The 56,346-nt window shown below is 62.2% G+C and carries 56 protein-coding genes and 1 tRNA gene (2 of these 57 cut by a window edge); 7 read left to right on the top strand and 50 right to left on the bottom strand.

The features are described 5' to 3' along the window. Positions 1–571 carry the 5' portion of a bifunctional glutamate N-acetyltransferase/amino-acid acetyltransferase ArgJ gene (gene argJ, locus K226_RS0107295; RefSeq protein WP_024814177.1) on the bottom strand. The gene continues 659 nt to the left of window position 1, outside the view, so the window shows 571 of its 1,230 coding nt (coding positions 1–571); the start codon lies at positions 569–571; the stop codon falls past the left edge of the window. A 95-nt stretch (positions 572–666) separates the two neighbouring features. Beyond that, complete coding sequence (gene secA / locus K226_RS0107290) at positions 667–3,420, bottom strand: preprotein translocase subunit SecA (protein ID WP_024814176.1); 2,754 nt, start codon at positions 3,418–3,420, stop codon at positions 667–669. Between the two features lie 445 nt (positions 3,421–3,865). Between secA and K226_RS0107285 the strand changes: the two genes are divergently transcribed. Next, the gene (locus tag K226_RS0107285) at positions 3,866–4,165 is read left to right on the top strand and encodes a hypothetical protein (protein ID WP_024814175.1); all 300 of its coding nucleotides are present in this window, start codon (positions 3,866–3,868) and stop codon (positions 4,163–4,165) included. Between the two features lie 46 nt (positions 4,166–4,211). Here the strand turns inward: K226_RS0107285 and K226_RS0107280 are convergent. The 6 genes from K226_RS0107280 to petA form a co-directional block, all read right to left on the bottom strand. Continuing rightward, positions 4,212–4,287 (bottom strand) — tRNA-Thr (locus K226_RS0107280). Positions 4,288–4,338: 51 nt separating this feature from the next. Next, a complete protein-coding gene (locus tag K226_RS0107275) occupies positions 4,339–4,863 on the bottom strand; it encodes a ClpXP protease specificity-enhancing factor (RefSeq protein ID WP_024814174.1) in 525 nt (174 codons plus the stop codon). 46 nt (positions 4,864–4,909) lie between these two features. After that, positions 4,910–5,521 carry a glutathione S-transferase N-terminal domain-containing protein gene (locus tag K226_RS0107270; protein ID WP_007854512.1) on the bottom strand — a complete coding sequence of 204 codons (612 nt, stop codon included), beginning with the start codon at positions 5,519–5,521 and terminating at the stop codon, positions 4,910–4,912. A gap of 100 nt (positions 5,522–5,621) precedes the next feature. Continuing rightward, a complete protein-coding gene (locus K226_RS0107265; protein WP_024814173.1) occupies positions 5,622–6,383 on the bottom strand; it encodes a cytochrome c1 in 762 nt (253 codons plus the stop codon). Between the two features lie 18 nt (positions 6,384–6,401). Continuing rightward, positions 6,402–7,817 (bottom strand): cytochrome bc complex cytochrome b subunit, encoded by a 1,416-nt coding sequence (locus tag K226_RS0107260; protein ID WP_024814172.1) that lies wholly within the window; start codon positions 7,815–7,817, stop codon positions 6,402–6,404. Between the two features lie 11 nt (positions 7,818–7,828). Then, a complete protein-coding gene (petA, locus tag K226_RS0107255) occupies positions 7,829–8,425 on the bottom strand; it encodes a ubiquinol-cytochrome c reductase iron-sulfur subunit (RefSeq protein ID WP_024814171.1) in 597 nt (198 codons plus the stop codon). A 144-nt stretch (positions 8,426–8,569) separates the two neighbouring features. Between petA and mscL the strand changes: the two genes are divergently transcribed. Further along, positions 8,570–8,998, top strand: a complete 429-nt coding sequence (gene mscL, locus K226_RS0107250) for a large conductance mechanosensitive channel protein MscL (RefSeq protein ID WP_024814170.1) — start codon at positions 8,570–8,572, stop codon at positions 8,996–8,998. Between the two features lie 74 nt (positions 8,999–9,072). Here the strand turns inward: mscL and pdxA are convergent, their stop codons facing one another. Beyond that, positions 9,073–10,101: a 4-hydroxythreonine-4-phosphate dehydrogenase PdxA gene (pdxA, locus tag K226_RS0107245; protein ID WP_024814169.1), complete on the bottom strand. Its 1,029-nt coding sequence runs from the start codon at positions 10,099–10,101 to the stop codon at positions 9,073–9,075. A 105-nt stretch (positions 10,102–10,206) separates the two neighbouring features. Next, complete coding sequence (locus tag K226_RS0107240) at positions 10,207–10,956, bottom strand: Nif3-like dinuclear metal center hexameric protein (protein WP_024814168.1); 750 nt, start codon at positions 10,954–10,956, stop codon at positions 10,207–10,209. A 124-nt stretch (positions 10,957–11,080) separates the two neighbouring features. Between K226_RS0107240 and K226_RS0107235 the strand changes: the two genes are divergently transcribed. Then, positions 11,081–12,226, top strand: a complete 1,146-nt coding sequence (locus K226_RS0107235; protein WP_024814167.1) for a trypsin-like peptidase domain-containing protein — start codon at positions 11,081–11,083, stop codon at positions 12,224–12,226. A gap of 304 nt (positions 12,227–12,530) precedes the next feature. Here K226_RS0107235 and tatC read toward each other — a convergent pair whose 3' ends face one another. From tatC to galE, 10 genes are all read right to left on the bottom strand, one after another. Beyond that, positions 12,531–13,328, bottom strand: a complete 798-nt coding sequence (tatC, locus tag K226_RS0107230; protein WP_024814166.1) for a twin-arginine translocase subunit TatC — start codon at positions 13,326–13,328, stop codon at positions 12,531–12,533. Between the two features lie 53 nt (positions 13,329–13,381). Continuing rightward, entirely contained in the window at positions 13,382–13,843 is a 462-nt protein-coding gene (tatB, locus tag K226_RS0107225) for a Sec-independent protein translocase protein TatB (protein WP_024814165.1), read from the bottom strand. A 20-nt stretch (positions 13,844–13,863) separates the two neighbouring features. Then, the gene (gene tatA / locus K226_RS0107220) at positions 13,864–14,106 is read right to left on the bottom strand and encodes a Sec-independent protein translocase subunit TatA (RefSeq protein ID WP_024814164.1); all 243 of its coding nucleotides are present in this window, start codon (positions 14,104–14,106) and stop codon (positions 13,864–13,866) included. Positions 14,107–14,195: 89 nt separating this feature from the next. Next, positions 14,196–14,552 carry a histidine triad nucleotide-binding protein gene (locus K226_RS0107215; protein ID WP_024814163.1) on the bottom strand — a complete coding sequence of 119 codons (357 nt, stop codon included), beginning with the start codon at positions 14,550–14,552 and terminating at the stop codon, positions 14,196–14,198. Between the two features lie 45 nt (positions 14,553–14,597). After that, positions 14,598–15,629 carry a patatin-like phospholipase family protein gene (locus tag K226_RS0107210; protein ID WP_024814162.1) on the bottom strand — a complete coding sequence of 344 codons (1,032 nt, stop codon included), beginning with the start codon at positions 15,627–15,629 and terminating at the stop codon, positions 14,598–14,600. Next, positions 15,622–16,008, bottom strand: coding sequence for a membrane protein (locus K226_RS0107205; RefSeq protein ID WP_024814161.1), 387 nt, complete (start codon positions 16,006–16,008; stop codon positions 15,622–15,624). Before K226_RS0107205 ends, K226_RS0107210 begins: the two co-directional genes overlap by 8 nt. Continuing rightward, positions 16,005–16,403 (bottom strand): phosphoribosyl-ATP diphosphatase, encoded by a 399-nt coding sequence (locus tag K226_RS0107200; RefSeq protein ID WP_024814160.1) that lies wholly within the window; start codon positions 16,401–16,403, stop codon positions 16,005–16,007. The genes K226_RS0107205 and K226_RS0107200 overlap by 4 nt, the downstream gene beginning before the upstream one ends. A 4-nt stretch (positions 16,404–16,407) precedes the next feature. After that, positions 16,408–16,797, bottom strand: coding sequence for a phosphoribosyl-AMP cyclohydrolase (gene hisI, locus K226_RS0107195; RefSeq protein ID WP_024814159.1), 390 nt, complete (start codon positions 16,795–16,797; stop codon positions 16,408–16,410). A gap of 122 nt (positions 16,798–16,919) precedes the next feature. Then, on the bottom strand, positions 16,920–17,720 hold the full coding sequence (gene hisF, locus K226_RS0107190; RefSeq protein WP_024814158.1) for an imidazole glycerol phosphate synthase subunit HisF: 801 nt from the start codon (positions 17,718–17,720) through the stop codon (positions 16,920–16,922). 76 nt (positions 17,721–17,796) lie between these two features. Continuing rightward, the gene (gene galE / locus K226_RS0107185) at positions 17,797–18,807 is read right to left on the bottom strand and encodes a UDP-glucose 4-epimerase GalE (RefSeq protein WP_024814157.1); all 1,011 of its coding nucleotides are present in this window, start codon (positions 18,805–18,807) and stop codon (positions 17,797–17,799) included. A gap of 289 nt (positions 18,808–19,096) precedes the next feature. On the opposite strand from galE, the gene K226_RS0107180 reads away from it, so the two are divergent. From K226_RS0107180 to K226_RS0107165, 4 genes are all read left to right on the top strand, one after another. Further along, positions 19,097–20,392: a diguanylate cyclase domain-containing protein gene (locus K226_RS0107180; protein WP_238324246.1), complete on the top strand. Its 1,296-nt coding sequence runs from the start codon at positions 19,097–19,099 to the stop codon at positions 20,390–20,392. Positions 20,393–20,459: 67 nt separating this feature from the next. Then, positions 20,460–21,722, top strand: a complete 1,263-nt coding sequence (locus K226_RS0107175; protein WP_238324206.1) for a glycosyltransferase — start codon at positions 20,460–20,462, stop codon at positions 21,720–21,722. A 79-nt stretch (positions 21,723–21,801) separates the two neighbouring features. Continuing rightward, positions 21,802–23,853 carry a TolC family protein gene (locus K226_RS0107170; protein WP_024814154.1) on the top strand — a complete coding sequence of 684 codons (2,052 nt, stop codon included), beginning with the start codon at positions 21,802–21,804 and terminating at the stop codon, positions 23,851–23,853. Continuing rightward, positions 23,850–24,917, top strand: a complete 1,068-nt coding sequence (locus K226_RS0107165; RefSeq protein WP_024814153.1) for an HlyD family secretion protein — start codon at positions 23,850–23,852, stop codon at positions 24,915–24,917. The genes K226_RS0107170 and K226_RS0107165 overlap by 4 nt, the downstream gene beginning before the upstream one ends. 82 nt (positions 24,918–24,999) lie before the next feature. Here the strand turns inward: K226_RS0107165 and K226_RS0107160 are convergent, their stop codons facing one another. From K226_RS0107160 to K226_RS0107015, 30 genes are all read right to left on the bottom strand, one after another. Beyond that, positions 25,000–25,878, bottom strand: a complete 879-nt coding sequence (locus K226_RS0107160; RefSeq protein WP_024814152.1) for a D-hexose-6-phosphate mutarotase — start codon at positions 25,876–25,878, stop codon at positions 25,000–25,002. Then, complete coding sequence (gene hisA / locus K226_RS0107155) at positions 25,868–26,614, bottom strand: 1-(5-phosphoribosyl)-5-[(5-phosphoribosylamino)methylideneamino]imidazole-4-carboxamide isomerase (protein ID WP_024814151.1); 747 nt, start codon at positions 26,612–26,614, stop codon at positions 25,868–25,870. The genes K226_RS0107160 and hisA overlap by 11 nt, the downstream gene beginning before the upstream one ends. Before the next feature lie 61 nt (positions 26,615–26,675). Next, entirely contained in the window at positions 26,676–27,365 is a 690-nt protein-coding gene (gene hisH / locus K226_RS0107150) for an imidazole glycerol phosphate synthase subunit HisH (protein WP_024814150.1), read from the bottom strand. 52 nt (positions 27,366–27,417) lie between these two features. Continuing rightward, positions 27,418–28,053, bottom strand: coding sequence for an imidazoleglycerol-phosphate dehydratase HisB (hisB, locus tag K226_RS0107145; protein ID WP_024814149.1), 636 nt, complete (start codon positions 28,051–28,053; stop codon positions 27,418–27,420). Further along, positions 28,050–29,177, bottom strand: coding sequence for a histidinol-phosphate transaminase (gene hisC, locus K226_RS0107140; protein WP_035240915.1), 1,128 nt, complete (start codon positions 29,175–29,177; stop codon positions 28,050–28,052). Before hisC ends, hisB begins: the two co-directional genes overlap by 4 nt. Before the next feature lie 87 nt (positions 29,178–29,264). Then, positions 29,265–30,605 carry a histidinol dehydrogenase gene (gene hisD / locus K226_RS0107135; protein ID WP_024814147.1) on the bottom strand — a complete coding sequence of 447 codons (1,341 nt, stop codon included), beginning with the start codon at positions 30,603–30,605 and terminating at the stop codon, positions 29,265–29,267. A 21-nt stretch (positions 30,606–30,626) separates the two neighbouring features. Continuing rightward, positions 30,627–31,274 (bottom strand): ATP phosphoribosyltransferase, encoded by a 648-nt coding sequence (gene hisG, locus K226_RS0107130; protein WP_024814146.1) that lies wholly within the window; start codon positions 31,272–31,274, stop codon positions 30,627–30,629. 2 nt (positions 31,275–31,276) lie between these two features. Beyond that, entirely contained in the window at positions 31,277–32,563 is a 1,287-nt protein-coding gene (gene murA, locus K226_RS0107125; protein WP_024814145.1) for a UDP-N-acetylglucosamine 1-carboxyvinyltransferase, read from the bottom strand. Positions 32,564–32,653: 90 nt separating this feature from the next. Further along, positions 32,654–32,896, bottom strand: coding sequence for a BolA family protein (locus tag K226_RS0107120; protein ID WP_024814144.1), 243 nt, complete (start codon positions 32,894–32,896; stop codon positions 32,654–32,656). Between the two features lies 1 nt (position 32,897). Continuing rightward, positions 32,898–33,653, bottom strand: a complete 756-nt coding sequence (locus K226_RS0107115; protein ID WP_024814143.1) for an ABC transporter permease — start codon at positions 33,651–33,653, stop codon at positions 32,898–32,900. Beyond that, positions 33,650–34,588 (bottom strand): ABC transporter ATP-binding protein, encoded by a 939-nt coding sequence (locus tag K226_RS0107110; protein WP_024814142.1) that lies wholly within the window; start codon positions 34,586–34,588, stop codon positions 33,650–33,652. Before K226_RS0107110 ends, K226_RS0107115 begins: the two co-directional genes overlap by 4 nt. 93 nt (positions 34,589–34,681) lie before the next feature. Beyond that, positions 34,682–34,954: an STAS domain-containing protein gene (locus K226_RS0107105; protein WP_024814141.1), complete on the bottom strand. Its 273-nt coding sequence runs from the start codon at positions 34,952–34,954 to the stop codon at positions 34,682–34,684. Between the two features lie 16 nt (positions 34,955–34,970). Continuing rightward, a complete protein-coding gene (locus tag K226_RS0107100; protein ID WP_024814140.1) occupies positions 34,971–35,609 on the bottom strand; it encodes a phospholipid-binding protein MlaC in 639 nt (212 codons plus the stop codon). Positions 35,610–35,734: 125 nt separating this feature from the next. After that, positions 35,735–36,538 (bottom strand): VacJ family lipoprotein, encoded by an 804-nt coding sequence (locus K226_RS0107095; RefSeq protein ID WP_024814139.1) that lies wholly within the window; start codon positions 36,536–36,538, stop codon positions 35,735–35,737. Continuing rightward, entirely contained in the window at positions 36,535–37,023 is a 489-nt protein-coding gene (gene mlaD / locus K226_RS0107090; protein ID WP_024814138.1) for an outer membrane lipid asymmetry maintenance protein MlaD, read from the bottom strand. Before mlaD ends, K226_RS0107095 begins: the two co-directional genes overlap by 4 nt. Before the next feature lie 33 nt (positions 37,024–37,056). Continuing rightward, a complete protein-coding gene (mlaE, locus tag K226_RS0107085; RefSeq protein ID WP_024814137.1) occupies positions 37,057–37,839 on the bottom strand; it encodes a lipid asymmetry maintenance ABC transporter permease subunit MlaE in 783 nt (260 codons plus the stop codon). Beyond that, positions 37,836–38,669: an ABC transporter ATP-binding protein gene (locus tag K226_RS0107080; RefSeq protein WP_024814136.1), complete on the bottom strand. Its 834-nt coding sequence runs from the start codon at positions 38,667–38,669 to the stop codon at positions 37,836–37,838. Before K226_RS0107080 ends, mlaE begins: the two co-directional genes overlap by 4 nt. A 342-nt stretch (positions 38,670–39,011) precedes the next feature. After that, positions 39,012–39,791, bottom strand: a complete 780-nt coding sequence (locus K226_RS0107075; protein WP_024814135.1) for an amino acid ABC transporter ATP-binding protein — start codon at positions 39,789–39,791, stop codon at positions 39,012–39,014. Continuing rightward, entirely contained in the window at positions 39,772–40,425 is a 654-nt protein-coding gene (locus K226_RS0107070; protein ID WP_024814134.1) for an amino acid ABC transporter permease, read from the bottom strand. Before K226_RS0107070 ends, K226_RS0107075 begins: the two co-directional genes overlap by 20 nt. A gap of 177 nt (positions 40,426–40,602) precedes the next feature. Continuing rightward, the gene (locus K226_RS0107065; protein WP_024814133.1) at positions 40,603–41,397 is read right to left on the bottom strand and encodes an amino acid ABC transporter substrate-binding protein; all 795 of its coding nucleotides are present in this window, start codon (positions 41,395–41,397) and stop codon (positions 40,603–40,605) included. A 281-nt stretch (positions 41,398–41,678) separates the two neighbouring features. After that, positions 41,679–43,157 (bottom strand): glutamate synthase subunit beta, encoded by a 1,479-nt coding sequence (locus K226_RS0107060; RefSeq protein ID WP_024814132.1) that lies wholly within the window; start codon positions 43,155–43,157, stop codon positions 41,679–41,681. Positions 43,158–43,205: 48 nt separating this feature from the next. Continuing rightward, complete coding sequence (locus K226_RS0107055) at positions 43,206–47,939, bottom strand: glutamate synthase-related protein (RefSeq protein ID WP_024814131.1); 4,734 nt, start codon at positions 47,937–47,939, stop codon at positions 43,206–43,208. A 185-nt stretch (positions 47,940–48,124) separates the two neighbouring features. Continuing rightward, positions 48,125–48,820: a transposase gene (locus K226_RS0107050; RefSeq protein ID WP_024814130.1), complete on the bottom strand. Its 696-nt coding sequence runs from the start codon at positions 48,818–48,820 to the stop codon at positions 48,125–48,127. A 101-nt stretch (positions 48,821–48,921) separates the two neighbouring features. After that, entirely contained in the window at positions 48,922–49,848 is a 927-nt protein-coding gene (locus K226_RS0107045; RefSeq protein WP_024814129.1) for an SAM-dependent methyltransferase, read from the bottom strand. Beyond that, positions 49,845–50,468 carry a DUF1415 domain-containing protein gene (locus K226_RS0107040; RefSeq protein ID WP_024814128.1) on the bottom strand — a complete coding sequence of 208 codons (624 nt, stop codon included), beginning with the start codon at positions 50,466–50,468 and terminating at the stop codon, positions 49,845–49,847. The genes K226_RS0107045 and K226_RS0107040 overlap by 4 nt, the downstream gene beginning before the upstream one ends. A gap of 181 nt (positions 50,469–50,649) precedes the next feature. Further along, the gene (locus tag K226_RS0107035; protein ID WP_024814127.1) at positions 50,650–51,822 is read right to left on the bottom strand and encodes a deoxyguanosinetriphosphate triphosphohydrolase; all 1,173 of its coding nucleotides are present in this window, start codon (positions 51,820–51,822) and stop codon (positions 50,650–50,652) included. A gap of 84 nt (positions 51,823–51,906) precedes the next feature. After that, entirely contained in the window at positions 51,907–53,058 is a 1,152-nt protein-coding gene (aroB, locus tag K226_RS0107030; protein WP_024814126.1) for a 3-dehydroquinate synthase, read from the bottom strand. Between the two features lie 603 nt (positions 53,059–53,661). Further along, on the bottom strand, positions 53,662–55,776 hold the full coding sequence (gene pilQ / locus K226_RS0107025) for a type IV pilus secretin PilQ (RefSeq protein ID WP_035241480.1): 2,115 nt from the start codon (positions 55,774–55,776) through the stop codon (positions 53,662–53,664). Positions 55,777–55,796: 20 nt separating this feature from the next. Then, the gene (locus K226_RS0107020; RefSeq protein WP_024814124.1) at positions 55,797–56,339 is read right to left on the bottom strand and encodes a pilus assembly protein PilP; all 543 of its coding nucleotides are present in this window, start codon (positions 56,337–56,339) and stop codon (positions 55,797–55,799) included. Further along, positions 56,336–56,346: the final stretch of a type 4a pilus biogenesis protein PilO gene (locus tag K226_RS0107015; protein WP_024814123.1), read on the bottom strand. Its footprint extends 658 nt past the window's final position; only the last 11 of its 669 coding nucleotides appear in the window; its start codon lies beyond the right edge, outside the window; the stop codon is at positions 56,336–56,338. Before K226_RS0107015 ends, K226_RS0107020 begins: the two co-directional genes overlap by 4 nt.

Here is a 56,346-nt window from a genome sequence, read left to right as displayed (position 1 = left end):
TGTTGGGACGGATCATGCCGGCACCCTTGCTGATGCCGGTGATGGACACCGTGGCCCCGCCAATCTGCACCTGGGCCGAGAAGGCCTTGGGCAGCGTATCGGTGGTCATGATGCCTTCTGCCGCACGCGCCCAGTGGCCCGGCTGAGCGTCGGCAATGGCAGCGGGCAACCCGGCTTCAATGCGTTCATGGGGCAGCGGCTCCATGATCACACCGGTCGAAAAGGGCAGGATCTGCTCGGGCGCCACGTTGAGCTGGCGCGCCAGCGCAATGCAGGTGGCGCGCGCACGGACCAAACCGTCGGCACCCGTGCCTGCGTTGGCGTTGCCCGTGTTGATGACCATGGCGCGGATGGCCTGGCCACTGGCCAGATGTTCGCGGCTGATCTGCACCGGCGCAGCGCAAAAGCGGTTTTGCGTGAACACACCTGCCACGCTGGCACCTTCGTCGAGCAGAAACACGGTGAGGTCCTTGCGGTTGGCCTTGCGGACACCGGCCTCGGCAACACCGATACGAACGCCGGCGATCGCATGCAGATCGGCGGCAACGGGGGCGAGAAGATTGACGGGCATGGGGGTCTTTCTAAAAACTGCGGCCGATTATCCGGAAAACCGAGGCGCGCAAATGAAAACACGGGCCGGGGCCCGTGTCGTTGGGTGCTATTGCATCAGGCCAGTTTGCCGTGGCACTGCTTGTACTTTTTGCCGCTTCCGCAGGGGCATGGGTCGTTGCGCCCCACGCGCACGCCCTCAGGAATGGCATGGCCCACTGTCTGCGCGTCCACCGTGGTCTCCACTTCACCCGTTTCTGTGGGCGCCGTGTAAGTCACGTTGGCGATGCTCTCGGCGCGCTGCTCCATGTCCTGCGCGGCCTGGTCCAGCTGCGCCGGCGACTGCACCTGCACGGTCATGAGAATCTTCGTGACTTCGTTCTTGACCTGGTCGAGGAGCTGGCGGAACAACTCGAACGCTTCGCGCTTGTACTCTTGCTTGGGCTGCTTTTGGGCATAGCCGCGCAGGTGGATGCCCTGGCGCAGATAGTCCAGCGAGCTCAGGTGGTCGCGCCAGTTGGAGTCAAAGCTCTGCAAAAGCACCACACGTTCGAACTGCGTGAAGTTGTCACGTCCCACCTGCTCGATCTTGGAATCAAACGCAGCATGGGCCGCCTTCAATACTCTGTCCAGAATTTCGTCGTCGGTGATGCTGTGCGCGCCCTCCACTTCCTGCTGCAGCGCAATCGGCACCTGCCATTCGTCGGCCAGCACTTTCTCGAGGGCAGGCAGATTCCATTGCTCCTCGACCGATTCTGCGGGAACGTACAGGCGCACCAGATCGGTGATGCAGTCCTCGCGCATGGCGGCAATCACATCAGACAGCTCGGCGGCATCCAGAATGTCGTTGCGCTGCTGGTAGATGACCTTGCGCTGGTCATTGGCCACATCGTCGTATTCCAGCAATTGCTTGCGGATGTCGAAATTGCGGGCCTCCACCTTGCGCTGGGCCGACTCGATGCTGCGAGTGACGATGCCCGCTTCGATGGCCTCGCCGTCGGGCATCTTCAGGCGGTCCATGATGGCCTTGACGCGATCACCCGCAAAAATGCGCATCAGTGAATCATCGAGGCTCAGGTAAAAGCGCGAGGAGCCCGGGTCGCCCTGGCGACCCGAACGCCCACGCAACTGGTTGTCGATGCGACGCGACTCATGGCGCTCGGTGGCAATGATGCGCAGCCCACCCAGCTCCTTGATCTTTTCATGGTCACGCGCCCATTCGGCGCGCACTTCGGCGATGCGGGCCTGCTTGGTGGTCTCGTCCAGAGACTCGTCTGTCTCCACGGCTGCCACCAGCTTTTCAATATTGCCACCCAGCACAATGTCGGTGCCACGACCGGCCATATTGGTGGCAATGGTGATCATGCCAGCGCGCCCGGCCTGCGCCACGATGTCCGCCTCGCGGGCGTGCTGCTTGGCATTGAGCACCTGGTGCGGCAAGCCTTCCTTGTTCAGGAGCTGGTCGATGATTTCCGAATTTTCAATCGACGTGGTTCCCACCAGCACGGGTTGCCCGCGCTCGTAGCACTCACGGATGTCCTTGATCGCCGCTTCGTACTTTTCGCGCGTGGTCTTGTACACGCGATCGAGCTGGTCGTCGCGCCGGCTCGGGCGATTGGGAGGAATGACGGTGGTTTCCAGGCCATAGATTTCCTGGAACTCATAAGCCTCGGTATCGGCCGTGCCGGTCATTCCGGCGAGTTTGTTGTACAGGCGGAAATAGTTCTGGAACGTGATGGAGGCCAGCGTCTGGTTCTCCGCCTGGATGTTCACGCCTTCCTTGGCTTCCACGGCCTGGTGCAGGCCTTCGCTCCAGCGGCGGCCCGACATCAGGCGACCGGTGAACTCGTCCACGATCACGATCTCGCCGTCTTGCACCACATAGTGCTGGTCGCGGTGATACAGGTGGTTGGCCCGCAGCGCTGCATACAGGTGGTGCATGAGCGTGATGTTGGAGGGGTCGTACACCGACGCACCTTCGGCAATCAGGCCCTGGCTGGCCAGAATGCGCTCTGCACTCTCATGGCCTTGTTCGGTCAGGAATACCTGGTGGGTTTTTTCGTCCAGCGTGAAATCACCGGGCTTGGTCACGCCTTCACCTGTGCGCGGATCGGCTTCGCCCTCCTGACGCACCAGCAGCGGCACCACCTTGTTCATGGCGATGTACATCGCCGTGTGGTCTTCAGCCTGGCCACTGATGATGAGTGGCGTGCGCGCCTCGTCAATCAGGATGGAGTCGACTTCGTCAACGATGGCGAAATTGAGGCCGTGCTGAACGCGGTCCCGCGCTTCATAGACCATGTTGTCGCGCAGGTAGTCGAAGCCGTATTCGTTGTTGGTGCCGTAGGTAATGTCTGCGGCATAGGCTGCCTGCTTTTCCTCGCGTGGCATGTTGGGCAGGTTGATGCCCACCGTCAGCCCCAGGAAGTTGTATAGGCGCCCCATCCACATGGCGTCCCGGTTGGCCAGGTAGTCGTTGACCGTGACCACGTGAACACCCTTGCCAGAAAGTGCATTCAGGTAAACGGGCAGCGTTGCCGTCAGGGTCTTGCCCTCGCCGGTCCGCATTTCTGCAATTTTCCCGTAATGCAAAGCCATGCCACCGAGCAACTGCACATCGAAATGGCGCATCTTCATGATGCGTTTGGAGCCTTCACGCACCACGGCAAACGCCTCGGGCAACAGGTCGTCCAGCGACTCGCCCTTGGTCGCGCGCTCCTTGAACTCCAGCGTCTTGCCACGCAGCTCGTCATCGGTCAGCTTTTCATAGTCGGGCTCCATCGCATTGATGCGTGCAACCGTCTTGCGATATTGCTTGAGGAGCCGATCGTTGCGGCTGCCGAATAGTTTGGTAAGGAAGTTGGTTGCCATGCGAACAGGACCGCCTCACATGCGCCGAAGAGCATGTCAGGCGACCGAAACCCCTAAGAAGAATTGATTTCAGGTGGGTCCACCGCCCGTGATTGCAAGCACTGCAACACCAAGCAACAGAATCCGGACCGGCGATTTTACCTGCCTGCGGCCCAAGCCCCCAGCAAAGCCGGTGATAGGTCCGCCCACCTTGTTGCTGTGCTGGCACCCGGCCGTGCTTCACCACGCCAAGAGACCTGCCGAACCGCGGAAAGCCCGCCATTCCTTGCTGCACCCAAGACGGTGCTCCCCACTGCCCACTGATGTGCACGCCGCCATCAACCGGCCAAGAGCCGAATGCTTGCCCGCCAAGCGGCAATGGCATTGGCAGGCAGCGCACGACCGTCAGGCGTCCGCGATAATCCACCGCTCACCGACCTGTCCATCCGCCTTGGGCGCAACATCCATGAACCGCCGCCATTACGCGATTTCCCTGCAGCAGGCCAGCGAGGACTCTCCAACGCTGGCCAAGCTGGCGGCTCTTACGCGGGAGTCCAGTGAACGGCTTCAAGCCATTGAATTGTTGATACCAGCGGCCCTGCGCGGCACGGTGCAAGCAGGCCCGATCGACGGGACAAGCTGGTGTCTTCTGGTGAAAAGCAATGCTGCTGCGGCAAAGATACGGCAACTGCTGCCTGCGTTACAGGCGCATTTGCGAAGCCGGGGGTGGGAGGTTCACTCCATTCGCCTCAAAATCCAGTCCTGACTCAGCCCCCAAAAAGAGAGAGATCACGGTGGCATGGAGGGAAAAATGGTGCCGATTGTCGGAATCGAACTGACGACCTACCGCTTACAAGGCGGTTGCTCTACCAACTGAGCTAAATCGGCGAAGGCTGAATTTTATCCTGCAAATTCAGCGTATTCGAAACGCGCAGGATGCTATTTGATGCGTTTGAGGGAGGGACGGGCACTGCCCGAGGCTGGCGGTGGACGGGGAGCGTCACCGCCGCCCTCATCAAGCATGGAGTCACTGGACACCAATTGCACGACACGTTCCTCGGGGGCTCCTGGCGGCTCTTCCGTGGTCGATGCGACTGCAGCCAGTCCACCTTCCCCCATGTCACCCATCGCAGTCACTATGTCTTCGGGAGGAGGAAAGGCCATGCCCTGCCCGTTCTCACGGGCATAGATGGCAATCACCCGCGCCACGGGCACCATGATTTCGCGCGGCTTACCGCCGAAGCGTGCCTTGAACTCAATAAAGTCATTGCCCAATTGCAGTGAACTGGTGGCATCGCAACTGATGTTGAGAACAATTTCACCATCCTTCACATACTCGCGCGGCACCTGGACGGAACCGTCCACCCGCACCGCCACATAGGGAGTGAACCCGTTGTCGGTGCACCACTCGTGAAGCGCCCTGATCAGATAAGGGCGCGTGGAAGGAAAATCCTGGGCGTTCATGGTGTGTGGCGGGAGTGCGAGGGTCGGCACATTCAGCTGGGCTGGCTTACTTGCGCATCACTTTCTCTGACGGCGTGAGTGCTTCAATGTACGCGGGGCGCGAAAAAATCCGCTCTGCATATTTGAGCAATGGAGCGGCGTTCTTGCTCAGATCAATGCCGTAGTAATCCAGACGCCACAGCAGGGGGGCAATGGCCACGTCCAGCATGGAGAAGTTGTCGCCCAGCATGTATTTGTTCTTGAGGAACACGGGTGCCAGCTGCGTCAGGCGGTCGCGAATGTGGGCGCGGGCCTTTTCCAGGGCCTTTTCATTGCCCTTGGTCGCGCGAGACTCCAGGATGTTCACATGCACGAACAGTTCCTTCTCGAAATTGAGAAGGAACAGGCGTACGCGTGCGCGGTCTACCGGGTCGCCCGGCATCAGCTGGGGATGGGGGAAGCGCTCGTCGATGTACTCGTTGATGATGTTCGACTCGTACAGGATCAGATCACGCTCCACCAGGATCGGCACCTGGCCGTATGGGTTCATCACGCTGATGTCTTCGGGCTTGTTGTACAGGTCCACATCGCGGATTTCAAAGTCCATGCCCTTTTCAAACAGGACAAAGCGGCAGCGGTGGGAGAAGGGACAGGTCGTACCCGAGTAAAGCACCATCATGGTGGGAGGCTCCTAAAAATCAAAAGAGTGGGACGCTAAAAAGCGCCCACTCTGTAAAGTTCCGCCGTGCCAAAAAGCACGCGGTCAGCGGATCAAGGTTTTACTTCACATCTTTCCAGAAGGCCGCATTCAACCTCCAGGCAATGACGGTGAAGATGCCCAGGAAAATCAGCACCCACACACCCACCCGAACACGGGTGTTCTGTGCTGGCTCGCCCATCCACTGCATGTAGTTCACCAGGTCGCCAATGGTCTGATCGAACTCCAGTGGAGTCATGACACCAGGAGTAACCTGCTCCCAGCCCTTGAACACCTGGGTCGTCTGGCCGTGGCTTTCCTGCGCTTCGAAAATTGGGCGACGATCACCCTGCAATTCCCACAGCACGTGGGGCATGCCTACGTTCGGGAAAACCAGATTGTTCCAGCCGGTGGCCTTGGTTTCGTCGCGGTAGAAAGTGCGCAGGAACGTGTAGAGGTAGTCGGCGCCCGTACCACCGTGACCTGAACGCGAGCGAGCGATCACCGTCAGATCGGGCGGGTTGGCACCAAACCAGTCCTTGGCGTGCTTGGGATCAATGGCCGCCTTCATGGTTTCACCGACTTTCTCAGTGGTGAACAGAAGATTGTCCTTGATCTGCTGCTCGGTCAGACCGATGTCGCGAAGGCGGTTGAAACGCATGAATGCAGCCGAATGGCAGCTCAGGCAGTAGTTTACGAAAACCTTGGCACCGTTTTGCAGCGAGGCCAGATCGTTGGTCTTGTTGGGAGCCTTGTCCCAGGCAATGGTTTCGCCACCGGCTGCGTGCGCAGCACCTGCCGCGAGGCCCAGCGCAGCAACCAGCGTGAGGATGAGTTTCTTCATTGTTGTTATCTCCAGGGCTCAATGCGCAGTGAAGTTGACACGGTCAGGCACTGGCTTGGTTGCACCCAAACTGCTCCACCATGGCATCAGAAGGAAGAAACCGAAGTAGAACAACGTGCCAACCTGCGAAACACGCTCACCCACTGGAGATGGCGGTTGCACACCCAGATATCCAAGGATCAGGAAGTTGATCACAAAGACTGCGTACAGGTACTTGTGCCAGGTTGGGCGATAGCGGATGGACTTCACAGCGCAGGTATCAAGCCATGGCAGGAAGAACAAGATGATCACCGCACCACCCATCACCACCACGCCCCAGAACTTGGCGTCGATCGAGAGCATCAGCACAACTGCCACCAATGCAGCGACAACAACGCCAGCCTTGAGAAAGCCGGGCAATTTGCCCTTGACCACACCGATCAGGGCACCTGCCACCACACACGCAATCAATGCGTACATCATTTCGCTGGTAATGGCACGCAGCATGGAATAAAACGGCGTGAAGTACCAGACAGGTGCAATGTGCAACGGCGTCACCATCGGATCTGCCGGAATGAAGTTGTTGTACTCCAGGAAATAGCCACCGAACTCGGGCGCAAAAAACACGACCGCAGTGAAAGCCATGAGGAACATGCTCAACGCAAAGATGTCATGCACCGTGTAGTAAGGGTGGAAGGGCACGCCATCAAGCGGCTTGCCCTTGGCATCCTTGGGCGCATTGGGAGCCTTGATTTCCACACCGTCCGGGTTGTTGGACCCCACGTCGTGCAAAGCCAGCAAGTGGGCTACCACCAACCCCAGCAGCACCAGCGGCACGGCGATCACGTGGAAGCTGAAGAAGCGGTTCAGCGTGGCATCGCCCACCACAAAGTCACCACGAATCAGCAACGCCAGGTCAGGACCGACGAACGGAATGGCGGCAAACAGGTTCACGATCACCTGGGCGCCCCAGTACGACATCTGGCCCCAGGGCAGCAGATAGCCCATGAAGGCTTCAGCCATGAGCGCCAGGAAAATCGCACAACCAAAAATCCAGACCAGCTCACGCGGCTTGCGATAGCTGCCATAGATCAGGCCACGGAACATGTGCAGGTAGACGACGATGAAAAACGCCGAAGCCCCTGTGGAGTGCATGTAGCGAATCAGCCAGCCCCAAGGCACATCCCGCATGATGTACTCGACCGAGGCGAAGGCCAGCGCTGCATCCGGCTTGTAGTGCATCACCAGGAAGATCCCGGTAACGATCTGGATCACCAGCACCACCAGGGCCAGCGAGCCGAAGACATACCAGAAGTTGAAGTTTTTCGGAGCGTAGTACTCCGACATGTGCACGCGGTAGGCATCGAACGCCGTTGGAAAACGGTTTTCGAACCAGTTGGTGACCTTGGCTCCCGCCGAGGCGTTGGGAGAGATTTCTTTGAATTCGTGGGCCATTTAGTGCTCCTTCAGGCCTTCTTGTCTTCGCCGATGATCAGACGTGTATCGGAGAGATACATGTGCGGAGGCACTTCGAGGTTGTCAGGCGCGGGCTTGTTCTTGAAGACCCGACCGGCCACGTCAAACGTGGAACCGTGGCAGGCGCAGAGGAAACCACCATGCCAGTCGTCGGGCAGGGATGGCTGCGGGCCGGCCTGCAACCTGTCTCCGGGCGAGCAGCCCAGGTGGGTACAGATACCCACGCCGACAAACACTTCAGGCTTGATCGAGCGGTGCTGATTCTTGGCGTAATCAGGGGTGGGATAAGCTTTTCGATCCGACTTGGGATCAGCCAGCTGGGACTCGGTCTGTGCAAGGGATTCCAGCTGCTCGGGGGTGCGCTTGAAGATCCATACAGGCTTGCCGCGCCACTCCACAGTGATTTTTTCTCCGGGCTTTAGGGCGGAGATATCTACTTCGACGGCGGCACCTGCGGCCTTGGCTCGCTCGGAGGGCTGAAAAGAACTCACGAAAGGTACGGCAGCTGCCACGCCGCCCACCGCACCAGCACAGGCAGACGTGATGATCCACGTGCGCTTGCTGGAGTCGATTGGAGTGTCACTCATGGGGATCCTCGATGAACATCGCTAGATTGGGGTCAACCCCGAATTGTAGCGGAGTGAAAATGGATAATTCAATGTGCACGCACCTGTTGACAGGTTCCCGGTATCGGTAAACTTGCGCATTCGCAACCAATCGAGAAATAACCTATGAGCATGATGCAAGAATTCCGCGAATTTGCGATCAAGGGCAACGTGATCGACTTAGCCGTCGGTGTCATCATTGGTGGCGCCTTTGGAAAAATTGTCGACTCGGTAGTTTCCGACCTTATTTTGCCCGTGGTGGGCCTGGTGTTTGGCAAACTGGATTTTTCCAACATGTTTGTCGCGCTGGGCGAGGTGCCGGCGGGTACGGCGCTCACACTGGATGCGCTGAAAAAGGCTGGCGTTCCCGTATTTGCCTATGGAAACTTCATCACCGTGGCGGTGAACTTCCTGATCCTTGCGTTCATCATTTTCATGATGGTCAAGCAGATCAACCGCCTCAAGCGCGAAGCGCCTGCAGCACCGGCTGCCCCTGCAGCCCCAGCTGAAGACATCGTGCTGCTGCGCGAAATCCGAGACAGCCTCAAACGCTAACCAGCGCGATCCGGCGCGCAGCACTGTCGCGTCACCAGCACCAGCGTCCGCGCCCTCTGCTACAGAGGGCGTTTTTACTGAGCCATCTGGCGTGCAATGCGCACAGCCTCCACCAGGCTCGCGGCATCGGCCACACCTTGGCCGGCAATGTCAAATGCGGTGCCGTGATCGGGGCTGGTGCGCACCAGCGGCAGGCCCAGCGTCACGTTGACCCCTTTGTCAACGCCCAGGTATTTCACCGGAATCAACCCCTGGTCGTGGTACATGGCCAGCACCACATCAAACTCCCCGGCACGCTGCGACGTATGGCGAGCGCGCATGAACACCGTGTCGGGCGCATAGGGGCCGTGCACATCCATTCCCAGCGCGCGGGCGTCGGCCACAGCGGGCGCAATGCTTTCGATCTCTTCGCGCCCGAACAAGCCTCCCTCGCCAGCATGCGGATTGAGGCCTGCCACTGCGATGCGAGGCACGCGGCCGAGGGTTCGCAGCAGCGCTGCATGGGTGATCTGCAGGGTCTGCACGATGTTCTCCCGGGTCACTGCGGCTATGGCGTCACGCAGCGACATATGAATGCTGACCAGCACCGTGCGCAACTCGTCACTGGCCAGCATCATGCGCACCGGCATGGCTGCCAGCGGCACGCCTTGGTGGGTTGCCGCCTCGGCCTGCAGCAATTCGGTGTGCCCCGGGAAGGCCACACCGGCGGCAGACAGCGCCTCCTTGTGCAGTGGTGCTGTTACGAGAGCGGCGATGTGGCCCTGCAGGGCGGCACGCGCCGACCACACCACGCAATCGGCCGCCGCACGGCCTGCTGCAGCGCTGACGCGGCCCCACGGAACAGGGCCGGGCAAGCCCGGCAGTTGCAGCACCGGCATGCAGCGTGGCGGCACATGCCATGCATCATCGGGCGACACGATCTGCGCCACCGGCAACTCCGGCACGCCGGGTCGCACGATGCACTGCGCGGCACGACGCAAGGTCGCCAGATCCCCCACCGCAAAGCAGCCGCGCAGATCATCGGGAGCATCGCGAAAGGCCTTGGCCACGATTTCGGGGCCGATACCCGCCGGGTCACCTTGTGTGATGGCAATGGTTTGCATAATGAATATTTGGTTAAATCAGCCTGAAATGCTTATATATAAAGCGCAAATAGCTACTAATTAAATAGCACTTTATACGGTGCACCACACACCGGCGGGCGCCGTTCAGGCCGGATTGTCGATCTCGACGAAATGGTGCTCTATCCCCAGTTGCTGCGCCACCAGCCCCGCGGCTGCAGGCGCGCCATAGCGCTCGGTGGCATGGTGGCCGGCAGCGATAAAAGCCACGCCCATTTCCCGCGCCAGGTGCGCCTGGGGCTCGGAGATTTCGCCGGTAATGAAGGCGTCGGCCCCGGCTGCAATGGCAGATTCAAAATAGCCCTGCGCCCCGCCCGTGCACCAGGCCACGCGCTGGATGCGCCGCGCCGCTGGCTGCACCAGCGTCACCGCGCGGCCAAGCGCCTGTGCAACATGGTCGGCCAGGGCCTGCGCACCATCAAACGCGGCCGGCCCGGCAAAGCCCAGGTCCTGCTCGCCAAAGCGCTGGTCGGCGGCCCAGCCCAGCACCCGGCCCAGCTGCGCGTTGTTACCCACTTCGAGGTGCGCATCCAGCGGCAAATGGTAGGCAAACAGGTTGATGTCATACGCCAGCAACAGCCGCAGACGCTCGCGCATCCAGCCAGTGATGCGGCCGTCCTGGCCACGCCAGAAAAGGCCGTGGTGCACAAAAATGGCGTCGGCCCGGCGAGCGATAGCCGCTTCGATCAGCGCCCTGCTGGCCGTCACGCCACTCACCAGGCAGGCAATATCGGGCTTGCCCTCGACCTGCAGACCGTTGGGGCCGTAGTCCTTGAAACGTTCGGGTTGTAGCAGTGCATCAAAAGCCTGCTGCAGTTGTTGGCGGGAAACACTCATGCGCCTATTGTCGCGCGCGGCCACGCCCCCATCTCTGACAGGCTTGGAGGACAATCGCACCAGCGTGCCGCCCCGCCATGCAAAGCGCGGCGTACTGCCCTTTCTTAGCCAACCTTCCAATTCCATGAAACGCTTCTGGCTGCTATTTTCCCAGACCGTCACCGTGTTCGTTGCGGCCTATTTCGTTGTTGCCACACTGCAGCCCGACTGGCTCCAGCGCGGCGCCATGCGCTCGGGCGCGGGCATTGCGCTGATCGAGGCCCCCGCCACCACGCTGACCCAACCGGCACCGGGCAGCCTCAGCAGCGCTGCCCGCAAGGCGGCGCCTGCCGTGGTCAGCATCAACACCAGCAAGGAAGTGCGGCACCCGCGCAGCAACGATCCGTGGTTCCAGTTCTTCTTTGGCGACCAGGGCAGCCAGGCCCAGGCCGGGCTGGGCAGCGGCGTGATCATCAGCCCCGATGGCTACATCCTCACCAACAACCATGTGGTCGAAGGCGCCGACGAAATTGAGGTCACGCTCACCGACAGCCGACGTGCCCGCGCCACCGTGATCGGCACCGACCCGGACACCGACCTTGCGATCCTCAAGGTCGAACTCGACAAACTGCCCGTGATCGTGCTGGGCAACTCTGACCAGCTTGCGGTGGGCGATCAGGTGCTGGCCATTGGCAACCCGTTTGGCGTGGGCCAGACCGTAACCAGCGGCATCGTCAGCGCACTGGGGCGCAGCCAGCTGGGTATCAACACCTTCGAGAATTTCATCCAGACCGACGCAGCCATCAACCCCGGCAACTCGGGAGGCGCACTGGTGGATGTCCATGGCAACCTGCTGGGCATCAACACAGCCATCTACTCGCGCTCGGGCGGCAACATGGGCATTGGCTTTGCCATCCCTGTCTCCACCGCCCGGCTGGTGCTCGACGGTATCGTGAAAGACGGCCAGGTGACGCGCGGCTGGATTGGCGTGGAGCCCAGCGAACTCTCGCCCGAGTTGGCCGAAACCTTTGGCGTGAAAGCCACTGCGGGCGTGATCATCACCGGCGTGCTGCAGGATGGCCCGGCCGCCCAGGCGGGGATGCGGCCCGGTGACGTGATCGTGCGCGTCGATGGCAAAGCCATTACCAACGTCTCCGAACTGCTTACGGCCGTGGCGGCCCTCAAACCGGGCACCGCCACACCCTTTGCCCTGCAACGCGGCGACGCCATGGTGGACATCCAGCTCACCCCAGGCGTTCGTCCCAAGCCGCAGCGTGCCGTGAGGCGTTGACAAGGGAGCGCCCGGTCGGCACGGGTTTTCGGAAAATCATGCGTGCGCTGCTGCGGCTGCGCGCACGCAAACGCTCCTAAACCAATAGCTGTTAGCGCTTGATGGGCAAGCGCTGGAAGCATTTTTTGTGAAATACCCGCCTCTGACAGCCCCAGCTGCCCTGAACCCAAGGGGCCGCTCGCAGAGTAGGCATTGGTTTCAACGGCATCCGCCCGAACGGGCGGTGATGCATGGCATCAGAGATTTGTTGCCAACCAGGTGTTTGTGTTTCAGACCCGTGCCAGAAATACGCCGGTGATGGCCATCAGGACGACGAAGACGCCGCTTCTTCCGTGTCCTCGGGTGCCTTGGTGTGCTTGATGAAAATCTGTGCTGCCCAGATACCCACTTCGTACAGCAGGCACATCGGAATGGCCAAAGCCAGCTGGGACACCACATCCGGGGGTGTGACCACCGCCGCGATGACAAAGGCGATCACGATGAAATAACCCCGAAAATTCTTGAGCTTTTCCACACTCACAATGTTCATGCGGGCCAGCACGACCACCGCAATCGGCACCTCAAACGACAGACCAAATGCCATGAACATGGTCAGCACGAAGCTGAGGTAAGCCTCGATGTCTGGTGCCGCCGTGATGCTTTTGGGCGCAAAGCCCTGAATGAAGCTGAACACCTGCCCAAACACGAAAAAGTAGCAAAAAGCCACCCCGAAGAAGAAGAGCACGGTGCTCGACACCACCAGAGGCAACACCAGCTTTTTCTCGTGCGAATAAAGACCGGGTGCAATAAAAGCCCACAGTTGCCACAGCACAAACGGCAGGGCCAGCAAAAACGCCGACATGAGCAATATTTTCAGCGGCACCATGAACGGCGATATAACCGACGTCGCGATCAGGGTGGCCCCTTTGGGCAGATGCGCCACCAGCGGTGCCGCCAGAAAGTCGTAGAGCTCGCCCGGGCCGGGAAAGAAAAATAGCAGCGCAGCCGCCACACCGATGGCGATCATGGCCTTGACCAGGCGGTCGCGCAGCTCCATGAGGTGCTGCACAAACGGCTGCTCTGTGCCGGCCAGTTCGTCGTCTTTGGGGGTGGTTTCGGACATGTTGGAGTTTCGCGGGCGTCAGCAACGCCCCCGCTGCGCCGCAAGGCGCAGCATCAATGGAATTTCTGTGGCCGGTAGCGCGCAACGCGCGCCGCGCCCGACAGGGCCTTGGTACGCACGCCGCTGCGCGCCTTGTACCACTGGGGCATGGCGCCCTTTTTCAGGCGCCAGTTCTTGCCCGGATGCCTGTAGGCCGGCACCACGGCATACGAATCCTGCAACTCGCCAGAGGCAGTGCCGGTGGCCTGCGCCAGGTCCTTTTCGAATTCGCTGGCGCTGGTCTGGATGGATTGCTCCACGTCCCGGGCCGCGTTTTCAACCGTGTCCTTCATCTTCTTGAGCTCGTCGAGCTCCATGGACCGGTTGACTTCGGACTTCACGTCCGCCACATAACGCTGCGCCTTGCCCAGCAAGGCGCCCACCGTGCGGGCGACGCGGGGCAGCTTCTCGGGCCCGATGACAATGAGTGCCACCACGCCGATCAGCGCCATCTTGGACAGGCCAATATCAATCATGGAAACGCCAGCGCCCGAGCTCAGCTCTTTTGCTTGGCTTCAACATCAATGGTGGTCTTGTCAGCGGCGGCCTGGTTGGCAACCTGGCCGGTGGGAGGCGTCGTGGCGTTGGTGTCGGGCGAGGAGCCATCCTTCATGCCGTCCTTGAAGCCCTTTACGGCCCCTCCAAGGTCTGAGCCCATGTTCTTGAGTTTCTTGGTGCCAAACACCATCACGACGATCAACAGCACGATCAGCCAGTGCCAGATAGAAAAAGAGCCCATGGAATATCTCCTAACGAATTGGAATCATTTTAGACGTGGGCTGTGACAGGAGTTCAAAGCCCCTGCACAACCCCCTGACTCAAAAGCGTTCAGCCTTTGAGCCACGGACGGGGACCACCCATCACATGCAGGTGCAGATGGTGGATTTCCTGCCCACCTTCAAGCCCCGTGTTCACCACAATGCGGAAACCGCCCTCGGGATAGGGCTTGCAGCCCTGCTCCAGCGCCAAGCGCGGCGCCAGCGCCATCATGCGGCCCAGCAGGCCTGCGTGCTCAGGTGCGACTTGCGCCATGGAGGGAATATGCAGCTTGGGCACCATCAAAAAGTGTACGGGCGCCCAAGGGTGGATGTCATGGAAGGCGAAAATTTCCCCGTCTTCATAGACTTTTTTCGAGGGAATCTGGCCTGCGATGATTTTGCAGAAAAGGCAGTTCGGATCGTGCATGGTTGAAAAAGAAAGCTGGCTCAGTGCGCGGCAGCACACCAGCAGTTACACATTGTCGGCGATGTTGAGCGAGGGGCGCACGCCCACGTCCTGGTGGTGTGCTTTCAGCCAGTTCTGGCCCTCTGTGCGCCCCAGCTCGAACAGCTTGCGCACAAAGGACATGTCCGCGCGCGACTTGCTGTCCGCACCAAAGGGGGCCAGCGCCGCGCCGCCGTCAATGCGGTGCATGCGCACGTTCTTGTAGCGGCGCGCGTCCAGCTTGCCCTCGGCCAGCAGGCGCCGAACAAACTCGATGGCGCGCAATTCGGCCAGCAGGCTGGCATTGAAGGTGACCTCATTCATGCGCTCGATGATTTCGGGCGCCGTGTCGGGTAGCGCATGGTGCTCGGTGGGGTTGATCTGCACCAGCAGGATGTCGGAGGTTTCGGTCTGGTAGAGCAGCGGATGCAGCGCAGGATTGCCGGAATAGCCGCCATCCCAATACCGCTCCCCATCGATCTCCACGGCCTTGAACAGCAGCGGCAGGCAGGCCGACGCCATTACCGCATCGGCACTGAGCCGTGCGCCCGAGAATATTTCGCCGCGCCCTGTGCGCACATTGGTGGCGCACACAAAGACCTTGGGGCCCGAGGCGCCTTTGGCGGCGCACAGCAGGTCGAAATCCACCTCGCGCTCCAGCAGCCGACGCAGCGGATTGATGTCGAGGGGGTTGGTCTGGTAGGGCGAGAACCAACGGTTCATCATGCCCAGCAGCGGGTTGGCCGCCGCCAGCGGCGTGCCCCACATCAGGCTGCCCAGCGTACCCACGCCTTCCCACAGCCGCGTCAGCCCGGCGCGGGCCAGCTCGCAGCCTGCCGCGTGGGCTTCTTTCGGATCTTTGTGCTGCTGCGCTGCCTGCGCAAAACCATGCGCCACCACCACAGCGTTCATGGCCCCGGCACTGGTGCCGCTGATGCCGTCAATCAGCAAGCGCCCGTCTTCCAGCAGCGCATCCAGCACGCCCCAGGTCAGCGCGCCATGCGATCCGCCGCCCTGCAGCGCCAGGTTGATGGGGGCCAGCGTGTCACCCTCAGGCATCGATGGCCTGGCTCTTGTTCATGGTGACCATGCCGCGCACGATGCGGTAAAGGAACCAGATCGAGATCAGCCCCCAGGCCACCCAGCCGGGGAAGAAGAACAGCAGCCACAGCGGCGCCGTAATGATGTACAGCACGCCTGCCCAGATCACGGTGCGGATGCGCCACGAAAAGTGGCTAGCCTGCCAGGTGCCCGCGCCTTCGCCTTGCTTCACCAGGTCGATGATCAGCGCGATGATGAGCAGCGCAGCGCCTGGCTGAGCGCCCGGAATGACCGCGCCCACCGCCACAATGAGGTGCAGCACATAGCTGACCCAGCCCCAGGCTTTGAGGCCCTCGGCCTTTTCGTCGTTGGTCTGCACATCGATGATGTCGTTCATGGGGATTCTTCCTGGGCAGCACGCGCAACGGCCTTGCGCAAGGCTTTTTCCTCAATGCCGCTGGTGCCTTCACGGCGCTCGAGTTCGGCCAGCACCTGGGCGGGCGTGAGGCCATAGTGGGCCAGCGCGATCATTATGTGAAACCACAGGTCGGCCACCTCGTACACAATTTTGGCCTTGTCGGCGCCGTGGTCCACATCCTTGGCGGCCATGACCACCTCGGTGGCCTCTTCGCCGATCTTCTTCAAGAACGCGTCGGGCCCCTTGTGCAGCAGGCGCGCCACATAGCTCTTGTCGGGGTCGCCTCCGTGCGCGGGCTTGCGGCTTTCAATGATGGCGGCAAGGCGCGCCAATGCGTCCTGCGAGGATGGCGCCTGGGAATCGTTGGAACTCATGGTCTTATTTGTAGATGGATTCGGGGTCTTTCAAGACCGGGTCGATCGCCTGCCAGGCGCCGTCCTTGAGCACGCTGAAAAAGCAGCTGTGCCGGCCCGTGTGGCAGGCAATGCCAGGCTCGTGGCCCAACTGCGTGACCTTGAGGAGCACCACGTCGTTGTCGCAATCGAGGCGAATTTCGTGCACCGTCTGCACATGGCCCGACTCCTCGCCCTTGAACCACAGCTTTTTGCGTGACCGGCTGAAATACACGGCGCGCCCCAGGTCTGCCGTTTTTTGCAGCGCCTCGCGGTTCATCCACGCAAACATCAGCACGTCGCCCGTGCCCTGCTCTTGCGCAATCACGGGCACGAGGCCCTGCGCATCCCATTTCACTTCGTTAAGCCAGTTCATGGGGGGATTCTCGGTGATTTGGGTGGCGGCGCAGGGCCCCGCCCTGGACATTTGAAGCCTTTTACCGCTCTAGCGCTTACGCATAAAGCGCCAACAGCTATGAAATAATGAGCAAATGACGGCTACAACCGCACCGGAATCCCGCGCTCGGCCATGTGCTGCTTGGCCTGCCCCACGGTAAATTCGCCGTAATGGAAGATGCTGGCGGCCAGCACGGCGTCGGCGCCGCCGATCTGGATGCCGTCGGCCAGATGGTCGAGATTGCCCACGCCGCCCGAGGCGATGACGGGCACGGCCACGGCATCGCTCACGGCGCGCGTGAGGGCCAGGTCAAATCCCGCCTTGGTGCCGTCGCGGTCCATGCTGGTCAGCAGGATTTCGCCCGCGCCGCGCCGCGCCATCTCGGTCGCCCAGGCCACGGCATCGAGACCGGTGTTCTTACGCCCACCATGGCTGTACACATCCCAGCCCGGGCCCACAGCCCGGCCATCGGCCCCCTCGCGCCGCGCATCCTCTTCAGAGCGGCGTTTGGCATCGATGGCCACCACGATGCACTGCGCGCCGTATTTGGCGGACGCCGCGCTGATCACGTCAGGGTTGGCAATGGCCGCCGAATTGAAGCTGGTCTTGTCGGCCCCCGCGTTGAGCAGCCGGCGCACGTCTTCGACCGTGCGCACACCACCGCCCACGGTGAGCGGAATGAACACCTGGCTGGCCACCGCCTCGATGATGTGCAGGATCAGGTCGCGCCCGTCGCTGGTGGCGGTGATGTCCAGAAATGTGAGCTCGTCAGCGCCCTGGGCGTTGTAGCGCGCGGCGATCTCGACCGGGTCGCCTGCATCGCGCAGTTCGACAAAATTGACGCCCTTGACGACACGACCACCGGTCACGTCAAGGCAGGGAATGATGCGTTTGGCAAGCATGGAAAGAAAACTCTGTCAGCAAGGCGGGTTGGGGGCGACAAGATACCACGCAGCGCACCGCCACTGCCGCGCCGCGTCACGCCAGCGTGCGCGCCACGCCGTTTTGCCAACGCCAGACATCCGCGCACATGCGGTCCACGCCGTGGCGGGCGCGCCAGCCCAGCAGCCGCTCGGCCAGCGCCGGGTCTGCCCAGCACTGCGCGACGTCGCCCGGCCGCCGCGCCACCACCCGGTAGGGCACGGCCTGTCCGCTGGCCTGCTCGAAGCCGCGCACCATCTCCAGCACCGACACCGGCTGCCCGGTGCCCAGGTTCACGGTGAGCAGCCCGGTGTGCTCTCGCAGGTAGCGCAGGGCGGCCACATGGCCATCGGCGAGGTCGCACACATGGATGTAGTCGCGCACGCCGGTGCCGTCGGGAGTGGGGTAGTCGTTGCCATAAACGCTCAAGGCGGCACGCTGCCCCGCGGCCACCTGCGCCACATACGGCATCAGATTGCCCGGCTCGCCCTGCGGGTCCTCGCCAATGAGCCCGCTCTCATGTGCGCCCACGGGGTTGAAATAGCGCAACCGCGCAATGCGCCACTGCCCCGGCTCAGCCGTATCCACATCCGCCAGCACCTGCTCCATCATGAGCTTGCTCCAGCCGTAGGGATTGGTGGCGGACAACGGGAAATCCTCGCGGATCGGCACCGACGCGGGCTCGCCATACACCGTGGCCGACGAAGAAAATACCAGCGTTCGCACGCCCGCCGCCTGCATGGCACGCAGCAGTGTCACCGTGCCGGAGACATTGTTGTCGTAATACCGCAAGGGCTCGCGCACCGACTCCCCCACCGCCTTGAGCGCGGCAAAGTGGATCACGCCGTCAATGGGGTGTTGCGCGAACACGCGCGCAAGCAAAACTTCATCACGCACATCGCCCTCGATGCACTGGGGCTGCGCGCCCGTGATGCGCCCCAGCCGCTCCAGCACCGAGCGACGGCTGTTACAAAAGTTGTCGAGAATCAGGTAAGGAACGCCGGCCTGCGCCAGCGCGATGCAGGTGTGCGAGCCGATGAAGCCAGCTCCGCCAGTTACAAGAATCATACGAACCGCCACTCCCACTAGAACGATAAAAAGCCAGCACCCCAGTTCGATAAACTCGGGGCAATCGCCCACCGCTTCATCGAAACCCTCAGGGGCAGTGTGTGAGTGTGTAACACAGCGCCGCCGCCCACGGGCACCGTAACAGACGAGCCCACATGATTGCAGACACCAGCACTTCGACGCCATGGCAGCCACGCCCCTGACATCCGCCCCCCCCCAGGAACACGAATATATGGTGGTCCTGCGTCCATCGGGACTCCCTGCCGCGGACGAGACCGGCGCCGTGGCAATGCCGTCCTGGGATGCTTTCATGGCGGCCAGGGTGACTCCCCTGGGATTCTTCCTGGATGGGTGGACACCACACGAACAGGCCGATCTGGCCGAGAAGGTGCGCGCCAGTGCCTGGTGGGATCGCCCAGTCCTGGTAGCAACGGGCAACGACACGCTGCCCCCGCTGGCTGACGACGCTGCCACATACAGCCAGGCGCTCAGTTTCAGCGAACGCTCCCTGGCGGTCCGCCGCAGCCTCAGACGGGATACCGCCAGCCTGTATTTCGATGAGCGCGTACTGTTCTTCCTGTACCTGCGTGACAACGCCGAATTGCAGCCGGTGTGCGACCGAAGCAGCCACCAACTCTACCGCTACCCGATGGTGGAGGCGTTGGCCAGAGAGGGGGAAGACGCTGCGGATTGCCTGGCCACGCTCACGCGCCGCCGGCTACTCGAACCTGCACTGCTGGTTGACCGCACCCGGCACTGCCGCTCCTGCGGCGGTGCACACCTGCACTATCTGGATGTGTGCCCGCATTGCTCCAGCATCCACATCAGCAAAGCCGCTTCGCTGCATTGTTTTTCCTGTGGGCAGGTGGGCCCTGAAACGGATTTCCACGACAACGGTGCCCTGGTGTGCCCGAAATGCAGCGCGTCACTGCGGCATATCGGCGTGGACTATGACCGCCCCCTCACACAATACGCGTGCGGCAGTTGCCACCACGTTTTCATGGAAACCAGTGTCATCGCGCGCTGCCTTGACTGCAACACCAAAGCAGAGCCCGACAAGCTGGATGTGCGTGAAATTGCCACGCTACGGCTCGCCCCCCAAGGGCGCGCAGCCCTGCGTGCAGGGCAAATTCAGGAGTCTTTTGCGGCGCTGGACACTGCCAACTATGTGGATCCCCCTTTCTTTCGCCGCCTGCTCGACTGGACACTGGCCACGCATGCGCGCCATCCAGAAATGCGCTTTGCACTGATCCTGGTGGAATTCCAGAACGCGACCGAAGTGATCGAGCAACAAGGCGCAGCACGCGTTTTCCTCATGCTGGACGAGTTTGCGCGCCGCCTGCATGAGTTGCTGAGAACGTCGGACATCACCACGCGCACCCAGGAAGAGCGGCTGTGGTTGCTGCTTCCTTTCTCTTCGCCGGAGGGATTGGCGGCGCGGCTCGAAAAAGCGCTGGCTGCGCAATCTTCAGGGGGCGAGGCTTCACCCCTGCAGGCACGCATCCGGCACCTGCAGGTGCCCGATGATCTGCGTGCCGGAGAGGGCGCTGCACAGTGGATGAGTCGCCTGCAAGACGGAGTCTGAGCGCATGTGGGAGCAGGTGGTTTTCTCATTCCAGACGCTGTTTGCCAGCTCAGGCTCGCAGACCTTCGTGGAACTGGCACTGAAGTTTTTCCCGTTTGTGGTTCTTCTGGAGGCGCCATTTTTCATTCTGGTTACTGCGGGCATGGCGCGCTACGGTCTGCGGGAAGTTCGGCCTGACCGGCAACGAGAACGCTACCCCAGGGTCTCCTGCTTGGTTACCTGCTACTCGGAAGGCGAAGATGTGCGCAAGACCATCGAGTCGCTGGCACAGCAGCTGTATCCGGGACACATCGAAATCATCGCCGTCATCGACGGCGCCATACAGAATCGTCCCACGCTGGAGGCCGCGCGCGATGCGCGCGCGCTGCTGCACAACACGCCCCGGCGCCAACTGCTGGTCCTGCCCAAATGGCAGCGGGGGGGCCGCGTGTCGTCGCTGAACGCGGGGCTTTCCATCGCCACCGGCGAAATCGTAATGGCCCTGGACGGTGACACCTCTTTCGACAACGACATGGTGCGCAACGCCACGCGCCACTTCGATGACCCAGGAGTCGTCGGTGTCGCGGGCAATCTGCGCGTGCGCAATGCCAAGCGATCCCTGGTGACACGCCTGCAGGCGCTGGAATACCTGGTCTCCATAGCGGCCGGGAAAACGGGCCTGTCCGAGTTCAATCTGGTCAACAACATCTCCGGTGCCTTCGGCGTGTTTCGCACGGCGTTCATACGCAACCTGGGCGGCTGGGATGCCGGCACGGCCGAAGACCTGGACATGACCACGCGCATCAAGCAGTACTTTGGTCGGCACCCCGGCTTGCGCATCGTGTTCGATCCGCACGCGGTGGGGCACACCGATGCACCCGACACCTGGCGCGTTTTCTTCCGCCAGCGACTGCGCTGGGACGGCGATATGTTTTATATTTTCATCCGCAAGTTCCGCTTCAACCTGCGGCCGCGGTTGCTGGGGTGGCGCAACTTTCTTTTCGTGGTCGTCAACGGGCTGCTGATGCAGCTTGTCATGCCGTTCATGATCGTGGGATACACGGGCATGATGCTGTTCACACTGCCCGTCGGCGCGGTGCTCGGCGTGCTTGCGTTCATCTATCTGGCCTATCTGGCATCGCTGGTTTTCTATTTCCTGCTGTATCTCGTGGCGGTATCGGAACGCCCCGGGGATGACGCGGTTTATCTGGCCTTTTTGCCGCTCTTTCCTCTGTTCGCATTTGTCAATCGTGTGCATTGCTCCTTCTCCGTCCTCCAGGAAATCTTCACGCGATCGCACCTTGATTCCTCCATGGCTCCCTGGTGGGTGCTGCGCAAAACCAAGTTCTGAGATGGCGAAACAATCCGTGAGAAACGCGTTCAGGGATTTGGCCCTGCCGCTCTGCCTTGCACTCGTGTGCGCGGGCGCCATGGCGTCCGCTACCCCTGACCTGCCCAATGTCGGCACCTCCCTGGCCGAACTGGAAAACCTGGCGCTTGTGGCAGCCCCGTCGGTCCAGCTGGCCCAAGCTGAACAAGACGTGGCAGCGCACCGCAACAGCACGGCCCGCGCCAGCCAAGGAGCACGGGTTTTTGGTGGCACCGGTTTCAGCACCGCGCGCGAAGCCGTGACCGACACCCTCAGCCGCGACTACCAGCGCTTCAACGCCCAGCTTGGTGTGCGCTGGCCTCTGCTGGGGAGCCGCGATGCGCAGTTGCGCAGCCTGCGCGAGGCCGAACTCGCCGTGGCGCAAGGACAGGTGCGACTTCGCCTGGCGCGACAGGAAGCCGTGCAGGCCGTGCGACGGGCCTATGCGCGGCACTTGCGCAACGCACAGCGCGTTGGTATTGCGCAGGCCTTTCTGGGTATGCGCACCCAGGCAGGGGCCCAACTGGAATCCCGCCGGGCGTCCGGCGTGTTGCTGGAGGCAGAAAAACTCAAATTGCTGGGTCTGTTCGACATGGTGCAGGCGAGCAGTGACAACCAGCGCGCGCAGCAAACGCTGAACCTCGGTGAACTGGCACGCCTGACCAATCTGCCCCAGCCCACCATCCAGACCCGGCCCATGATCTGGCCTGAATCTTGTCTCAACACGGACACGCTGCGGGCAGGGGCCGACCAGCACCCGCCCCTTGCACTGACCCAGCTGGAACTCAACACATGGGACCAGATCGCCGCAACCCTGCAGCGCACGGGGCTGGAGGCGAGCGTGTCGGTGGCACAAGGCGTTACCCGCGACATCGGCGGACCGAACGGTCGCAACACCTCGGTAGGGGTGGACTTCTCCATGCCCCTGCAATGGCGCGCCCAACGCGATGCCACTTTGGGCCAGATCCAGAGCGAGCGCACCCGGCTGGAAAGTCTGCTGCATGTGCGCCGCAGCGAATACCACGCCCTGGTCGAACAGGCGCAGATCCAATGGCGCCAGCGCCAAAACGAAATGGCCGCTCTGCAAAACAGGCTGCAGGCGGCCCAGGAGGCCTCGCGCATTGCCTCACTGCGCTTGGAGGCATTTGACGGCGATGGCTATGCCACGCTGCTGAACGCGCGACACGAGCTGTACCTGGCAGCCGTGCAGGTCGTCGATGGAGCAGAACGTCGCGACCTGGCACAACTGGAGCTTGTGGGACTGGTGGCAACTGACTGCGGCCCCGCCAGCCCTGCCGTCCAGGATGACGCCTCGCTCGCGCTGACCGCCCTGCCCCGCGCGATTGACACTGCCGCACAGGCCACCCCGGCCTCCAGAACTCTTGGCTGGTATGTATGGAATGGCCAGGCCCTGCTGGACCACCCCGCCCGCATGACAACCTTGCCCAAGGGCAGCGAACGCATCCTGATTTCATTCACTGCGCCCCAGCTCCAGGCACTGACGCGACCCGCCGGGCAAAAGCGGCTGGTGCAACTGATTGCGCAAGCTCATGCGCAGGGCTTGCGCGTGGAACTGCTGCTCGGCGAGGCCACCTGGGTTCTCCCGGGGCGCCGCCAAGCCTTGCTCGATCTGCTCGCACCGCTGCGCAACCTGGCCTTTGACGGACTGCACCTTGATCTGGAGCGCAGCCAGTTACCGCCCGCACAACAGCCGTCCTGGGACGAGGCCGTGGTGGACACGCTGCGTGCCGTACGTGCAGCCATCGACTGGCCTCTGGCCCTGACCACCCATTACCGTGAATTGCAGGCCCCCGACTTCGCCCGCCGCATCCAGGACACAGGTGTCACGGAACTGGTTGCCATGGTGTATGTCAGCAACCCGGTTCGCGCAGCCGAGATTGCCCGACCCCTGCTGCAAGGCCCGCCAGGCCTGCGGCTGGCGGTGGCGCAGAGCATCGAGCGCAGCTTGCCGCCGGATGAAAGCAACTATCTTCTGGGCCAGACCCAGGCCCTGCGCCGCTGGCACCAGTTGTCGCAAGCGCTGAAGACGCTGCCCGGATTCAGCGGCATCGTGGTGCAGTCGTGGGACGAATTCAAAAAGGCACGCCCGTGAAAATCCAGTTTGATAAACCGCCGGGCTCCGCCCAGGAAACCAACGGTCTCTCCGTTCGCTACGCCGCCTCCAAGCGCAAGGTGCCACGCTGGCGCTGGTATTTGCTGCTGGCCATGGTGCTGACGCCGCCAGGCTACCTGCTGACCCGTTTCATGGTGGCGTACTGGTGGGAAACCGCCCCTGCCGTGGTCATCACGGAGCAGGTGGTCGTGCGTGCGCGCGAGGCGGGGCGAGTGACGCAGATCGCCGACATCGGTGCACTGGTGCGCGCCGGGCAGCCAGTGATTGCCCTGGACACCACAACGGGCGCCACGCGGACACCGTCGTCCGCAGCCATACCAAGGCCCGCAAGCGACCCTTCGCAAACCACCCTCGAGGCGTTTGCGAGCCGCCAGACCACCCTCGACGAGGCCCTGCGCCTGGCGCACAGCCAGCTGGCATTGCAGCAAGAACGCCTGCGCACCATGCAAGCGCTGCGGGCGGAGGGCGCGGCAACGCGCCAGGAGCTGGACAACGCACGTTTTCAGGAACTGCAGGCCCGGACCGACGCCAATCGCGCACAAGCCGACGCCAGCGAAAACAGACACTTGCTCGCACGTGCGCAGTCAAGACCACCTGCGGTGCCGCCAGGCACAGACGGGCAACTGCCGGGCATGGCAGCGGCAACCGACGATGCGGACGTCAAGGCCCCCTTCGATGCCCAGGTGGTGCGCCAGTTCGCGCACCTGGGTGAATGGGTGGAAAGGGGTGCCGATGTGGCGGTGCTGCAGGGGCCAGCGCGCGCAATGGTCCACACCTATCTGCCGCCCGACCAGGCACGCTATGCACAGGTGGGGCGCCTGGCCACGCTGCGCTTCATGGACGGCGGGCGCATCCGCGCCGAGGTCGTGGATGTGGTCGCAGAAGCCGAGCGCACACCTGCCGAGCGCACCTCGCCGCTGACGCCGCGCATGCCCTCCATCGTGGCCCGCCTGCGTCCCGTCGAACCCTTGCCACCGGCCTACCGGATCCACCAGCTGCCGCTGGATGTGCGCTTCGACTGGGTCTGGTCCTGGCCGCTATGAGGCGTAGGCGCACCTGCAGCCGCAGCGATGGCCCGGTCGCACGCATCGCCCAACACCACCCCGCCGCCATGCGGCGGTGGCATCACGGCGCCGGCAGCACCCGGAGTTCCTGCCAGCCCTGCCACTGCTGCCCCGGTGTCAGGGTGATGGGGCGATCGATCAGGGCCGCTTCCACGCACAACATGGAGCGGTAGCCGTCGGGCGGGAGGTCTGCCAGTCGGGCGCACAAGGCGCCCCCGGGGTTCCACACCACCGTGTTCGAGAGACTGGCGCTCTGGGTTATCTGCAGGCCGAGGGCACCATCGTGCAGGTGGATGGCCCCTGCAGGCGCACTGAACACGCGGTCGTATTCGCCCAAAAACATGACAGGGCCTTGCTGAACGCCGCGCGCATCGGCCAGCGCATCCCAGCGCGCGCAGCCATCGAGCCCGCCGAGCCGGGCGCGCCCGACATCCTCCACGCTCAGGTAGGTATGCAACGCGGTGGTGAAATCCCAGGCCCCGTCGTCCGTATTGCCGGTGTTGTGCACCACCAGCTGCACGCGCAGGCTGCCCGCGCCCAGCACCACCGTCAGCTGCGCGGCAAAGCGCGCAGGCCACCACGCGCGTGTGGTCTCGCTGTCGGTCAGCTCCAGGCACACGGCTGACTGTCCGTCGCCCTCCTTGCTTGCAGGGGCGGGCCGCCAGCCCAGATTGCGCGCAAAGCCATGTTTGGGCAGCGGCCCGCGCTGGTTGAACTGGGGAAAACACAGCGGAATGCCGCCACGGATGGCCGATCGGCCATCGAACACGGCCTTTGGACTCAGGTACAGGCGCTCACGTCCGCCTGCCACCCAGGACAGCACCTGGGCGCCATGCAAGGCCACCAGCGCGCTGTCACCCTGGGCGGTGCTCAGGCGGATGCAGGGCTGGCCCTGCAATGTCTCCAGGGAGTTTTTGGCAACCGCAGGGTCAGGCCGCATGGCCCAGCACGTCGGCACGCGCCTGGGCAGCGGCGAAGTCGAGGTCGCCGCTGTAGATGGCCCGGCCGCAGATCACGCCTTCGACGCCTTCGTGCTCCACGGCGCACAGCTGCTCGATGTCAGCCATGTTCGACAGGCCACCCGAGGCGATGACCGGAATGGAAAGCCCCTGCGCCAGTTTCACCGTGGCGTCGATGTTGATGCCCGAGAGCATGCCGTCGCGGCCGATGTCGGTGTAGATGATGGATTCGACGCCCCAGTCCTCGAACTTCTTGGCCAGGTCCACCACCTCGTGGCCGGTGAGCTTGCTCCAGCCGTCGGTGGCCACCTTGCCGTCCTTGGCGTCCAGGCCCACGATGATGTGGCCGCCAAAGGCGCTGCAGGCATCTTTGAGGAAGCCGGGGTTCTTGACCGCTGCCGTGCCAATGATCACGTAGCGCAGGCCGCCGTCGATGTATTTCTCGATGGTGTCCAGGTCACGGATGCCGCCGCCCAGCTGCACCGGGATCTCGTCGCCCACCTCTTTGAGGATGGATTTGATGGCAGCGTAGTTCTTGGGCACGCCTGCAAAGGCGCCGTTCAGGTCCACCAGATGCAGGCGACGCGCGCCCTGCCCCACCCATTTGCGGGCCATGGCGGCGGGGTCTTCGCCAAAGGTGGTGGATTGGTCCATGTCGCCTTGCTTGAGGCGAACGCAGTGGCCGTCCTTGAGATCGATGGCGGGGATGAGCAGCATGGTGGTGAGGTTCGGGAGAAAAAGGGCGAGTCACAACTCGGCCCGAACGGGGTGAAAAATATCAGGGATTCCAGTGCAGAAAATTGCGGTACAGGGCCAATCCGTGCTCCGCGCTTTTTTCGGGGTGAAACTGCGTGGCAAAAATATTATCGCGCGCAATGGCGGCGGCGAACCAGCCGCCGTAGTCAGCTTGCCCTGCACAGTGGGCCGCATCTCGCGGCACGGCATAAAAACTGTGCACGAAATAAAAGTAGCTGTTGTCGGGCACGCCCGCCCAAACCGGGTGCACGGCACCACCTGCATGGTGGGCGTGCGGCACCTGGCGCACCTGGTTCCAGCCCATCTGGGGCACCTTGAAACGGCTGCCGTCGGGCTGGGTTTTGCCCGCCAGGTCGAACTTGAGCACATCGCCCGGGATGAGGCCCAAGCCCGGCACACCCTCGGCAGGGCCCTCGGCGCTGTGGTCCAGCAGCATCTGCATGCCTACGCATACGCCAAACAACGGTTTGGTGGCGGCAGCTTCGAGCACCGACTCCTGCAGGCCCGACTCGCGCAATTCGCGCATGCAGTCGGGCATGGCGCCCTGGCCCGGCAGCACAATGCGCTGCGCAGCGCGCACGTCTTCCGGACGAGAAGTGACCACCACGGTCCAGCCCGTGTCGTGGGCGGCGGCCTGCACGGCCTGCGACACCGAGCGCAGGTTGCCCATGCCGTAATCGACCACCGCAACGGTTTTTGCTTCTATATTCATAGCTGCTAGCGCTTATCCATTAAGGGCTAGAGCCCGATTTGACCTAAAAAACTCACAAAGAACCCTTGGTGGAGGGGATGACACCCGCCGAGCGGGGATCGCGCTCCAGCGCCGCGCGCAGCGTGCGCCCGAACGCCTTGAAGATCGTTTCGCACTGGTGGTGTGCGTTGATGCCCTTGAGGTTGTCGATGTGCAGCGTGACGCCCGCGTGGTTCACAAAGCCCTGGAAGAACTCGTACACCAGCTGCGTATCAAGCTGGCCGATGCTGCCCGCCGTGAACTTCACATCGATGTGCAGCCCCGGGCGACCCGAAAAATCCACCACCACGCGCGAAAGCGCTTCGTCCAGCGGCACATAGGCGTGGCCATAGCGGCGGATGCCCTTCTTGTCGCCCACCGCCCGCGCAAACGCCTGGCCCAGGGTGATGCCCACGTCTTCCACCGTGTGGTGGCCGTCGATGTGCAGGTCGCCAGCGCAGTCGATGTCGAGGTCGATCAGCCCATGGCGGGCGATCTGGTCGAGCATGTGGTCAAAAAAACCGATGCCCGTGTGCAGCTTGGCCTGGCCGGTGCCGTCGAGGTTGACGCGCACGCTGATGCGGGTTTCAGCGGTGTTGCGGCTGACCTCGGCGACGCGGTCGGCCAGGGAATCAGGGGCGGTAGAGGTGACGAGTGCGGAGGAAGTCATAAGGAAGCCTGGAGTGCAGCCAGCATCTGTGCGTTGTCTTCGGCCGTGCCCACCGTGAGGCGCAGGCAGTTGGCCAGCAATGGGTGCATTGTAGAAACGTTCTTGACCAGCACCTTGCGTGCCTTCATGCCCTCATACGCCCGTGCGGAATCGGCCACGCGCACCAGCACCATGTTGGCCTCGCTGTCCCAGCATTTTTCAATGCCGGGCATCTGGCGCAGCGCGTTCACCAGCACCGTGCGCTGGGCCACCAGTTCGGCGGCCTGCGCGGCAAACACGTCGGCATGCTCGAGCGCAAACAGCGCCGCCTCGCCATTGAGCACGCTCACGTTGTAGGGCGGGCGCACCTTGTCGATCTCGGCCACCAGCGCGGCGGGGCCGATGAGGTAACCCAGGCGCACACCGGCCAGGCCAAACTTGCTGAGTGTGCGCATGAGCAGCACATGGGCATTGCGTGCAGGCTCGGCACGCATGCGGTCGATGAATGTGCGGCTGGCAAAGGGCTGGTAGGCCTCGTCCATCACCACGATGCCGCCCTGCGCACCAGCGGCATCGATGATGCGCTGCACCGCACCCTCGTCCCACAGCGTGGCCGTGGGGTTGTTAGGGTAAGCAATGTAGGTAATGGCAGGCTGATGCCTGGCGATGGCGGCCAGCATGGCGGGCTCATCCAGCTCGAAGTCGGGCGTGAGCGGCACGCCCACGAAGTCCAGGCCCTGCAGTTGTGCAGACAGCGGATACATCACAAAGCCGGGCATGGGCGCGAGCATGGTGGCGCGCTGGCCCGTGCCAGGTTGCGCGCAGGCCAGGGCCAGCAAGGTGATGAGTTCGTCCGAGCCGTTGCCCAGAACGATGCCATAGCCCTCGGGCATGTCGGCGTACTTTGCCAGCGCAGCCTTCAGGTCCAGCACGCGGTCGCCCGGATAGCGGTTGAGCGCCAGCGCGCCCAGCCGCTGGCCGAGCGCCGCCTGCAGATGCGCGGGCAGGCGAAACGGGTTTTCCATCGCGTCCATCTTGAGCATGCCGGTGGAGGGCTGCACACCATACGCGTGCATGGCGCGCACGTCGGGGCGGATGCGGGCCAGCGCGTTGAGGGGTGTCGATGGAGCGGCGGGGGAGTTCATTCGGCAGTGTCCAGTGCGTTGGGGGCCACAAGAAAGGGGCTGGTCATGGGCACGGCATCCATCCGGACATCGTGCATAAAGGCCTCGTCAGCCTTGCGCTTGCTTTGGCGACGGCTTGAGCCGCATCTCCGCCGCCCGCGCGTGGGCTTGCAGGCCTTCGCCATGGGCCAGCACGCTGGCGATCTGGCCCAGCGTCTGCGCACCGGCTTCGCTCACCTCGATCAGGCTGCTGCGCTTTTGAAAGTCATACACGCCCAGTGGCGAACTGAACCGCGCCGTGCCGCTGGTGGGCAGCACATGGTTGGGGCCTGCGCAGTAGTCGCCCAGGCTCTCGGACGTGTAGGCACCCAGAAAAATGGCGCCTGCGTGGCGCAGCAGTGGTTCCCAGCGGTGCGGGTCGTTGCTGCTCACTTCCAGGTGCTCGGGCGCGATGCGGTTGCTGATGGCGCAGGCCTCTTCCATGTCTTTCGTGAGGATCAGTGCGCCACGGCCCGTGAGGCTTTTGGCAATGATCTCGGCGCGCGGCATGGTGGGCAGCAGGCGGTCGATGGCCTCTTGCACGGCATCGATATAGGCGGCATCGGGGCACAGCAGAATGCTTTGCGCCAGCTCGTCGTGTTCGGCCTGACTGAACAGGTCCATGGCCACCCAGTCGGGCGGGGTGGTGCCGTCGGCCAGCACCAAAATTTCGCTCGGGCCCGCAATCATGTCGATGCCCACGGTGCCGAACACGCGCTTTTTGGCGCTGGCCACATAGGCGTTGCCGGGGCCGGTGATCTTGTCCACCTTGGGCACGGTGGCCGTGCCGTAAGCCAGCGCGGCCACAGCTTGGGCGCCGCCGATGGTAAAGGCGCGGGTGACGCCCGCCACGTAGGCGGCGGCCAGCACCAGGGCGTTTTTCTCGCCCTTGGGGGTGGGCACTACCATGATGATCTCGCCCACTCCCGCCACATGGGCAGGGATGGCGTTCATGAGCACGCTGCTCGGATAAGCGGCCTTCCCACCGGGCACATAGATGCCCACGCGGTCCAGCGGCGTGACCTTCTGACCCAGCAACGTGCCGTCTTCGTCGCGGTAGCTCCAGCTCTCGCCCGAGGCCTTTTTTTGTGCCTCGTGGTAGCGGCGCACGCGGGCAGCGGCGGCCTGCAGCGCGTCGCGCTGCACGGCGGGAATGGCGTCGAAAGCGGTCTTGAGCTCTGCCTGCGTCAGCTCCAGCGCCGCCATGGAGTCGGCCTGCAGGCCATCAAAGCGCTCGGTGTATTCCAGTACCGCTGCATCGCCGCGCTGCTGCACGTCGGCCAGGATGTCGGCCACGCGCTGCTCGATGGCCGCGTCGGTGTCGGCAGACCAATGCAGGCGGGCTGCAAAATCAGCCTCAAAAGTGGTCGCAGTGGTTGGCAGACGGGCGGGAGCAGCTATCAAAGTCATAGTATCAGCCGGTGGGTGGGGTCAGTTTTTTTCGGCAGGAATGGCCGACGCAAACGCATCGATGATGCGGCGCAGCGGTGCCTGCTTGAGCTTGAGCGCCGCCTGGTTGACCACCAGGTGCGAGCTGATGTCCATGATGCGTTCCACCTCGACGAGGTGGTTGGCCTTGAGGGTGTTGCCGGTGGACACCAGATCGACGATGGCATCGGACAGCCCGATGAGGGGCGCCAGTTCCATGCTGCCATAGAGCTTGACCATGTCCACATGCACGCCCTTGGCCGCAAAGAAGTCGCGGGCGATGCTGGTGTATTTGGTGGCCACCTTCAGGCGCGAGCCCTTCTTGACGGCCTGGGCGTAATCGAAATCGTTGCGCACGGCCACGCTGACGCGGCACTTGGCAATGCGCAGATCGAGCGGCTGATACAGGCCCTGGCCGCCATGCTCGATGAGGGTGTCCTTGCCCGTCACACCCAGGTCGGCGCCGCCGTATTCGACATAGGTAGGCACATCGGTGGCACGCACCAGCACCACGCGCACATTGGGCAGATTGGTGGGCAAGATGAGCTTGCGCGACTTTTCCGGGTCTTCCAGCACCTCGATGCCGGCAGCGGCCAGCAGCGGCAGGGTTTCATCAAAGATGCGGCCCTTGGAAAGGGCGAGTGTGATCATGCTCATGCTTTCACTCTTTCAATGTCCGCGCCGATACCGCGCAGCTTGGCTTCCATGCAGTCGTAGCCACGGTCCAGGTGGTAGATGCGGTCCACCACCGTTTCGCCGTCGGCCACCAGGCCCGCAATGACCAGGCTGGCCGAGGCGCGCAGGTCGGTGGCCATCACCGTGGCACCTGACAGTTGGCCGGATGTGCCGCTGAGGCCTTCGATCACGGCCACCTTGCCATCGGTCTGGATCTTGGCGCCCAGGCGCACCAGTTCGTTGACGTGCATGAAGCGGTTTTCAAAAATCGTTTCGGTCACCGTGGCCGTGCCCTGCGCAACGCAGTTGAGCGCCATGAACTGCGCCTGCATGTCGGTGGGGAAACCCGGGTATTCGGTGGTGCGAAAGCCCTGGGCCTTGAGCGTAGCGGCGCCTGCGCTTTGCACGCGGATACCGCCTTCGACCGCCTGCACGGTGGCACCGGCCTCGCGCAGTTTTTCGATGACGGCGTCGAGGTGGTCGGCACGACCGTGGCGCAGCACCACATCACCACCCGTGGCCGCCACGGCACACAAAAAGGTGCCGGCCTCGATGCGGTCGGCCACCACGCGGTGGGTGCAACCGTGCAGCCGCTCGACGCCCTGGATGCGAATGCGGCTGGTGCCATGGCCTTCAATCTTTGCGCCCATGGCGATCAGCATATCGGCCAGGTCCGAAATTTCAGGCTCCTGGGCGGCGTTTTCCAGCACTGTCTCGCCCTCGGCCAGCGCGGCAGCCATGAGGAAGTTCTCGGTGCCCGTCACGGTGACCATGTCGGTGGTGATGCGTGCGCCCTTCAGGCGCGTCCATCCTGCCGGCAACCTGGCGATCATGTAGCCGTGCTCGACCACGATCTCGGCGCCCATGGCGGCCATGCCCTTGATGTGCTGGTCCACCGGGCGCGAACCGATGGCGCAACCGCCAGGCAGCGACACCGTGGCCTCGCCAAAGCGGGCCAGCAGCGGGCCCAGCGCCAGGACCGAGGCGCGCATGGTCTTGACCAATTCGTAGGGGGCCTCGGGCGTATTGAGCGCACCGGCGTCAATGCGCACGGTGCCATCGTCCGATCGCTCGGCCGTCACGCCCATGTTGCGGATGAGCTTGAGCATGGTGCTCACATCCTGCAACTGGGGAACATTCAGCAGCGTCACCGGCTCGGCTGTGAGGAGTGCGGCGCACAACTCCGGCAAGGCGGCGTTCTTGGCGCCAGAGACCAGCACCTCGCCATGGAGGGTGCGTCCGCCGCGGATCAGGAGTTTGTCCATCGCAAAAGTCAGAAATATGTATGAAAAGTGCTTCTAGCGCTTATGAATAAAGCGCTAGCAGCTATTAATTTAAGAGCGTCAATCCACTATTCACTGCGCCTGCGTCGCCCACTCAGCGGGCGTGAAGGTTTTCATCGACAGGGCATGCACTTCGTCATTGGCCAGTTTGGCGCCCAACGTGGCATATACGCGCTGGTGGCGCTGAATGGCCCGCTTGCCCTCGAACTCGGCCGAGACGATGGTGGCATACCAGTGGCGGCCGTCGCCCTCCAGCGTGATGTGTTCGCAAGCCAGGCCTGCGGCGATGATGTCTTTAAGTTGGTCTGCAGTCATGTCAGTTCCGAATTTTGTAGCCGATGCGCAGCAGGTGCACGGCAAAAAGGCTCACGGCCAGCCAAGCAATGCCCACGATGCCCAGGCTGAGCCAGGGCGAGGTGTCGCTCTGGCCAAAAAAACCATAACGGAAACCGTCGATCATGTAGAAAAACGGATTCAGATGGCTCACGGTCTGCCAGAAAGGGGGCAGCGACTGGATCGAATAGAACACGCCCGAGAGGAACGTCATGGGCACGATGACGAAGTTCTGGAACGCCGCCATCTGGTCAAACTTGTCGGCCCACAGCCCGGCAATCAGCCCCAGCGTTGCCAACAGGGCTGCCCCCAGCAATGCAAAGACCACAATCCATAGCGGCGCGGCAAACTCAGGGCGCGCAAACGCCAGGGTGACCACAAACACCCCCAACCCCACCACCAGTCCGCGCAGCATGGAAGAACCCACATAGGCCACAAACCAGGCCCAGTGCGACAGTGGCGTGAGCAGCAAAAACACCAGGCTGCCCATGATCTTGCTCTGAACCAGGCTCGATGAGCTGTTGGCGAAGGCGTTTTGCAGCACGCTCATCATCACCAGCCCCGGCACCAGAAAAGCGGTGTAGCTGATGCGGTCATACACCTTTACATGGTCTTCGAGCACATGGCCAAAGATCAGCAGGTACAGCACGGCGGTGAGCACGGGCGCGGCCACGGTCTGGAAGCTCACCTTCCAAAAGCGCAGCACTTCTTTGTAGAACAGGGTTTTCCAGCCGGTCACAGCGCCACCTCCGACAGCGGAATCCGGGAGGCAGACGTGCCCGACATCACCTTCAGGAACACATCTTCCAGATCGGGACGGCGGATCTCCATGTCCTGCACCTCGACACCCGCCACGCGCAGGGTGGCGAGATGGTTTTCGATCTCTGCCGCATCGCGTGCGGGCAACTGCACGATGCGGCCGGTGACGCGCGCCAGGTGGTCCAGTGCGGGCGGCAGCAACGCATCGGTCTTGAATTGCAGCACGCTGCCCGAAGCCGTCTTGAGCAGCTCGGACGTGCGATCGAGCGCCACCACGCGCCCGGCCTTGAGCATCGCGATGCGCCCGCACAGGGCCTCGGCCTCTTCCAGGTAATGGGTGGTGAGCAGCACCGTGTGCCCCTCTTTGTTCAGGCGGGCGATAAAGTGCCAGAGCGTCTGGCGCAACTCCACATCCACGCCCGCCGTGGGTTCATCGAGCACGATGATGGGCGGCTTGTGCACCAGGGCCTGGGCCACCAGCACGCGCCGTTTCATGCCACCCGACAGCTGGCGCATGTTGGCGTTGGCCTTGTCCGACAGGCCCAGGTTGGCCAGCAGTTCGTCAATCCAGGCGTCGTTGTTCTTCACGCCAAAATAGCCCGACTGAAAGCGCAGCGCCTCGCGCACGTTGAAAAACGGATCGAACACCAGCTCTTGCGGCACCACGCCCAGCTTGCGCCGGGCCTCGGCAAAGTGCGTCTGCACATCACTGCCCTGCACCAGCACACGCCCGCTGGTGGCGCGCGCCAGGCCGGCCAAGATGCTGATGAGTGTGGTTTTACCGGCACCGTTGGGGCCGAGAAGCCCGAAGAATTCGCCCTCCTCGATGTCCAGGTTGACCTGGTTCAGTGCTTGGAAGGGGCCTTTGGGTGTGACAAAGGTCTTGGAGACGGCTTGGAATGAGACTGCGGGCATGAAGCCTTTGATTTTAAGGCCTTGGCCCGTGCCCCGCCGCCCGGCGCCCAACAGCACGCGGGCGTCCGAGGGCATTGTGGGCGCACCGCAAAGTCAGCTGGCCGCCTGCAGCAAGGCATCCACGCCATACAGGCCGGCCATGCCCACCAGGGCCGGGGGCAGGCCCTTGACCACAAACGCCTTGCCGTCCGCCAGCACCTCGCGCCGACATTCCAGCAGCACGGCCAGCGCAGACGTGTCAAACACGGCCAGTGCGCTGGCATCCACCACCACCTGCGGGCCCTTGAGAACCTTCAGCCCCTGCACCAGCATGCGCAGGCAGGCACTGGCCTGTTCGTGGGTGAGTTCGGAGGGTAGTACCAGCATGCGCGACGTCTCGCTGTCAGCCCTTGGCGGCATTGCTCTTGTTGCGGGACTCGAGCGCCTGGATGAGGCCATCCACGCCGCGCGCATTGATCTCCGAGGCAAACTGGCCGCGGTAGGTTTCGACCAGCCACACGCCCAGCACGTTGAGGTTGTAGATTTTCCAGCCAGCGCCCTCACCCGGGGTTTTTTCGAGCCGGTAGTCCAGCTGGATCGGGTCGCCACGGCCCGTGATCTCGGTGCGCACCAGCACATCCTTGTCGTCGGCGGCAGCCCGCATGGGCTTCATGGTGATGGTCTGGTCACTCACCTGGGCCAGAGCCCCTGCGTAGGTGCGCACCAGCAGGATCTTGAACTCATCCTGCAGGCGCTTTTGCTGCTCGGGGCTGGCCTTGCGCCAGCCCGGGCCCACGGCAGCCGCCGTCATGCGCCGGAAATTCACGTTGGGCATGATCACCTTGTCGACCAGCGTGATCACCTTGTTGATGTCGCCCGCCTGAATGGCCTTGTCGTCGCGCACCATGCTGATCACCTCGGTGGACAGGCGCTTGATCAGCGCGTCGGGCGCTTCGTCGGCAGCCATGGCACTCCACGGCACCATGGAGCAGGCCACGGCCAGCGTCGCGGCCATGCGGCCCAGATTGCGTCGATTCATCATGTGAGGTCTTTCCATCGGGCGACTGTGTCGCCTGTCATTTGATTGTGTTGGGCCACCGTGTAGGCCATGCGTCGCTGCGTTGTGCGGATGCAAGCAATTGCAACCGCGCGCATCGCTGGCAGCGCTCAACGATCGGCTTCCGGTTCGGGCGGCAGCATGCCGTCGTTGTCATCGCCACCGTCGCCATCACGGGCACCAGGACGTTCTGCGCTCTGGGCGCGCAACTGCAGGAACACATCCCGTGTGAAGCTGTACTTGTCCAGTGCCGCGCTTTCCAGCACAGCCCCGGCCCCCAGCAGGCCGGCGCGGGTGTCCACCAGCCGCAGGGCATACAGCGAATTGCGTGCAGACACTGAGTCAAACTGGCCTACCAGGTTTCCCTGCCTGTCCACGGGCATTGCCAGCGTGTCGCGTACGGTGGATGGGCCCAGCAGGGGCAGCACCAGATAGGGTCCCGTGGGCACGCCCCAGCGCCCCAGCGTGAGACCAAAATCCTGCCGGTTGCGCTCAACCCCCATCTCCGATGCAATATCGAGCACCCCGCCCAGACCAAACACTGTGTTGACGTTGAAACGCACCAGGCTGGAGAGCGCTTCTTCGGGGCGCAGTTGCAAAACGTTGTTCACAAACGACCAGACGTCTCCCAGGTTGCCAAAAAAGTTGTTCACCCCCGTGCGCACCGGCGAGGGCACAGCGTCCTTGTAGGCCGTGGCCACGGGCTTGAGGACCGCCTCGTCCACGCCATCATTGAACCGGGCCATGCTGCGGTTGTAGGGCTCCAGGGGGTCATCGGGATGGGCTCCGGGGCCGCTGGTGCAACCCGACAGCAGCGCCGCTCCCAGCACCAGGGAGCACCAGCGCAGGCCTGCGCGGGCAAACCGGGGCGCTCCATCATGGCGGGCAAAGCCCGCAGTCTTCCAGGTCATCATTTTTTCCTGCCTGCGTCCGAAGGCGTGCCGCCCTCCTCCGCCTTGCTGTAAAGAAACTGCCCGATCAGGTTTTCCAGAACCACGGCAGACTGTGTGGCCGTAAGGTTGTCACCCGCCGCCAGATTGTTTTCGTCAGCCCCCGCTTCGATGCCAATGTATTGCTCGCCCAGCAGACCGCTGGTGAGAATCTTCAGGGAGCTGTCCTTGGGGAAGGCGTACTGCTTGTCCAGCTCCAGCGTCACGCGCGCCTGAAACGTCTTGTCGTCAAACGTGATCGACTCCACGCGCCCGACCACCACCCCGGCACTGCGCACCGCAGCCTTGGGCTTGAGTCCGCCAATGTTGTCGAAACGCGCAGTCACGCGGTAGCCCGTCTGAAAATTCAGCTGCAGGAGGTTGGCCGACTGCAGCGCCAGAAACACCAGCGCGGCGGCTCCGAGCATGACAAACAGGCCCACCCAGAAATCGTTTTTGGATTGTTGCATCGTGCTTTCCTTGTCACGCCGACTGCGCCAGCGTCAGATACTGAACATCATGGCCGTGAGGACGAAGTCCAGCGCCAGCACCGCCAGCGAGGCCATCACCACGGTGCGCGTGGTGGCACGCGAAACCCCTTCGGGCGTCGGATTGGCCGTGTAGCCCTGCAGCAGCGCCACAAAGGTCACGGTGAAACCAAACACCACACTCTTGATGACGCTGTTGCCCAGGTCACTGAAAATATCCACACCGCCCTGCATCTGGCTCCAGAAGGCGCCGCCGTCCAGCCCGATCATCGGCACCGCCACCATCCAGCCGCCAATCACGCCCACCGCGTTGAACACCAGCGCCAGCACGGGCATGGCGATGACGCCCGCCCAGAAACGGGGCACCAGAATGCGGCGCACGGGGTCCACGGCCATCATCTCCATGGCGCTCAGCTGCTCGCCAGCGCGCATCAGCCCGATCTCGGCCGTGAGCGAAGTGCCTGCGCGCCCCGCAAACAGCAGGGCCGTGATGACCGGCCCCAGCTCGCGCAGCAAACTCAGCGCCACCAGCTGGCCCAGTGCCTCGGTAGAGCCAAAATCCTGCAGCGTGTAAAAACCCTGCAGCGCCATCACAAAGCCCACGAACAGGCCCGACACGGCAATGATGGCCAGCGAATAGTTGCCCAGGAAATGCACCTGGTCGCGCACCAGCCCTGGGCGCTGCAAGGCCGCCGGGAACAGGCGGACCAACCGCCAGAACAGGCGCGCGGCCAGCCCGGCATCGGCCAGCTGGCTGCGCACAGCCAAGCCCACATCCGAAGGGCGCCACCAGCTCATGCAGACCTCCCGTCCAGCGGACCAAAATCACTGGCCGCCGTGGGCCCCGGGTAATGGAACGGCACCGGGCCCGTGGGCAGCGCGTTGACAAACTGGTGCACCAGCGGATCGGTGCTGGCGCGCACTTCGGCGGGGGTTCCCTGCGCCGCCACCACGCCAGCCCCCAAAATGATGACGTGGTCTGCCAGCGCAAAGGTGGCATCGAGGTCGTGCGACACCAAGAGGGTGGTCAGCCCCATCGCGTCGTTGAGTTGCCGGATAAGTTGCGCGGCCGTGCCCAGCGAAATGGGGTCGAGCCCGGCAAAGGGCTCGTCGTACATGACGAGTTCGGGGTCGAGTGCAATCGCCCGCGCCAGCGCCACGCGCCGCGCCATGCCCCCGGAAATCTGGCTGGGCATGAGATCGCGCGCCCCGCGCAGGCCCACGGCATGGAGCTTCATGAGCACGATGTCGCGCACCAGCGCATCCGACAGGTCGGTGTGTTCGCGCAGCGGAAACGCCACGTTTTCAAACACCGTCAGATCGGTGAACAAGGCACCAAACTGGAACAGCATGCCCATGCGCCTGCGGGCCGCATACAAGCCCGCCGCATCCATGCGACCCACATCCTGCCGGTCGAACAGCACTTCGCCTTGCTGCGCCCGGTGCTGACCGCCAATCAGGCGCAACACCGTGGTCTTGCCCCCGCCCGACGCCCCCATGAGCGCCGTGACCTTACCGCGCGGGATCTTCAACGACACGTCGCGCAGGATCACGCGCTCACCGTACCCGAAGGTGACGTTGCGCAGTTCCGCCAGCGCGCTGGCAGACGATGAGTCGTTGAATGGCATGGTGCAGAACAAAAAACGCCGTCAGTGGCCGAGACCCTGACAGCAGGCCAAGCATCATAGGGGAAACCCCTTGGTGTTGCTCAGCCCATCGTTAAAACCTGTGGTGTGCAAGTGACGCTTGTCCATGCTTGACGGTTATAAAACTTCGGTAGCAAGCGATGCACCTTGGTCGCCATTGCGGAATGGGTTGCAGGGGTGGGTTTCGCAGGGGCTTCGTTGGGGCTGGGAGTGGTTTGAATGTGGCGCCCCGGGACTCTTACCTCCCCAAAGGCCCCAAAACTATCAAAACAATAGCTACTAGCGCTTTACTGGCAAGCGCTAGAGCCCGATTTCACCAAAAATTCAAAGCATGTGCTGCAAAAACGCCCTGGCCCGCTCATGACCCGGATCGGCAAAAAACTCCCCCGCGGGCCGCGCAGCAATCAGTTCGCCCTGGTCCATGAAGGCCACGGTGTTCGCCACCTCGCGCGCAAAGCCCATTTCGTGCGTGACCACCAGCATGGTCATGCGCTCATCGGCCAGCTCGCGCATGGTGCGCAGCACCTCGCCGGTGAGCTCGGGGTCGAGCGCCGAGGTGGGCTCGTCGAACAGCATGATGTCGGGCTCCATGCACAGCGCGCGCGCGATGGCCACGCGCTGCTTTTGCCCACCCGACAGGCGCGCGGGGTAGTTGCCCTGCTTGTCGGACAGGCCCACCTTGGCCAGCAGCCGTTCGGCGCGGGCGATGGCCGCTTCGCGCGACAGGCCCTGGACCACCATGGGCGCCTCGATCAGGTTCTCCAGCACCGTGAGGTGCCCAAACAGGTTGAAGTGCTGGAACACCATGCCGGTCTTGCGGCAGATGCGGCGCAACTCGGCGTCCGGCGCGTAGACGCAGCGGCCTTGAGCGTCGGTGGTGACCAGCGTTTCGCCCTCGATGGCGATATGGCCGCTGTCGATGGTTTCCAGATGGTTCAGGCAGCGCAGAAAGGTGCTTTTGCCCGAGCCCGACGGCCCAATCACCGCCACCACTTCGCCCTGGCGCAACTGCAGCGAGACGCCGCGCAGCACCTGGTTGGCGCCGAAGGCCTTGCGGATGTCACGGGCCTCGATCATGGGCGCATCACTGGTCATATTTGGCATAGCGTTTCTCCATGCGCTGAAACCCCCAGGTGAGGATCAGGGTCATGATGAGATAGAAGGCCGCGGCCACGATGAAGGGCGTGGTGGTGAAGTCGCGCTGCACGATGCCGCGCGCGGCGCGCAGCAGGTCGTTCAGGGCCAGCACGTAAATCAGCGAGGTGTCCTTGACCAGGGTGATGGTCTCGTTGCTCATGGGCGGCAATATGCTGCGCACCGTCTGCGGCAGCACGATGCGGCGCATGGTCTGGCCGTAGCCCATGCCCAGTACCTTGGCGGCCTCGTACTGCCCCCGGTCCACCGACTGGATGCCGGAGCGAAAGATCTCGGCAAAGTAGGCCGCGTAGTTCAGCGCAAAGGCCGCCACCGCCGCCGGAAAGTCGGGCAGTCGCACGCCAATCACCGGCACGAACGGAAGTGCAAAGTAGATAAACAGCATCTGCAGCATGAGCGGGGTGCCGCGCATGAGCCAGATGTAGCCGTTGACGGCCGCCGACAACGGCGCAAAGCGCGACACGCGCGCCAGCGCCAGCACCAGCCCGAGCGGCACCGCCAATGCCAGCGTGATGGCAAACAGCTTGAGGGTGACGGCAGCGCCCTGCGCCAGCGGTCCCAGAAGGGAGAGAACGTAGTCCATGCTGTCGCGACAGTTCCGTGTGTGTTTTTATCCTTGGCCGTCACCACTGGCGCAGCCCAAGCCAGCGACCGCCGCGCAAGGGCCGCCCCGCCGCGCTGGCGGTGTCCCCCTGCCCCCAGCGCACAGCGCTGCGAGAGCGGGGGGAAGGCGCGCAGCGCCTCAGGGGGGTGGTCCGAATTATTTGAGAATATTCTTGCCGAACCATTGCTCGGCAATCTTCGCGGCGACGCCATCGGCCTTCATGTCGGCCAGTGCCTTGTCCAGCTTGCCGTGCAGATCGGTGTCGTCCTTGCGCAGGCCCACGCCATAGTCTTCGGTGCCGAAGTGGTCGTCGAGCACGGCATAGACGTCGGGCTTCTTGGCCACGTAGTACCGGCCCACCACCTCATCGACCACCACGGCATCCAGGCGGCCGGTGGTCAGGTCCATCAGGGCGGTCACGTTGTCGCCAAAGGTCTTGATGTCCTTGAACGACTTGAAGACGGCCTCGTCCTTCTTGATGGCGTCCACGGCACTGCTGCCTTCCTGGGCGCCGACCACCTTGCCGGCCAGATCAGCCTTGGTCTTGATGGCGGAGTTGGCGGCCACCACGATGATCTGGTGGTTTTCCATGTAGGGCGCGGTGAACAGGATGTTCTGCTTGCGCTCTTCGGTGATGGTCAGGCCGTTCCACAGTGCGTCCACGCGCTTGCCCGAGAGCTCGGCTTCCTTGGCGCTCCAGTCGATGGGCTTGAATTCCACTTCCAGGCCCAGGCGCTTGGCGGCTTCCTTGGCCATGTCGATGTCAAAGCCGATCAGCTCGTTCTTCTCGTTGCGAAAACCCATGGGCGGGAAGTTGTCGTCCAGGCCGACGACGATTTTGGTGACAGCCGCTGGCGCGGGTGTGGCGGCGGGTGCGGCGGGCTCCTGCTTGGAGCAACCAGCCAGCACGGCGCCCAGGGTCAGCAAGGCAACAGCGGCAATTTTTTTCATGGTGTAGCGATTTTTTTGAGAGGTCTACGGACAAGGGGAATCAAGGGGCGTCCAACATTCGCACGGTGGCGCGACAGGCAACACCCCACCCCGGGAAAACCCTGAATTGTCCCACCGTTGGTGCCTGCATGCACCCACCCGCCATGCACCGCCCAGAGAAATTCAAGACAAATAGGGCGCTAGCGCTTATGTGGCATGCGCCAATAGCTATACTATTTATAGCGTTATAAACAACAACGGCGCTCCAGAGCGCCGTTGTTCAGGTGGGGCCAAGGCCCCGGTCAGCGGGGCAGGTCCGAGTAGCCCATCAGGAACTCGTCCACGGCGCGCGCCGCCTGGCGGCCTTCGCGGATGGCCCAGACCACCAGGCTCTGGCCCCGGCGAATGTCGCCTGCTGCGAACACCTTGGGCACGTTGGTGGCATAGCCGCCGTCAAAGTCCGTGGTGGCGCGGGCATTGCCGCGCGCGTCCTTGTCCACGCCAAAAGCATCGAGCACCGGTGCCACGGGGCTGACAAAGCCCATGGCCAGCAGCACCAGGTCGGCCTGGTAGTGCTTTTCGGTGCCGGGCACTTCCACCAGCTTGCCGTCCTTGAACTCGACCTGCACGGTGGTCAGGCCCTTGACCTTGCCCTTTTCGCCCGTGAACTCCTTGGTGGAGATGGCGAACTCGCGCACGCAGCCCTCTTCGTGGCTGGAACTGGTGCGCAGCTTGAGCGGCCAGTAGGGCCAGGTGAGGGGCCGGTTCTCCACTTCAGGGGGCTGGGGCATGACCTCGAACTGCGTCACGCTGGCCGCGCCGTGGCGGTTGCTGGTGCCCACGCAATCACTGCCGGTATCGCCGCCGCCAATCACGATGACATGCTTGCCCGTGGCAAGGAGCTGGCCCTTGAGCTTGTCGCCCGCGTTGACCTTGTTCTGCTGGGGCAGGAACTCCATGGCGAAGTGGATGCCATCGAGGTCGCGGCCGGGCACCGGCAGGTCGCGCGACTGCTCGGCACCGCCGGTCAGCAGCACGGCATCAAAATCTTTGTTCAACTGCTCGGGCGTGATGGTTTCCTTGGCCCAGTTGGTGACCTTGGAATCCTTGCCCAGACCGTCTTTGGCGGCACCCACAAACACGCCGGTGCGGAAGGTGACACCCTCGGCCTGCATCTGCTGCACGCGGCGGTCGATGTGCGACTTTTCCATCTTGAAGTCGGGAATGCCGTAGCGCAGCAGCCCGCCCACGCGGTCGTTCTTTTCAAACAGCGTGACGCTGTGACCAGCCCGCGCCAGCTGCTGGGCAGCCGCCATGCCGGCGGGGCCTGATCCCACCACGGCGACTTTCTTGCCGGTCTGGTGCTTGGCCACGCGCGGCTGCACCCAGCCCTCGGCCCAGGCGCGGTCGATGATGGCGTGTTCGATGGACTTGATGCCCACCGGGTCGTCGTTCACGTTGAGCACGCAGGCCGCCTCGCAAGGCGCGGGGCAGATGCGGCCGGTGAACTCGGGGAAGTTGTTGGTGCTGTGCAGCACCTCGATCGCGCTCTTCCAGTCGGCGTGGTAGACCAGATCGTTGAAGTCCGGAATGATGTTGTTGACCGGGCAGCCGTTGTTGCAAAACGGCGTGCCGCAGTCCATGCAGCGCGCGCCCTGCACCTTGGCTTGCGCCTCATCGAGGCCAATGACGAATTCCTTGTAGTGCTTCAGGCGCTCTGGCACGGGCTTGTAGCCCTCTTCGATGCGCTCGTATTCCATGAAGCCGGTGGTTTTTCCCATGACGATGTCCTTGTCTGTGAATGCTGTGCGGATGTCTGCGGCGTCGCCTTACTTGGCGGTCGTCGCTTCCTTTTTGATAGCTGCTACCGCAGGCGTAGCGGGCTCTTCAAGCACTTTTCGTTCATTAATTTCAGACAATGCACGCTTGTACTCGGTCGGGAACACCTTGACAAACTTGCTGCGCGAAGTGGCCCAGTTGTCCAGCAACTCGCGGGCGCGCTTGCTGCCCGTCCAGCGGTTGTGGTCTTCGAGCAGCTTCTTGAGCTGGGCTTCGTCGGTCTGGCCACCATGCCAGATGGCACGCGGCACGGTCACCTCCTGTTCGGCCGAGGGGAGGATGCGCTCCAGTGTCACCATGGCCATGTTGCAGCGGGTGTCGAACTGGCCATCCTCGTCGTACACATAGGCCACACCGCCGCTCATGCCCGCAGCAAAATTGCGCCCGGTCTTGCCCAGCACGACCACGGTGCCGCCGGTCATGTATTCGCAACCATGGTCGCCCGTGCCTTCGACCACTGCCGTGGCGCCCGACAGGCGCACGGCAAAGCGTTCGCCCGCCACGCCGCCAAAAAAGGCCTCGCCCGTGGTGGCGCCGTACATCACGGTGTTGCCCACGATGGTGTTGCGTACTGCGTCACCGCGGAAGTCGATGCTGGGGCGCACGATCACACGCCCGCCCGAGAGGCCCTTGCCGGTGTAGTCGTTGGCATCGCCAATCAAATACAGCGTGATACCGCGGGTGAGGAACGCACCGAACGACTGGCCGCCCGTGCCTTCGAGCTGGATACGGATGGTGTCGTCCGGCAGCCCCTCTGGGTGTACGCGGGTGACCGCGCCCGAGAGCATGGCGCCCACGGAGCGGTTGACGTTGCGCGCCACTTCGATGAACTGCACGCGCTCGCCGTTTTCGATGGCGGGGCGCGAGCGCTCGATGAGCTTGCGGTCCAGCGTGTGCTCGATGTTGTGGTCCTGCACATCCACATGGAAGCGCGGCACGTCGGCAGGCACGTTGGGCTGGGCGAACAAGCGGCTGAAGTCCAGGCCACGGGCCTTCCAGTGTTCCAGGCCTTGGCGCATGTCGAGCAGGTCGGTGCGGCCAATCAGGTCGTCAAACTTCTTGATGCCCAGCTGCGCCATGATCTGGCGCACTTCTTCGGCGATGAAGAAGAAGTAGTTCACCACATGCTCGGGCTTGCCCGAGAACTTGGCGCGCAGCACCGGGTCTTGCGTGGCCACGCCCACGGGGCAGGTGTTGAGGTGGCACTTGCGCATCATGATGCAGCCCTCGACCACCAGTGGGGCCGTGGCAAAGCCAAACTCGTCGGCGCCCAGCAGTGCGCCAATGGCGACGTCGCGGCCGGTCTTCATCTGGCCGTCGGCCTGCACACGGATGCGACCGCGCAGGCGGTTGAGCACCAGGGTCTGCTGGGTTTCGGCCAGGCCGATTTCCCAGGGGCCGCCGCAATGCTTGATGGACGACCAGGGCGATGCGCCCGTGCCGCCGTCATGGCCGGCAATCACGACGTGGTCGCTCTTGCACTTGGCCACGCCCGCAGCGATGGTGCCCACACCCACTTCCGACACCAGCTTGGTGCTGATGCTGGCGTGCGGTGCGACGTTCTTCAGATCATGGATCAGCTGCGCCAAGTCCTCGATGGAATAGATGTCGTGGTGCGGTGGGGGCGAAATCAGGCCCACGCCGGGCACGCTGTGGCGCAGCTTGCCAATGTAGTTGGACACCTTGCCGCCAGGCAGCTGGCCGCCTTCGCCGGGCTTGGCGCCCTGGGCCATCTTGATCTGGATCTGATCAGCGCTGGACAGGTATTCGGCCGTGACGCCAAAGCGGCCCGACGCCACCTGCTTGATGCGGCTGCGCAGCGAGTCGCCGTCCAGCAAAGGCAAGTCGACCTCGACGTTCTCGGCGCCGATCACGCTCTTCAAGGTATCGCCCTTCTTGATCGGGATGCCCTTGAGTTCGCTGCGGTAGCGTGCGGCATCTTCGCCGCCTTCACCCGTGTTGCTCTTGCCGCCGATGCGGTTCATGGCCACGGCCAACGTGGCGTGCGCCTCGGTGCTGATGGAACCCAGCGACATGGCGCCGGTGGCAAAACGCTTGACGATTTCCTTGGCGGGCTCGACCTCGTCGATCGGGATCGCCTTGGAGGGATCGATCTTGAACTCGAACAGGCCACGCAGCGTCATGTGGCGCTTGCTCTGGTCGTTGATGAGCTGGGCGTATTCCTTGTACGTGTTCCAGTTGTTGGCGCGCGTGCTGTGCTGCAGCTTGGCAATGGCGTCAGGCGTCCACATGTGGTCTTCGCCACGGGCGCGCCAGGCGTATTCGCCGCCAGCGTCCAGCATGGTTTCGAGCACCGGGTCGTCACCAAAGGCTGCCTTGTGCATGCGGATGGCTTCTTCGGCGATTTCGAACACGCCGATGCCTTCCACGCGGCTGGCGGTGCCGGTGAAATACTTGCCCACGGTTTCCGTGTTCAGGCCAATGGCCTCGAACAGCTGGGCGCCGCAGTAGCTCATGTAGGTGCTCACGCCCATCTTGGACATGATCTTGGACAGGCCCTTGCCGATGGCCTTGACGTAGTTGTAAATGGCCTTGTCTGCCGACAGCTCGCCACCCAGTTCCTTGTGCATGTCGGCCAGGGTTTCCATGGCCAGGTAGGGGTGCACGGCCTCGGCGCCGTAGCCTGCCAGCACGGCGAAGTGGTGCACTTCGCGGGCGGTGCCGGTCTCGACCACCAGTCCGGCCGTGGTGCGCAGACCCGCACCCACCAGGTGCTGGTGAATGGCCGACAGCGCCAGCAGCGCAGGAATGGCCACTTGCGTGGCGCTCACGGCGCGGTCGCTGATGATCAGGATGTTGGCGCCGCCCTTGATGGCATCCACGGCCTGCGCGCACAGCGAAGCCAGCTTGGCCTCGACGCCTTCGCGGCCCCAGTCCAGCGGGTAGGTGATGTCGATGGTTGCGCTCTTGAACTTGCCGTTGGTGTGGCTCTCGATGTCGCGCAGCTTGGCCATGTCGGCAAAGTCAAGCACAGGCTGGCTCACTTCCAGCCGCATCGGTGGGTTGACCTGGTTGATGTCCAGCAGGTTGGGCTTGGGGCCGATGAAGCTGTTGAGCGACATCACGATGGCCTCGCGGATCGGGTCGATCGGCGGGTTGGTCACCTGGGCAAACAGCTGCTTGAAGTAGTTGTACAAGGGCTTGTTCTTGCCCGACAGCACGGCCAGCGGGCTGTCGTTGCCCATGGAGCCAATGCCTTCCTCGCCGTTTCGGGCCATGGGCGCCATCAGGAACTTGATGTCTTCCTGGGTGTAGCCAAAGGCCTGCTGGCGATCGAGCAGCGGCAGATCGGCAGGCTGGGCCGCCGCCACTTGCGCGCCAGCGTCGATGCTGTCGAGCTTGATGCGCAGGTTCTCGATCCACTGCTTGTAGGGCTTGGTGTTGACGATGTTGGCCTTGAGCTCATCGTCGTCGATCATGCGGCCTTGTTCCAGATCGATCAGGAACATCTTGCCGGGCTGCAGGCGCCACTTGCGCACGATCTTGTTCTCGGGAATCGGCAGCACGCCCGATTCGGATCCCATGATGACCAGGTCGTCGTCGGTGATGCAATAGCGCGAAGGGCGCAGGCCGTTGCGGTCCAGCGTGGCGCCGATCTGGCGACCGTCGGTGAACACGATGGAGGCCGGGCCGTCCCAAGGCTCGAGCATGGCGGCGTGGTATTCATAGAAGGCGCGGCGCCGCTCGTCCATGGTGGTGTGCTGCTCCCAGGGCTCGGGGATCATCATCATCACGGCCTGGCTGATGGGGTAGCCGGCCATGGTCAGCAGTTCGAGGCAGTTGTCGAACGTGGCGGTGTCAGACTGGTCTGCAAAGCTGATGGGGTAGAGCTTTTGCAGGTCGGCCGCGAGCACGGGCGAGGCCATCACGCCTTCGCGGGCCTTCATCCAGTTGTAGTTGCCCTTGACGGTGTTGATTTCACCGTTGTGCGCCACGTAACGGTACGGGTGGGCCAGCGGCCACTCGGGGAAGGTATTGGTTGAGAAACGCTGGTGCACCAGGCCAATGGCCGAAATGCAGCGCTCGTCGGACAGGTCTTTGTAGTACACGCCCACCTGGTCGGCCAGCAGCAGGCCCTTGTAGACCACGGTGCGGCTGGACATGGACGGAACGTAGTATTCCTTGCTGTGCTTGAGCTTGAGCGCCTGAATATTGGCGCTGGCGGTCTTGCGGATCACGTACAGCTTGCGCTCCAGCGCGTCCTGCACGATCACGTCGTTGCCACGGCCGATGAACACCTGGCGCAGGATGGGCTCCTTCTTGCGCACGGTGGGGGACATGGGCATGTCCACATTCACCGGCACATCGCGCCAGCCCAGCAGCACCTGGCCTTCGGCCTTGATGGCGCGCTCCATCTCCTGCTCGCAGGCCAGGCGCGAGGCGTGCTCCTTGGGCAAGAAGATCATGCCCACGCCGTATTCGCCGGCCGCTGGCAAGGTCACACCCTGCTTGGCCATTTCTTCACGGTACAGCGCATCGGGGATCTGGATCAGGATACCGGCGCCATCACCCATCAGCGGATCGGCACCCACGGCGCCACGGTGGTCGATGTTTTCCAGAATCTTCAGGGCCTGCGTCACGATGTCGTGGCGCTTCACACCCTTGATGTGGGCCACAAACCCGAGGCCACAGGCGTCGTGTTCGTTGCCCGATGAATACAAACCGTGTTGTTGCAGATGCTGGATCTCGGCAGCCGTGGTCATGGCGCACTCCTCATATTTTTCGCAGGGAATGCAAGATTAGTGCAATGCAACATATTTGCGCAAGCACAAAAATTGGGGTCAGATTCCAATTATTTCTGATACATTGCAAAAAACATGGAATTAGGGACACATCAATATTGATAGCTGTCATTCCTTATCCATCAAGCGCCATAAGTCAATTTAACTTAATTTTTCGGTGTGATTGCGGGCCGCCCTGCCTTGGCCTTAGCAACGCGGCGGGGCGATTTTTTTTGCAACTCCGCCACAAACTCCGCATCGCCCAGCGCCCATCCGCTCAATGCCGCTTCGGTCAAAGCAGCCTGATCGCCACTGCCAATGCCCGCCTGCACCAACCCTGCATAGGCTGCTTCGCGCGCAAACGGCGTGTTGCCCAGTGCCCAATACAACGCATGCGGGGTCACGAGTTTGTCGATGCGCTGGCCCAGGTAATGGGCGTGGCTGGACCACTGCCAGGCCCCCGGTTGCGCCACCATGCCGGCCCGCACCGGGTTCAGATCGATATACACCATGCAGGCGAGCAAATAGCGCTCCGTCTCGATCAGCGTGGAGCGGTAGCGCCCCTCCCACAGCGTGCCACTGCGGGCGTGGCGCTGGTTGAAATAGCGCACATAACTGCGCCCCACCGCCTGCATCATCAAAGGCAACGCCTCGGCCGTGGCCGGTGTGGCGAGCAGGTGAAAGTGGTTGTCCATCAGGACATATGCATGGACCGCGACCGCAAACTTATGGGCGTTTTCGGCCAAAAGCGCCATCATGGTGGCGAAATCCTGGGTGTCCGCAAAGATCATCTGGCGGTTGTTGCCGCGCTGAATGATGTGGTGCGGGTAGCCGGGAAGCGTGAGACGGGGCAGGCGGGCCATGGCGATGTCCTGAACAAGGAAACACGGGCAATTTTAATTGGGCTCTGACCCCAATTATTGAGTTGGCCACGTATTGCCCCTGAGGAGTGTTTGCCCGGACCCTATTCCTGCGGCGACACGGCGGCGTCTGCCGACAGCCCGAAACGCGCTCCCAAAGCCTGCTCGAGCCCGAACTCGCGCAGGATGGCGCGCAGCCGCTCCTGGGCGCTGCGCTTTCTCTGACCGGTGTAGCGGGCGATGATCAGCTCGTTTTTCATGCTGTGCTCCCAACCCACCAGTTCGGTTACTGTGACCTGGTAACCGCTGGCCTCCAGGTGCAGACACCGCAACACGTTTGTTACCTGGCTGCCCACTTCGCGGGTGTGCAGCGGGTGTCTCCACAGCTCGGCCAAGGGTGTGCGCGCCAGTTGCAGCGCCTTGCCCTGGCGCAGGCAAGCGGCCACTTCGGCCTGGCAGCAGGGCACGATGACCATGGCGCGTGCCTGCTTTTGCAGGCCGAAGGCAATGGCATCGTCGGTGGCGGTGTCGCAGGCATGCAGCGCGGTCACCACATCAATGCGCTCGGGCAGTTCGGACGCATCCGTGGATTCAGCCACCGACAGATTCAGGAACGACATACGCCCAAAGCCGAGTTGCTGGGCCAGTGCACGCGATTTTTCGACCAGCTCGGCGCGCGTTTCAATGCCATAGATATGACCGCGTCCCAGCGCCTTGAAATACAGGTCGTACAGGATAAAGCCCAGATACGACTTGCCCGCGCCATGGTCGGCCAGCGTGGGGCTGTGCCCGTCGGCCGACATTTCCTGCAGCAAAGGCTCGATGAAATTGAACAGGTGGTACACCTGCTTGAGCTTGCGGCGTGAATCCTGGTTCAGCCGCCCTTCGCGCGTGAGGATATGCAGCTCTTTCAATAACTCAACGGACTGCCCCGGGCGCAGCTCGGACAACTCTGCGCTGGCTGCCGGCGGGTTTTTGGAAGGTACCTTGGTAGCCGCTTTGGTTACCGCCTTGTGGTCCGCGGCTTTCATGCCGGGTCCTTCGGCAGTTCAGGCGTGCTTGCCGCCGTGCTCACGCCCACGTCCATCGCCTGCCAGCCTAGCATACCCAGCTTCTCCAGCACCTCCATGTTGCGCTGGTAGATGGCTTCGGCCTCGGGGTAGGCCTGCACTGCCCGGTCAATACTGTCTTCGCGCAGGAGGTGCAAGGTGGGATATGGCGCGCGATTGGTGCAGTTGGTGACATCACCCGCATCGGTGCCCGCAAACTGGAACTGCGGATGAAAGCTGGCAATCTGCAGGGTGCCGTCCAGGTCCAGCTCCTCCAGAACGTCTTCGGCCACGCCAAGGAAATCGTTGAACTCCAGAAAATCCTGCAGGCAGTCGGGTGCCATCAGCAAGGTGGTGTCGCGCACCTCTGCAGGCGCTGCGGCCAGATCGGCCAGCTCGCGCCGCAGGTCTTGCGCCAGTGCCTCAGCATCGGTGGCAGCGCTCACCACATAGTGAATCTGCCCCTTGGCGTGCACGCCCTTGGCAAATGGACACAGGTTCAGCCCGATCACGGCCCGCTCCAGCCAGCGCACCATGTCCTTCGTGATGAGGTCCGCCCGTTCAGAAGGCGCGAGGGGCGGCGAAGGAGCGGCAGCGTTCATGGCAGATCGATTCAGAAGACAACAAAAAAGGGGTGAAGTTTACCGAACCGCAGCCACCACGGTGGGCCGCTCGCAGCGGCTGAGTGCATTTGCAAATCGGTGACGCCTTTGGCAAAGCCGCAGGCAGCACTGAAGCACCACAAGGCGCATCAACAGCAGCACCGGTGATTTGGTGATGACATCAGCCCAGCAGGCGCAGGCCGGTCAATCGCTCGTGTTCACGCCCCGCGAAGCGGTCCGTCATTCCGGCGATGAAATCTGCCACCGCCCGGGCGCGTGCCGAGGGCTCGCCTTCCAGTGCCTGGCGGGTGAAACGGGGCTTCATTTCGCGCGGCTCGGCCACATACGCAGCAAACAGCTCGGTTACCACGCGCTGGGCGCGCCCGGTAGTCTCTACCACCTGCGGGTGGCGGTAAAGGTTCTTGAAAAGAAACCGCTTGAGCTCCGATGACTGGGCCCGCATGGGGGCGCTGAAGCACACCAGCGTTGCGGCCAAACGCACGTCGGCCACACTGCGGGGCGCGGCACTGGCCAACGCGGCGTTGGTGGCCTCGATCACGTCATAGACCTGTGCACTGAGCATGCGCCGGATGGCTTCATACAGCAGGCGCCGCTCCATCGCCGCGCCCACCAGATGCGGATGCTCGGCCTGCGCCACACAGCGGTAGTGGTCAAACAGAGGAACATCGGCCAGTTGCGCCAGCGTGATCAGGCCCGAGCGCACGCCGTCATCAATGTCATGCGCGTTGTAGGCAATTTCGTCGGCCAGATTGCACAGTTGCGCCTCCAGGCTGGGCTGCTCCTTGCGCAAAAATCGCCCCCCCACGCCTCCAGGTTCATTCAGCTCCAGCCGCTGCGCGTTTGCCTGCGAGCAATGTTTGAGCACGCCCTCCCGCGTTTCGAAGGTCAGGTTGATGCCGTCGTAATCGGGGTAGCGCTCTTCGAGGTGGTCCACCACCCGCAGACTCTGCAGGTTGTGTTCGAACCCGCCATGGGCCTGCATGCACCCGTTCAGCGCATCCTGCCCGGCGTGCCCGAAAGGGGTGTGGCCGAGGTCATGGGCCAGAGAGATCGCCTCCACCAGGTCTTCGTTGATACGCAACGACCGTGCAATCGAACGCCCCAGTTGCGCCACCTCCAGCGAATGCGTGAGCCGCGTGCGAAACAAATCTCCCTCGTGGTTCAAAAAAACCTGGGTCTTGTAAACCAGCCGCCGGAATGCCGACGAATGCACGATGCGGTCGCGGTCACGCTGGTATTCGGTGCGCGTGGGCGCTGCGGGCTCAAGGTAGCGGCGCCCGCGCGACAGCGCAGGATCGCAGGCATAGCACGCCAGAGAAGAGCTTTGGGTCAAATTGGCCTCTAGCGCTTTATCAGCAGGCGCTTAAAGCTATCACATTAATAGCAATTGATTCAATAAATACCAGGTGACGGCCTGTCACCCGGCGCAGCAGGCGTCAATCACCTCGCGTACCAGCGCATCGGGTGCGGCACGCACGCAGGCCCGGCCCGGCCCGTCGATCAGCACAAAGCGGATCTCGCCCGCCTCCGCCTTCTTGTCCACGCGCATCAGTTCCAGATAGCGACCGGCATTGTCGGCAGCATCCAGCACCGCGCCGCGCAGGGGCAGTCCGGCACGCTGCACCAACACCTTCAAGCGTGCCACAAACGCATCATCCACCAGACCCATCCGGCACGACAGCTCGGCCGCCATCACCATGCCAGCACCTACCCCCTCGCCATGCAGCCAGGCGCCATAGCCCATGCCGGCCTCTATGGCGTGGCCGAAGGTGTGGCCAAAATTCAAAATGGCGCGCAGTCCGGCCTCGCGCTCGTCCTGCCCCACCACCCAGGCCTTGATCTCGCAGCTGCGCCGCACTGCATGCGCGAGCGCCGTGCGGTCGCGCGCCAGCAGGTCATCCATGTGATCCTCGAGCCAGACCATGAAATCCATGTCGGCAATCGGCCCGTATTTGATGATCTCGGCCAGGCCAGCGCTGAGTTCGCGCTTTGGCAGCGTATCCAGCGTGGCAAGGTCACACACCACCAGTTGCGGCTGGTAGAACGCACCAATCATGTTCTTGCCCAGCGGGTGGTTGATGGCCGTCTTGCCTCCCACCGACGAATCCACCTGCGCCAATAGTGTGGTCGGCACCTGCACAAACGGCACCCCGCGCATGTAGCTGGCGGCGGCGAAGCCGGTCATGTCGCCAATGACTCCACCACCCAGCGCGAACAGCACGGTTTTGCGGTCGCAACCGTGCCGCAGCAGGGCATCAAAAATCAGGTTCAGGGTCTGCCAGTTTTTGTGTTCTTCGCCGTCGGGCAGTGCCACGAGGTGCACCTGTGCGTAATTCAGTGCAAGGGCTGCGCGCAAGGCATCGGCGTACAGCGGCGCCACTGTGGTATTGGTGACGATGAGGGCAACAGCCGCTTTGGGCAGCGTGGCATAGGTGGCGGGGTTGGACAGCAGACCTGCGGCAATCGTGATTGGGTAGCTGCGCTCGGCAAGATCAATGCTGAAAGTGTGAGCAACCGGAAATAACGATGAGGCGAATGGCCGCGCCTGTGAAAAAACAGGTAAACACACTGCGGCATCAGACGGGGCTGCTGAATTGTGGGATGTATTGGCTGAGAACATGGTGTTATTAGTTTAGGGCAGGCATAACGTAAGTGGGGCCGGTTTTAAGCGCTACCGCATCAAAGTTCTTGGTACACAAAGCGCCAGCCGACTTACCTACAGCCATTGCCTTATGGCTACCGCATGGCTGCCGCGCGCGCCAAGCGGAACGCCCCTTCCCTACTCACCAATGCCATGTGACGTCGAGACAACTTTTGGAAAGTTTATCCACTTCGCGGCACATCGTTACCCAATGCGCCTCCGAGTCACTCGGGTCCGCAGCAACTTATCAGCTATGTTGAATAGCGGCATCGTGCGACACGGAAAACCACTACACAGCATCGCATTAAAAAAGAGCCGGCATGAAGCCGGCAGCAAATTCCCTTAAAAGTATTCGTTTGATTGAACATCTAAATACGTGCCCCGCCTCACACCCGAATCCCCCACAGAACCGCTTCATTGACCAGCCAATTAGATCGGCTGATCCACACCCCCACAAAGAGAAAGTGGAGAGATACGGATCAGCGTCATATTTAAAATTGCATTCGCAATTTATACTTAATCTATATTCATTTACCTTACTGGGCCACGATCCGAAATAACTTTCGGAGTAATGAATACCAGCATTTCACGCTTGGAGGACTCCTTCGTTCTACTCTTGAACAAATTACCGACCACTGGAACATCACCAAGCAAGGGAATTTTATTCTCTTGGTTTGTATCTTCCATCTCAAAAATTCCACCAATCACTACGGTGCCACCGTTTTCAATCAAGATTTGCGTCTTGATATGCTTGGTGTCGATAGCTACACCCTGCGTTGTTGTCTCACCACGACTGTCCTTATTAATGTCCAAGTCTAGAATGATGTTGCCCTCCGGAGTGATCTGGGGGGTAACTTCGAGCTTCAGCACTGCCTTCTTGAACGCCAATGTTGTAGCTCCGTTCGGAGCCGTTACCGAATAGGGATACTCCGTACCCTGCTCGATCAACGCCTTGGTCTGGTCGGCAGTGATGATCCTTGGACTCGAGACGATCTTGCCTTTGCCATCCGCCTCCATGGCTGAAAGCTCCAAGGCAAGGAACCGGTTGGCGGTGGAATTAAAGATGGACAGGGCAAAACTACCCACGCTGCTGACATTGGACAGGCTGGCTGGCAAATTGACAAAGTTTTCACTTGTATTTATGGCCCCGCCTGGAAGTGACGTTGCAACCGCATTGTTGTAACTCGTGCCAAATGCAGCGCGATTTCCCCCACCAATGCCGTATCCACTTTGAGGACTTACACGCAAGTCCCCGCCACCCAGTCGAACCCCAAGCGATCGACCAAAGGTGTCCCGCGCCTCGACAATGCGCGCTTCAATCAGAACCTGGCGCACGGCCACGTCCAAGGTCAAGAGCAATTGGCGCACCTCTTCCAACTTGCTGGGTGTGTCCGTCACGAACAGCTGATTGGTACGCGGCTCAGAGATTGCGCTCCCACGCTCCGTCAAGAATCGGGTAGAGCCACCGCTGCCGCCACCGCTACCTGAACTGTTTGTCAGCTGGGTAATCATGTCTGCCGCTTTGGCGTAATTCAATTGAAAAGCTTGCGTTTTCAGGGGCTCCAGCTTCTGAATGGCCAGCGCAGCCTCGAAGTCTTTCTTGGTACGCGCATCAATTTCGTCCTTGGGGGCAATCCACAACACGCTTCCGGATTTGCGCATGCCCAAACCCTTGGCGTCCATGATGATCTGAAGCGCTTGATCCCAAGGAACGTCCTTCAACCGGAGTGTCAGCGCACCCGTCACCGTGTCAGAAGTCACGATATTGAAATTGGTGAAATCTGCAATCACTTGCAGCAGCGATCTCACTTCAATGTTTTGAAAATTGAGCGACAGCTTTTCTCCGCTGTATCCCGGCCCTTGGGTCAACTTGCTCAAATCCACCTTCTTCTGGCGGACTTCTACGACAAATTGATTATCGCTTTGATAAGCGCTGTGATCCCAGTCTCCAACGGGCTCTATCACCATGCGCACGCGTTCACCCTGTTGGGACGTGGTCACTATTTGGACAGGCGTGCCAAAGTCCGTCACGTCAAGACGACGGCGCAGTCCTTCCGGCAAAGATGAACGAAGAAAATCAATGGTCAAACCTTTGCCTTGACGGCGTAAATCAACACCAACCTGGTTGTTCGCAAGCCCGACAATAATGCGCCCCGAGCCGTCAGCGCCCCTGCGAAAATCAACGTCCTTCAAAGGAAGCGAATCGCTGTTCGCACCCTCTGCAAATACCACAGCAGAAGACTGCTGTGAAGCCGCCATGGAGGTCGTCACAGGCACCAAAGAAATGATAAGTGTCTTGCCTTGCACCTCTGCCTGGTAAGACGTTGCCTGCTTAAGGTTCAAAACCAACCGAGACCGGCCACCGGCTTGCACGATGTTGATGGACTTCAGATTCCCCTGATTCACATCGACAACAGACCGCCCCATTGAGTTGGTGGTGCCAGGAAAATCCAGCGCGATGCGCGCTGGCGATTGAATTGCGAAGCCGGTGGGAACGGCAGCGAGTGGCTGCGATAGCTCAACACGAACAACTTCTGCACCACCTTGCATCGTGCCAGTGACCGCCTCAATGGCGCTTTGTGCCATGGCAGCAGTTGCAGCCAACGTTGCCACTATTGCACATACGGCATTTCTGTAGTGGTTCATAATCCAGATATTTTTCGTTATCATTTCTTTCCCTCCTGCAGGTCAAGCGATGCGGTGCGCTCTATCCAATCTCCAGTGGCGTCTTGCACTATTTCGCGCAACTCAACCGCCGTTTCAGAGATTTTGGTAATTTTTCCATAATTCTGACCCAGGTAATTGCCCAACCGAACCTGATACAACAGATTGTCAACCTTGAGAAGGGCGGTGGGTGTTCCTGTCTTGTTGAGACTGCCAACCATTGTCATGGCATCCAGCGGAAAGGCCTCTAAAGGTTCTTTTCTGCGCGCCATTTCCGGAGCAATCAACGAGGCATTGGATGCAATCTGGACAGAATCGCGTCTCAGAGCTTGTGTCAGCTTGATTTGATTGAACGGTTCGATTCCATTTTCGACGGTATACGCTTGCGGCTGAAACTGCTTAGGCTCAGTAAGAGGAGTGATGCGTGGTTTGGTTGTGGCACGTTGATCGGCCATCCATTGGCGCAGCTCATCTTCTCCCGTGGGGCCGCAACCGAACAAAAACCCAATACAACCAATCAAAACCAGACGACCGACCCACATCATTTCTTGC

The organism is Acidovorax sp. JHL-3 (genome assembly GCF_000526295.1).
GTDB lineage: Bacteria > Pseudomonadota > Gammaproteobacteria > Burkholderiales > Burkholderiaceae_C > Acidovorax > Acidovorax defluvii.
This window is presented reverse-complemented; position numbering and strand designations above follow the sequence as displayed.

Excerpts from the sequence above, each read along its gene's own strand:
- secA (WP_024814176.1), bottom strand. The coding sequence starts at position 3,420 with ATGGCAACCAACTTCCTTACCAAACTATTCGGCAGCCGCAACGATCGG.
- K226_RS0107285 (WP_024814175.1), top strand. The coding sequence starts at position 3,866 with ATGAACCGCCGCCATTACGCGATTTCCCTGCAGCAGGCCAGCGAGGAC.
- K226_RS0107275 (WP_024814174.1), bottom strand. The coding sequence starts at position 4,863 with ATGAACGCCCAGGATTTTCCTTCCACGCGCCCTTATCTGATCAGGGCG.
- K226_RS0107270 (WP_007854512.1), bottom strand. The coding sequence starts at position 5,521 with ATGATGGTGCTTTACTCGGGTACGACCTGTCCCTTCTCCCACCGCTGC.
- K226_RS0107265 (WP_024814173.1), bottom strand. The coding sequence starts at position 6,383 with ATGAAGAAACTCATCCTCACGCTGGTTGCTGCGCTGGGCCTCGCGGCA.
- K226_RS0107260 (WP_024814172.1), bottom strand. The coding sequence starts at position 7,817 with ATGGCCCACGAATTCAAAGAAATCTCTCCCAACGCCTCGGCGGGAGCC.
- petA (WP_024814171.1), bottom strand. The coding sequence starts at position 8,425 with ATGAGTGACACTCCAATCGACTCCAGCAAGCGCACGTGGATCATCACG.
- mscL (WP_024814170.1), top strand. The coding sequence starts at position 8,570 with ATGAGCATGATGCAAGAATTCCGCGAATTTGCGATCAAGGGCAACGTG.
- pdxA (WP_024814169.1), bottom strand. The coding sequence starts at position 10,101 with ATGCAAACCATTGCCATCACACAAGGTGACCCGGCGGGTATCGGCCCC.
- K226_RS0107240 (WP_024814168.1), bottom strand. The coding sequence starts at position 10,956 with ATGAGTGTTTCCCGCCAACAACTGCAGCAGGCTTTTGATGCACTGCTA.
- K226_RS0107235 (WP_024814167.1), top strand. The coding sequence starts at position 11,081 with ATGAAACGCTTCTGGCTGCTATTTTCCCAGACCGTCACCGTGTTCGTT.
- tatC (WP_024814166.1), bottom strand. The coding sequence starts at position 13,328 with ATGTCCGAAACCACCCCCAAAGACGACGAACTGGCCGGCACAGAGCAG.
- tatB (WP_024814165.1), bottom strand. The coding sequence starts at position 13,843 with ATGATTGATATTGGCCTGTCCAAGATGGCGCTGATCGGCGTGGTGGCA.
- tatA (WP_024814164.1), bottom strand. The coding sequence starts at position 14,106 with ATGGGCTCTTTTTCTATCTGGCACTGGCTGATCGTGCTGTTGATCGTC.
- K226_RS0107215 (WP_024814163.1), bottom strand. The coding sequence starts at position 14,552 with ATGCACGATCCGAACTGCCTTTTCTGCAAAATCATCGCAGGCCAGATT.
- K226_RS0107210 (WP_024814162.1), bottom strand. The coding sequence starts at position 15,629 with ATGCCTGAGGGTGACACGCTGGCCCCCATCAACCTGGCGCTGCAGGGC.
- K226_RS0107205 (WP_024814161.1), bottom strand. The coding sequence starts at position 16,008 with ATGAACGACATCATCGATGTGCAGACCAACGACGAAAAGGCCGAGGGC.
- K226_RS0107200 (WP_024814160.1), bottom strand. The coding sequence starts at position 16,403 with ATGAGTTCCAACGATTCCCAGGCGCCATCCTCGCAGGACGCATTGGCG.
- hisI (WP_024814159.1), bottom strand. The coding sequence starts at position 16,797 with ATGAACTGGCTTAACGAAGTGAAATGGGATGCGCAGGGCCTCGTGCCC.
- hisF (WP_024814158.1), bottom strand. The coding sequence starts at position 17,720 with ATGCTTGCCAAACGCATCATTCCCTGCCTTGACGTGACCGGTGGTCGT.
- galE (WP_024814157.1), bottom strand. The coding sequence starts at position 18,807 with ATGATTCTTGTAACTGGCGGAGCTGGCTTCATCGGCTCGCACACCTGC.
- K226_RS0107180 (WP_238324246.1), top strand. The coding sequence starts at position 19,097 with ATGCCGTCCTGGGATGCTTTCATGGCGGCCAGGGTGACTCCCCTGGGA.
- K226_RS0107170 (WP_024814154.1), top strand. The coding sequence starts at position 21,802 with ATGGCGTCCGCTACCCCTGACCTGCCCAATGTCGGCACCTCCCTGGCC.
- K226_RS0107160 (WP_024814152.1), bottom strand. The coding sequence starts at position 25,878 with ATGCGGCCTGACCCTGCGGTTGCCAAAAACTCCCTGGAGACATTGCAG.
- hisA (WP_024814151.1), bottom strand. The coding sequence starts at position 26,614 with ATGCTGCTCATCCCCGCCATCGATCTCAAGGACGGCCACTGCGTTCGC.
- hisH (WP_024814150.1), bottom strand. The coding sequence starts at position 27,365 with ATGAATATAGAAGCAAAAACCGTTGCGGTGGTCGATTACGGCATGGGC.
- hisB (WP_024814149.1), bottom strand. The coding sequence starts at position 28,053 with ATGACTTCCTCCGCACTCGTCACCTCTACCGCCCCTGATTCCCTGGCC.
- hisC (WP_035240915.1), bottom strand. The coding sequence starts at position 29,177 with ATGAACTCCCCCGCCGCTCCATCGACACCCCTCAACGCGCTGGCCCGC.
- hisD (WP_024814147.1), bottom strand. The coding sequence starts at position 30,605 with ATGACTTTGATAGCTGCTCCCGCCCGTCTGCCAACCACTGCGACCACT.
- hisG (WP_024814146.1), bottom strand. The coding sequence starts at position 31,274 with ATGATCACACTCGCCCTTTCCAAGGGCCGCATCTTTGATGAAACCCTG.
- murA (WP_024814145.1), bottom strand. The coding sequence starts at position 32,563 with ATGGACAAACTCCTGATCCGCGGCGGACGCACCCTCCATGGCGAGGTG.
- K226_RS0107120 (WP_024814144.1), bottom strand. The coding sequence starts at position 32,896 with ATGACTGCAGACCAACTTAAAGACATCATCGCCGCAGGCCTGGCTTGC.
- K226_RS0107110 (WP_024814142.1), bottom strand. The coding sequence starts at position 34,588 with ATGCCCGCAGTCTCATTCCAAGCCGTCTCCAAGACCTTTGTCACACCC.
- K226_RS0107105 (WP_024814141.1), bottom strand. The coding sequence starts at position 34,954 with ATGCTGGTACTACCCTCCGAACTCACCCACGAACAGGCCAGTGCCTGC.
- K226_RS0107100 (WP_024814140.1), bottom strand. The coding sequence starts at position 35,609 with ATGATGAATCGACGCAATCTGGGCCGCATGGCCGCGACGCTGGCCGTG.
- K226_RS0107095 (WP_024814139.1), bottom strand. The coding sequence starts at position 36,538 with ATGATGACCTGGAAGACTGCGGGCTTTGCCCGCCATGATGGAGCGCCC.
- mlaD (WP_024814138.1), bottom strand. The coding sequence starts at position 37,023 with ATGCAACAATCCAAAAACGATTTCTGGGTGGGCCTGTTTGTCATGCTC.
- mlaE (WP_024814137.1), bottom strand. The coding sequence starts at position 37,839 with ATGAGCTGGTGGCGCCCTTCGGATGTGGGCTTGGCTGTGCGCAGCCAG.
- K226_RS0107080 (WP_024814136.1), bottom strand. The coding sequence starts at position 38,669 with ATGCCATTCAACGACTCATCGTCTGCCAGCGCGCTGGCGGAACTGCGC.
- K226_RS0107075 (WP_024814135.1), bottom strand. The coding sequence starts at position 39,791 with ATGCCAAATATGACCAGTGATGCGCCCATGATCGAGGCCCGTGACATC.
- K226_RS0107070 (WP_024814134.1), bottom strand. The coding sequence starts at position 40,425 with ATGGACTACGTTCTCTCCCTTCTGGGACCGCTGGCGCAGGGCGCTGCC.
- K226_RS0107065 (WP_024814133.1), bottom strand. The coding sequence starts at position 41,397 with ATGAAAAAAATTGCCGCTGTTGCCTTGCTGACCCTGGGCGCCGTGCTG.
- K226_RS0107060 (WP_024814132.1), bottom strand. The coding sequence starts at position 43,157 with ATGGGAAAAACCACCGGCTTCATGGAATACGAGCGCATCGAAGAGGGC.
- K226_RS0107055 (WP_024814131.1), bottom strand. The coding sequence starts at position 47,939 with ATGACCACGGCTGCCGAGATCCAGCATCTGCAACAACACGGTTTGTAT.
- K226_RS0107050 (WP_024814130.1), bottom strand. The coding sequence starts at position 48,820 with ATGGCCCGCCTGCCCCGTCTCACGCTTCCCGGCTACCCGCACCACATC.
- K226_RS0107045 (WP_024814129.1), bottom strand. The coding sequence starts at position 49,848 with ATGAAAGCCGCGGACCACAAGGCGGTAACCAAAGCGGCTACCAAGGTA.
- K226_RS0107040 (WP_024814128.1), bottom strand. The coding sequence starts at position 50,468 with ATGAACGCTGCCGCTCCTTCGCCGCCCCTCGCGCCTTCTGAACGGGCG.
- pilQ (WP_035241480.1), bottom strand. The coding sequence starts at position 55,776 with ATGAACCACTACAGAAATGCCGTATGTGCAATAGTGGCAACGTTGGCT.
- K226_RS0107020 (WP_024814124.1), bottom strand. The coding sequence starts at position 56,339 with ATGATGTGGGTCGGTCGTCTGGTTTTGATTGGTTGTATTGGGTTTTTG.